General features: G+C 41.4%; 43 protein-coding genes (1 of these 43 running past the window's edge). 7 read left to right on the top strand and 36 right to left on the bottom strand.

The annotated features are described in order from the left end of the window. A protein-coding gene (gene ahcY / locus GSQ84_RS15590) for an adenosylhomocysteinase (protein WP_158798215.1) crosses the window boundary here: on the bottom strand, positions 1 to 121 show its start. It extends 1,196 nt beyond the left edge of the window; only the first 121 of its 1,317 coding nucleotides appear in the window; its start codon is at positions 119 to 121; its stop codon lies beyond the left edge, outside the window. Positions 122 to 546: 425 nt separating this feature from the next. Continuing rightward, positions 547 to 1,017 (bottom strand): DUF6097 family protein, encoded by a 471-nt coding sequence (locus GSQ84_RS28385; protein WP_371416379.1) that lies wholly within the window; start codon positions 1,015 to 1,017, stop codon positions 547 to 549. 350 nt (positions 1,018 to 1,367) lie between these two features. Between GSQ84_RS28385 and GSQ84_RS15585 the strand changes: the two genes are divergently transcribed. Then, positions 1,368 to 1,778 (top strand): BrxA/BrxB family bacilliredoxin, encoded by a 411-nt coding sequence (locus GSQ84_RS15585; protein ID WP_158798214.1) that lies wholly within the window; start codon positions 1,368 to 1,370, stop codon positions 1,776 to 1,778. A gap of 112 nt (positions 1,779 to 1,890) precedes the next feature. On the opposite strand, the gene cdaA is transcribed toward GSQ84_RS15585, so the two are convergent. Continuing rightward, entirely contained in the window at positions 1,891 to 2,682 is a 792-nt protein-coding gene (cdaA, locus tag GSQ84_RS15580) for a diadenylate cyclase CdaA (protein ID WP_158798213.1), read from the bottom strand. A 30-nt stretch (positions 2,683 to 2,712) separates the two neighbouring features. Then, positions 2,713 to 3,570, bottom strand: a complete 858-nt coding sequence (gene folP / locus GSQ84_RS15575; protein ID WP_158798212.1) for a dihydropteroate synthase — start codon at positions 3,568 to 3,570, stop codon at positions 2,713 to 2,715. A gap of 56 nt (positions 3,571 to 3,626) precedes the next feature. Here folP and GSQ84_RS15570 point away from each other — a divergent pair, with 56 nt between their 5' ends. From GSQ84_RS15570 to GSQ84_RS15555, 4 genes are read left to right on the top strand one after another with little or no spacing between them, the layout of a single operon-like run. Continuing rightward, the gene (locus GSQ84_RS15570; protein WP_158798211.1) at positions 3,627 to 4,169 is read left to right on the top strand and encodes a DUF1599 domain-containing protein; all 543 of its coding nucleotides are present in this window, start codon (positions 3,627 to 3,629) and stop codon (positions 4,167 to 4,169) included. Positions 4,170 to 4,195: 26 nt separating this feature from the next. Next, positions 4,196 to 5,347: a BT_3928 family protein gene (locus tag GSQ84_RS15565; RefSeq protein WP_158798210.1), complete on the top strand. Its 1,152-nt coding sequence runs from the start codon at positions 4,196 to 4,198 to the stop codon at positions 5,345 to 5,347. Between the two features lies 1 nt (position 5,348). Beyond that, complete coding sequence (locus GSQ84_RS15560) at positions 5,349 to 6,404, top strand: ABC transporter permease (RefSeq protein WP_158798209.1); 1,056 nt, start codon at positions 5,349 to 5,351, stop codon at positions 6,402 to 6,404. Between the two features lie 4 nt (positions 6,405 to 6,408). Further along, positions 6,409 to 6,915, top strand: coding sequence for a shikimate kinase (locus tag GSQ84_RS15555; RefSeq protein ID WP_158798208.1), 507 nt, complete (start codon positions 6,409 to 6,411; stop codon positions 6,913 to 6,915). Here the strand turns inward: GSQ84_RS15555 and GSQ84_RS15550 are convergent. The 15 genes from GSQ84_RS15550 to GSQ84_RS15480 form a co-directional block, all read right to left on the bottom strand. Then, on the bottom strand, positions 6,912 to 7,310 hold the full coding sequence (locus GSQ84_RS15550; protein WP_158798207.1) for an acyl-CoA thioesterase: 399 nt from the start codon (positions 7,308 to 7,310) through the stop codon (positions 6,912 to 6,914). The genes GSQ84_RS15555 and GSQ84_RS15550 overlap by 4 nt on opposite strands. A gap of 67 nt (positions 7,311 to 7,377) precedes the next feature. Further along, positions 7,378 to 8,118, bottom strand: coding sequence for a tRNA pseudouridine(38-40) synthase TruA (locus tag GSQ84_RS15545; RefSeq protein ID WP_254070879.1), 741 nt, complete (start codon positions 8,116 to 8,118; stop codon positions 7,378 to 7,380). A gap of 73 nt (positions 8,119 to 8,191) precedes the next feature. Further along, positions 8,192 to 10,096 carry a beta-N-acetylhexosaminidase gene (locus tag GSQ84_RS15540; protein WP_158798205.1) on the bottom strand — a complete coding sequence of 635 codons (1,905 nt, stop codon included), beginning with the start codon at positions 10,094 to 10,096 and terminating at the stop codon, positions 8,192 to 8,194. A gap of 154 nt (positions 10,097 to 10,250) precedes the next feature. Next, entirely contained in the window at positions 10,251 to 11,645 is a 1,395-nt protein-coding gene (gene dacB, locus GSQ84_RS15535) for a D-alanyl-D-alanine carboxypeptidase/D-alanyl-D-alanine-endopeptidase (protein WP_158798204.1), read from the bottom strand. An 84-nt stretch (positions 11,646 to 11,729) separates the two neighbouring features. Continuing rightward, a complete protein-coding gene (locus GSQ84_RS15530) occupies positions 11,730 to 12,722 on the bottom strand; it encodes an aspartate-semialdehyde dehydrogenase (protein ID WP_158798203.1) in 993 nt (330 codons plus the stop codon). Positions 12,723 to 12,983: 261 nt separating this feature from the next. After that, positions 12,984 to 13,862 carry a sugar phosphate isomerase/epimerase gene (locus tag GSQ84_RS15525; protein WP_158798202.1) on the bottom strand — a complete coding sequence of 293 codons (879 nt, stop codon included), beginning with the start codon at positions 13,860 to 13,862 and terminating at the stop codon, positions 12,984 to 12,986. A 10-nt stretch (positions 13,863 to 13,872) separates the two neighbouring features. Continuing rightward, positions 13,873 to 14,760 (bottom strand): hydroxypyruvate isomerase family protein, encoded by an 888-nt coding sequence (locus tag GSQ84_RS15520; protein ID WP_158798201.1) that lies wholly within the window; start codon positions 14,758 to 14,760, stop codon positions 13,873 to 13,875. 2 nt (positions 14,761 to 14,762) lie between these two features. Further along, positions 14,763 to 16,010 carry a nucleoside permease gene (locus GSQ84_RS15515; protein ID WP_158798706.1) on the bottom strand — a complete coding sequence of 416 codons (1,248 nt, stop codon included), beginning with the start codon at positions 16,008 to 16,010 and terminating at the stop codon, positions 14,763 to 14,765. A gap of 26 nt (positions 16,011 to 16,036) precedes the next feature. Further along, positions 16,037 to 16,732 carry a DUF1080 domain-containing protein gene (locus GSQ84_RS15510; protein WP_158798200.1) on the bottom strand — a complete coding sequence of 232 codons (696 nt, stop codon included), beginning with the start codon at positions 16,730 to 16,732 and terminating at the stop codon, positions 16,037 to 16,039. 19 nt (positions 16,733 to 16,751) lie between these two features. After that, positions 16,752 to 18,209, bottom strand: coding sequence for a Gfo/Idh/MocA family protein (locus tag GSQ84_RS15505; RefSeq protein WP_174238671.1), 1,458 nt, complete (start codon positions 18,207 to 18,209; stop codon positions 16,752 to 16,754). 35 nt (positions 18,210 to 18,244) lie between these two features. Then, positions 18,245 to 18,664, bottom strand: a complete 420-nt coding sequence (locus GSQ84_RS15500) for a c-type cytochrome (RefSeq protein ID WP_158798199.1) — start codon at positions 18,662 to 18,664, stop codon at positions 18,245 to 18,247. Positions 18,665 to 18,666: 2 nt separating this feature from the next. Continuing rightward, the gene (locus tag GSQ84_RS15495; RefSeq protein ID WP_158798198.1) at positions 18,667 to 19,722 is read right to left on the bottom strand and encodes a sugar phosphate isomerase/epimerase; all 1,056 of its coding nucleotides are present in this window, start codon (positions 19,720 to 19,722) and stop codon (positions 18,667 to 18,669) included. A gap of 3 nt (positions 19,723 to 19,725) precedes the next feature. Further along, the gene (locus GSQ84_RS15490) at positions 19,726 to 20,886 is read right to left on the bottom strand and encodes a Gfo/Idh/MocA family protein (protein WP_158798197.1); all 1,161 of its coding nucleotides are present in this window, start codon (positions 20,884 to 20,886) and stop codon (positions 19,726 to 19,728) included. After that, positions 20,886 to 22,586 (bottom strand): GMC oxidoreductase, encoded by a 1,701-nt coding sequence (locus GSQ84_RS15485; RefSeq protein ID WP_158798196.1) that lies wholly within the window; start codon positions 22,584 to 22,586, stop codon positions 20,886 to 20,888. Before GSQ84_RS15485 ends, GSQ84_RS15490 begins: the two co-directional genes overlap by 1 nt. 21 nt (positions 22,587 to 22,607) lie before the next feature. Continuing rightward, on the bottom strand, positions 22,608 to 23,261 hold the full coding sequence (locus GSQ84_RS15480; RefSeq protein WP_158798195.1) for a gluconate 2-dehydrogenase subunit 3 family protein: 654 nt from the start codon (positions 23,259 to 23,261) through the stop codon (positions 22,608 to 22,610). Between the two features lie 238 nt (positions 23,262 to 23,499). Between GSQ84_RS15480 and GSQ84_RS15475 the strand changes: the two genes are divergently transcribed. Continuing rightward, positions 23,500 to 24,450 (top strand): NAD-dependent epimerase/dehydratase family protein, encoded by a 951-nt coding sequence (locus GSQ84_RS15475; protein WP_158798194.1) that lies wholly within the window; start codon positions 23,500 to 23,502, stop codon positions 24,448 to 24,450. A gap of 24 nt (positions 24,451 to 24,474) precedes the next feature. Next, positions 24,475 to 25,200: a YebC/PmpR family DNA-binding transcriptional regulator gene (locus tag GSQ84_RS15470; RefSeq protein ID WP_158798193.1), complete on the top strand. Its 726-nt coding sequence runs from the start codon at positions 24,475 to 24,477 to the stop codon at positions 25,198 to 25,200. 564 nt (positions 25,201 to 25,764) lie between these two features. Here GSQ84_RS15470 and GSQ84_RS15465 read toward each other — a convergent pair. The 17 genes from GSQ84_RS15465 to queD all read right to left on the bottom strand — a co-directional run bounded on the left by GSQ84_RS15465 (position 25,765) and on the right by queD (position 56,746). After that, complete coding sequence (locus GSQ84_RS15465; RefSeq protein ID WP_158798192.1) at positions 25,765 to 26,598, bottom strand: prolyl oligopeptidase family serine peptidase; 834 nt, start codon at positions 26,596 to 26,598, stop codon at positions 25,765 to 25,767. An 83-nt stretch (positions 26,599 to 26,681) separates the two neighbouring features. Next, positions 26,682 to 28,397 (bottom strand): RagB/SusD family nutrient uptake outer membrane protein, encoded by a 1,716-nt coding sequence (locus tag GSQ84_RS15460; RefSeq protein WP_158798191.1) that lies wholly within the window; start codon positions 28,395 to 28,397, stop codon positions 26,682 to 26,684. A gap of 15 nt (positions 28,398 to 28,412) precedes the next feature. Then, the gene (locus tag GSQ84_RS15455; protein WP_158798190.1) at positions 28,413 to 31,643 is read right to left on the bottom strand and encodes a TonB-dependent receptor; all 3,231 of its coding nucleotides are present in this window, start codon (positions 31,641 to 31,643) and stop codon (positions 28,413 to 28,415) included. A gap of 231 nt (positions 31,644 to 31,874) precedes the next feature. Continuing rightward, complete coding sequence (gene bglX / locus GSQ84_RS15450; protein ID WP_158798189.1) at positions 31,875 to 34,172, bottom strand: beta-glucosidase BglX; 2,298 nt, start codon at positions 34,170 to 34,172, stop codon at positions 31,875 to 31,877. Positions 34,173 to 34,338: 166 nt separating this feature from the next. After that, on the bottom strand, positions 34,339 to 35,691 hold the full coding sequence (locus tag GSQ84_RS15445; protein ID WP_158798188.1) for a glucoamylase family protein: 1,353 nt from the start codon (positions 35,689 to 35,691) through the stop codon (positions 34,339 to 34,341). Between the two features lie 69 nt (positions 35,692 to 35,760). Beyond that, positions 35,761 to 37,242, bottom strand: coding sequence for a RagB/SusD family nutrient uptake outer membrane protein (locus tag GSQ84_RS15440; RefSeq protein WP_158798187.1), 1,482 nt, complete (start codon positions 37,240 to 37,242; stop codon positions 35,761 to 35,763). Between the two features lie 11 nt (positions 37,243 to 37,253). Continuing rightward, positions 37,254 to 40,289 carry a TonB-dependent receptor gene (locus GSQ84_RS15435; protein WP_158798186.1) on the bottom strand — a complete coding sequence of 1,012 codons (3,036 nt, stop codon included), beginning with the start codon at positions 40,287 to 40,289 and terminating at the stop codon, positions 37,254 to 37,256. Positions 40,290 to 40,531: 242 nt separating this feature from the next. Next, entirely contained in the window at positions 40,532 to 43,435 is a 2,904-nt protein-coding gene (locus GSQ84_RS15430; protein ID WP_158798185.1) for a triple tyrosine motif-containing protein, read from the bottom strand. A 373-nt stretch (positions 43,436 to 43,808) separates the two neighbouring features. After that, positions 43,809 to 46,112 carry a GH92 family glycosyl hydrolase gene (locus GSQ84_RS15425; RefSeq protein ID WP_158798184.1) on the bottom strand — a complete coding sequence of 768 codons (2,304 nt, stop codon included), beginning with the start codon at positions 46,110 to 46,112 and terminating at the stop codon, positions 43,809 to 43,811. A 99-nt stretch (positions 46,113 to 46,211) separates the two neighbouring features. Then, positions 46,212 to 47,171: a DUF1735 domain-containing protein gene (locus GSQ84_RS15420; protein ID WP_158798183.1), complete on the bottom strand. Its 960-nt coding sequence runs from the start codon at positions 47,169 to 47,171 to the stop codon at positions 46,212 to 46,214. 124 nt (positions 47,172 to 47,295) lie between these two features. After that, entirely contained in the window at positions 47,296 to 48,804 is a 1,509-nt protein-coding gene (locus tag GSQ84_RS15415; RefSeq protein WP_158798182.1) for a SusD/RagB family nutrient-binding outer membrane lipoprotein, read from the bottom strand. Positions 48,805 to 48,818: 14 nt separating this feature from the next. Continuing rightward, a complete protein-coding gene (locus tag GSQ84_RS15410; RefSeq protein ID WP_158798181.1) occupies positions 48,819 to 52,220 on the bottom strand; it encodes a SusC/RagA family TonB-linked outer membrane protein in 3,402 nt (1,133 codons plus the stop codon). 215 nt (positions 52,221 to 52,435) lie between these two features. Next, positions 52,436 to 53,422: a FecR family protein gene (locus GSQ84_RS15405; RefSeq protein ID WP_158798180.1), complete on the bottom strand. Its 987-nt coding sequence runs from the start codon at positions 53,420 to 53,422 to the stop codon at positions 52,436 to 52,438. A gap of 94 nt (positions 53,423 to 53,516) precedes the next feature. Further along, positions 53,517 to 54,116: an RNA polymerase sigma factor gene (locus GSQ84_RS15400; protein WP_254070878.1), complete on the bottom strand. Its 600-nt coding sequence runs from the start codon at positions 54,114 to 54,116 to the stop codon at positions 53,517 to 53,519. Between the two features lie 234 nt (positions 54,117 to 54,350). Then, the gene (locus tag GSQ84_RS15395) at positions 54,351 to 55,289 is read right to left on the bottom strand and encodes a rhodanese-related sulfurtransferase (protein WP_158798179.1); all 939 of its coding nucleotides are present in this window, start codon (positions 55,287 to 55,289) and stop codon (positions 54,351 to 54,353) included. 61 nt (positions 55,290 to 55,350) lie between these two features. Continuing rightward, the gene (locus GSQ84_RS15390) at positions 55,351 to 56,403 is read right to left on the bottom strand and encodes a COX15/CtaA family protein (RefSeq protein WP_158798178.1); all 1,053 of its coding nucleotides are present in this window, start codon (positions 56,401 to 56,403) and stop codon (positions 55,351 to 55,353) included. Next, positions 56,393 to 56,746: a 6-carboxytetrahydropterin synthase QueD gene (gene queD / locus GSQ84_RS15385; RefSeq protein ID WP_158798177.1), complete on the bottom strand. Its 354-nt coding sequence runs from the start codon at positions 56,744 to 56,746 to the stop codon at positions 56,393 to 56,395. Before queD ends, GSQ84_RS15390 begins: the two co-directional genes overlap by 11 nt. Positions 56,747 to 57,671: the final 925 nt, after the last annotated feature.

Here is a 57,671-nt window from a genome sequence, read left to right as displayed (position 1 = left end):
CGCGTAAAGACATTAGGCCAGGCATTTCTGCTTCTGCTAATCCAATTTCTTTACGGCCCCATTCTGCCAGTGAAATATCCTTTACTTTATAAGGGATATAAGTAGTCTCTACTGATGACATATTATTATTAATTAAGTTTCTGATTGTTAGTTAGTTGTTTGAGTTTTTCAGAATGCTTTGCCTACTGTTTGCACAGCAATTTTTAAACTCCATTTTATTCTTCTACAAAATTACACAATAGTTTAGCCAAAATCAAAAAGCCATATGATTATGACTTATATGGGCTAATTGAGGATACTTAAACATTCCGTTTGCTCATTTGGTATTTATTGGGAGCGCATGTTAGTTTCTTCGAAACTTCTCTCCCAGATCTAAATCCGTAGATGCTATGATTTTCAGGCGCTGTATATCCATTTATTTCGTTGAGCCCTGCTATTCTGCTATTCTTTCCGCTTTCTAACCCAAAAATTTGCTTAAAGGCTTTCACGGCGAAAATTATAAACCCAACCATAGAAACTCCCAGAGTTATTAGTGGTATAATTAAACTATTTTCCATTTTCACTTACTTTATCGTGGTGGTAATAAACAATTGATTTTAATACTAGTGCTATAATTGCTGAACAGCCTACTAATATGGTATGTGTAAGAACATAGGCATTTTGTATATTGTTTGGTAAATGTTGACTCTTATAATTGACATCTAAGTGCTTAAAGTAGATATTGGAATAAATTATCATTGATGATAAGATAATTAAAACACTAAAAATGAATAACCAGTCATTCACAGATTTATTGATCGGTATATTGTTTTCCGCATAAAATTCATAACAGATGGATGATACGCTGGAAACACATAAAAATAAAAAGAAGCCATTAAATATAAAGTCGTGAATATCCAATTTTTGTGTATCGAGGAATTTGAAGAGAAATATGATTAATAATTGGCTCAAACCAACACCCGCTATAAAAACAAGCCATCTGGCAGATTTTAATATGTAATGAAATGACTGACCCATCTATTATTTTAATTTTTATAACGTATAAAGACACTGGTATTCAAAAACTAATTATATTTCTATTTTAGTTCACAAATTTTTGTTTAAGTTTTATTTTACATATTTAATTTCTTTCAAAGATAAATACTGTATTTTAATTATCCAATAGTAGAATTAGTTTTTTTTCAATAGGTAAGTGTTTGCTATATGATTTATAGTATAAAAGCTGACTTGATAATAAATCGATGATCTTCTATCAAAGTAATTTGAAGGTAAAAAACAATCCCTTCAAATGGTAAAGCTTTGATGCTATACAATGGTACTGTACATTTGTATAAATAAAATAGAATTATAAAATTAAAGCTTAATATATGTATCCTGAATATTTAGTAGAACCTATGCGTGCTGAACTCACCAACGTAGGTTTTGAAGAAATGAAAACTGCAGAAGAGGTAGATAATGCCATCACTGCTGAAGGAACTGTCTTTGTTGTAGTGAACTCTGTTTGCGGCTGTGCAGCTGCAAATGCACGTCCGGCAGCAAGAATGGCTGCAGCCAATGAAAAACATCCTGATAAAATGATCACTGTTTTTGCAGGTATGGAAACTGACGCTGTAAACAGGGCCAGAAGTTACATGATGCCTTTCCCTCCGTCTTCGCCTGCAATGGCATTATTCAAAGATGGTAAACTGGTTCATATGATCGAGCGCCATCAAATTGAAGGACGTCCTGCTCAAATGATCGCAGACAACCTGATGGGTGCTTTTGACCAGTTCTGCTAGTCAGCTACTTTAACTTATTCTCCGGTGAACACCGGTAAAGAAATCCGGTCTTGTACCGGATTTTTCGTTTTAGCAATATTTTGAACTTATGCTGAAAGAAAGAACAAAAGATCTAAAAATCCTTATTCAGTAATTTTTCCAGCTCTCCAAAAGAAACATTCATCCTTACGCGGCCCTGTTTGGCATAAGCAATCTCTCCCGTTTCTTCAGATACAATGACCGCTACGGCATCGGTTGTTTCAGATATCCCTATTCCTGCGCGGTGACGTAATCCAAACTGGGGGGGCAACTTGTCATTATCAGTAAGGGGAAGGATACAGCTGGCACTCTTGATCTTATTTTCTGAAATCACTACGGCGCCATCATGCAGCGGGCTATATTTTTGAAAAATACTCTCCAATAAACGTTTTGATATTTTTGAATCAATCAGCTCGCAACTATTGGCAAACAGCTGGTCATCATAAAACTTCACAAATACAATCAGGGCACCCGTTCTTGATTTTTTCATGCTTTTGCAGGCATCAATAATAGGTTTAATCCTCACCAGGTTATCCCGTTCAATATCTTTACTCCCAAATAAGTATCCCCACCATGCTTTATTCTTCTGCAGAAAAGTGTTTTTTCCTATGAGCAGTAAAAACCGCCTTATCTCGGGTTGAAAGATAACGATCAGTGCAATGATCCCTACGCTCATAAACTTGTTGATAATGGTAGACAGGAGACGCATATTTAATGCATCTACCACAAACCATAGGATCAGGATGATAAACATACCCAGCAGTAAGTTTACTGCCAATGTGTTCTTGATCAGGTTATAAGTATAATAAATCAGGAAGGCAACGAACAAAATGTCCACTACATCCGTAACAGTTATGGTTAGAAAATCAAAGTCGAAGCCTTTCATTATTGCCAAGTTAGTTAATTTACGGAAATATTATTGCTCCTGCATCTTTTCAACCAGGGCAATGCATTCTGTGGCTGCTTTTACATCATGTACCCTCAAAATGGATGCGCCTTTCTGCAGGGCAAGGGTATTAAGCACTGTAGTGCCGTTTAAAGCTGTTTCTGGTTTAATACCTAAAAAATTATAGATCATGGATTTTCTGGAAAAGCCAACCAGTACAGGCAGCTCAAATAAATTTAGGTTTTCCAGCTGGTTTAATAACTGGTAATTGTGGTTGATAGTCTTGGCAAAGCCAAATCCCGGGTCAAGAATGATGTCTTTAACGCCTAATTTTTTTAACCTTGCCACTTTCTCTGCAAAATAATCCACTACTTCCAATCCAATATTTTCATACACCGGATCTTTTTGCATGGTCTTTGGATTACCCTTCATGTGCATCAGGATATAAGGTACATTCAAAGCAGCTACTGTTTCAAATAGTTCTTCATCCAGCGTCCCACCTGAAATATCATTGACAAGATGTGCGCCCGCTTCAATTGTTTCCCTGGCCACTTTAGCGCGGAAAGTATCTATGGAGAGCCTGGCTTCGGGATATCGTTTGCTGATCGCGGCAATTACCGGTACAATTCTTTTTAATTCTTCATCCGTACTGATCTCATCTGCTCCGGGACGGGAAGAATAAGCGCCTATATCAATAAATAAAGCGCCTTCTGTTAAGCAGGTTTCTACTCTTTCCAGGGCAGCATCAATCGAGCTGATCCTGCTGCTGCTATAGAAAGAATCTGGTGTTAAATTCAGGATACCCATCACGCAGGGGCGGCTCAAATCGATCAGTTCGCCTTTGAGGTTTAGTGTTGCTTTTCGGTTTAAAAACGTATCTTTAGCCATGATTTAATACAAAAATACAGTATTAAAACAGCTTTAAACTAAATATTTTAATTGTTTTGGCAGCAAACACCTCACAAGAATTCGATTCAGTAATTGCGGTTTGTAAATCGCTTTTTTTAAAAAAAACCAAAGACTACGGAACTGCCTGGCGCATTCTGCGTTTATCCTCTATTACAGATCAGTTGTTTATCAAAGCTCAACGTATACGCACGCTGGAAGAGAAAAAGGTATCTAAAGTTGGAGAGGGCATCATCCCGGAATATATCGGGATCATTAACTACTGTGTGATTGCCATGATGCAACAGGATATGAGTGAAGAAGATCCCATGGAACTGAATGTTGATGTGGTAGAAGCATTATTTGATGAAAAAACTCGCGAAGCCAAAGAACTGATGATGGCAAAAAACCATGATTATGGAGAAGCCTGGCGGGATATGAGGATCAGCTCTTTGACAGATCTTATTCTGATGAAGATCTTCCGGGTGAAACAAATTGAAGATAACCTTGGTGAAACGGTCGCGTCTGAAGGAGTAATTGCCAATTATCAGGATATGTTGAACTACGCAGTTTTTGCGTTGATTAAGTTAGCGGTAAAGTAAAAGCCGGTTAAAAATAAATTTGAAAGATGAACAAAGCTGCGTTAATTTTCTCCAGAATATTTGTAGGTATACTTTTTATCTTCTCCGGTCTGATCAAGGCTAATGATACACTCGGATTTGGATATAAACTACAGGAATATTTTGATGTATTTCATATTTCTTTCTTCAGCCCTTTTGCTACCGGAATAGCGATGCTGCTCTGTACCCTGGAAATTGTACTGGGGGCATTGCTGTTATTTGGCTTCTGGAATAAAAAAGTGGCCACAGGCCTGCTGGCCATTATCATTTTCTTTACCTTTTTAACTTTTGTTTCCGCAGCTTTTAAAGTCGTTACCTCTTGCGGCTGTTTTGGTGATGCCATCCCGCTTACGCCATGGCAGTCTTTTTCAAAAGATCTCGTCCTGCTGCTACTGATTATTTATTTATTCATTCATCGTACCGAAATACGGCCGGTGACAACACATGCGCCTATACAAAAAATTGCACTCATCGCCCTGGTGGTGCTTTCATCCCTGTTCAGCCTCTATACCTATACTTATCTGCCGATACTTGATTTTCTGCCTTATAAAGTAGGGGTGAGCCTGCCCGATGCCATGAAAATCCCTGATGGTGCTGCACCCGATCAGTACCAGATCATGTACAAGCTAAAGAATAAAACCACCGGCGCTACTAAAGACATGAGTGATAAAGAATACCTGAAATCAGGGATCTGGAAGGATAGTAAATGGGAAATCATTGGCGAACCGGTACAAACACTCCTGAAAAAAGGCTACGAACCAAAGATCAAAGACCTGGTGATCAGTGATGCTTCGGGAACAAACTATACCAAAGAACTGATAGAAAACCCTTATTATAATCTGGTTATCGTTGCATATAACCTCAATGATACCAATGAAGAGGCTATTGGCAGGCTCAATGCGTTAACACTGGACGTAACGGAACAATACAACACCCGTGTAGTAATGCTTACCTCTAATTCTGCACAGGATGCCGCTGCCTTCAGCAAAAAGAATAAGTTTTTAGCAGAAATCTTTTATGCTGATGCCGTACCGCTGAAAAGTATGGTTAGGGCTAACCCCGGTGTATTACTGCTAAAAAATGGTGTGGTGATCAATAAATGGAGTTATCAGTCGATGCCTTCTTTTGATAAACTAAAAGCAGCCTACTTCGATAACTAACATGTGGTGGTATGCACTCAGGAAATTCGGTTACGGGCTCGTTGTAATGGCGGGTGTGGTAAGCGTTGTATTCGTCCTGTTTAATATTCTTCCGGGAGATCCTGCAAGAATGACCCTGGGCCAGCGCGCCGACGTACAGTCGCTGGAAGCTGTACGTAAGGAATTTGGACTGGATCAATCTAAACCCATGCAGTTCCTGTTATTTATCAACGATCTTTCACCACTTAGCTATCACGATAGGCAGCCTGAGGAGCAGCAGAAATACCATTATTTCCCGCTGATTGCCGTTCAATCTCATGTGATAGTTCTGAAATGGCCTTACCTGCGGCGTTCTTACCAAACCAAACGTGAGGTCTCCACCATCTTGTCGGAAACCGTCCCGAATACATTTGTCCTGGCAGCAACAGCTATGATTTTTGCGACCGTAATTGGCGTTTTTTTTGGCGTACTATCCGCTGTCTATAAAAATACCTGGATAGACCATAGTGCAAATGCTTTTGCTATCCTTGGAATTTCCGCACCTTCTTTTTTTGCCGGAATTATCATCGCCTGGTTTTTCGGCTTTGTTCTCGGACCTTATACCGGGCTTAACATGTCGGGAAGTCTATATAGCTACGATCCATTTAAAGGTGAAGTGCTTACTTTAAAAAACCTGGTGCTGCCAGTTATTACCCTGGGTCTTCGCCCTCTGGCAATTATTGTACAGTTAACCAGATCTGCGATGCTGGATATCCTGGGGCAGGACTATATCCGTACGGCAAAAGCAAAAGGATTGGGACATCATGCCGTGGTCTATAAACATGCGCTGAAAAATGCAATGAACCCGATAATTACAGCAATTTCCGGCTGGTTTGCTTCGCTGCTTGCCGGTTCCTTTTTTGTGGAATATATTTTTGGCTATAATGGATTGGGCAGGGCTACGGTAAAAGCACTGGAAATGTCAGATTTTCCAGTAGTGATGGGATCTATTTTATTTATAGCCTTTGTGTTTATAATAATTAATATTTTAGTGGACGTTTTGTATGCCTTTGCAGATCCAAGGGTAAAATTAGCTTAGTATAATGAAGATATTTCTGATTGGTTTTATGGGATGCGGCAAGAGTACGCTGGGAAGAAAGCTGGCAACAAAGCTGGGCTATGATCTGATTGATCTGGATCACCAGATTGAAGTGATAACCGGCGGCTCAGTGGCTGATTATTTTGCTGTTAACGGAGAAGAGGTATTCAGAAAATTGGAAAGTGATACGCTCAAGGGGTTTGACTATCCCAAAAATTGCGTAATTGCTACCGGTGGCGGTACACCATGTTATTTTGATAATATGGACTGGATCAACAAAAACGGTACTTCAGTTTATATTGAAATGTCTCCGCTGGCACTGGCAAAAAGACTGGAAAAAGGAATTGCTAAACGCCCGTTGCTGAGCAGCCTCTCAGAAGAAAGCCTGGTGCATTTTATTCACAACAAGCTGGAAGAACGCGAGGGCTTTTATCATCAAGCTACCATTACCCTCAACGGGGTGAATTTGACAGCTGATATTATCCGTGCAGAGCTTTTGGCCAGAGGTTAGTTATCTTCTGCAGCGAACTGCTCTTCAATAAATTTGATCTGCGTTCTGCCGTGAGGTACAGGTATTCCGTATTCATCAACATTTACAAACACCATTTTATCGATGGTCAGGATGCTTTTCCTGGTGATCTTATTGCGGACTTCAGAGCGCATCGTAATAGAGGTATTCCCAAATGCAATGGCAGTAATGCCCATCTCAATAATATCCCCCTGTTTGGCAGAACTTACAAAGTTGATCTCTGAGATATATTTGGTAACTACCAGGGGATTACCCAACTGCACGATGGCATAAATTGCCGCTTCTTCATCTATCCATCTAAGTAAACTGCCTCCAAATAAGCTCCCGTTTGGATTTAAATCTTCAGGTTTTATCCATTTTCTGGTGTGGAAATTCATCGTTTATTAATTTGCTCCAAAATTACTCAATTCGGATAGCGATAATCTCACCTGAGCGTCAATAAAGCTAATAACTGATCCAGTTACTATCGGCCTGCTTCTGAAGCACAGCAGAAAAATCTACCCTTGGCGGCAAATTGAGATAGGGGTAAGTAACCTTCGAAAGATACAATCCCTGTGGATGGGCAGGGGTAATCAGGGCAGGGGTCTGTCTGCTGATCAGATGGCCCTCAAATTCTTCTACACTCAGTTCACCCTGGCCAATCTTTAACAACTGTCCCATCAAAATACGGATCATTTTTCCAAGGAAACGATTAGACGAAATCTGAAACCTTAGTTTTTCTTCTTTTGCATCCACCATCAAGCTGGCAGAACGTACATAACACAAGGTATGCTCATATTTATCCGGATGGGTGCAAAAAGCACGATAATCCTTGTATAGGGGCAATAACGCCACCGCGGCTTTCATATTTTCCAGCTTAAGATCTTTCAGCAGGTAAAAGGAGCTTAGTCCATTGAGGAAAGGATCTTTATAGGTATGCAGGAAATAGTCGTATGAACGCTGTACAGCATCAAACCTTGCATGTGGGGTGCCTTCCATAGGGATAATATCATATACAGCGATATTCATCGGCAGCAGCTTATTGAGCCTGAAAACCAAATCAAAATCCCACTCCTGTTCCAGGTCCATATGGAAGAAGAACTGACTGGCGTGAACCTGTGCATCTGTCCTTCCGCAACCATTGATGGCCACAGAGGTTTTAAAAATAGAACTCAATCCTTTTTCTATCACTCCCTGTACGTTCATTACATTGGGTTGTCGCTGCCAGCCATTATATGAAAGGCCGTTATAGCTGATATGAACAAAGTATCTCAATGGCTTATCTTTTTCCTGCTCTTCTGTTCAGTTCATCAACAGAAATGGTGATCATTCTTCCGATTGGATTCTTACCTCTATAAGTAATGACACGCATCTGGCTGGCATCCTTAGGAACTGCCAGTTTATCCGTGTACTTAGGGTAAAATCTATCCGGGAAGGAATTGTCAAAACTGTAATAAATATCCAGGCCGTCAATTTGTGTAGTTAGTTCAACCATCAGCTGCCTGTCGGCAGCCCTGCTTGCTTTAAACATGGGGTCATACACACTTGGTGCATACTTTATTTCTGCCTGTTCCAGACGTTTAAAGTGTAACTCCATTTTACCAATAAAGTTCGTCCAGTTTTTCTTTTCTTTAGGCGACCATAAGTCTTCAGCAATGGCAAAACCTCTTGGCCAGGTCATATATTCTGCCTGGCGTATATTGTAAACCTGCTCTGTCCATAAGTTGGCCTGTCCGCCCTTGATGTATTTAGGGTCTGCACCAGCAGGTATAGGATCAAATTCATATGCTTTGCCCAGCAATACAGTATTGTAAACTTTAGGTTCGGTAACAGGATCGCCCTGCATCAGGTCCAGGTAAACGTTAGTCTGAGGGGTCATCACTACTTCATGTTTTTCACGGGATGCGTCGATCCCGAAATTACTGCTTCTCCAGCTCATAATCGCTGCACTTGTAGGAATGTCGCCGTTTAAGATCTCATCCCAGCCCATGAACTTCTTGCCTTTTGATTCTACGATCTGCAACACCCTTTTTTCAAAATATCCTTGTACCTGGTGCATATCTGTCAGTTTTTCCCGTTGCATCAAAGCTTTAACGGCATCACTTTTCTGCCAGAAATTTTCTGGGGCTTCATCGCCGCCCATATGGATATATTCAAAAGGGAATAAGGCGGCAACTTGTGTGATAACGGTATCCAGAAAGCTGTACACCTTTTCACTAGCCGGGCAAAGTGTATTGTCTACCATGGCAATGGGAGGGGCCCCGTGCGACCAGTCCATGATTTTTTCTCCGGAACGTACCCGGTAATTTTCTGCTCCTGGTGTGCAGGACAACTCAGGGTAAGAAGCGATCACTGCTAAACTATGGCCCGGAACATCTATTTCAGGAAGGATATCTACAAATCTGTCCTTTGCGTATTTAACCAGCTCCCGGATATCGTCCTGTGTATAAAAGCCGCCGTAGGTACGCGGCTCATCGGGTCCCGGAGTGCTGAAGTAACCAAATTCACCAGTTTTTTTAACATTCCAGGCACCTACTTCGGTTAGTTTTGGTAAACCTTTTATTTCTATTCTCCATCCTTCATCATCGGTAAGGTGCAAATGCAGTATATTATATTTATAGCGCACCATGCCGTCAATGTATTGTTTTACTTCCTGTTTGGTAAAAAAGTGACGTGCTACGTCAAACATTAACCCCCTCCAGGCTACACGAGGGTAATCCGTGATCTCCACGCATGGTATTTTCCAATCGATGTCTTTTACCAGTTCAGTTGATTCGATCTCTTTTGGAAACAATTGCAGTAAGGTCTGCACCCCATAAAAAAGCCCAGACATTTTGTTGGCTCTGATGGTGATGACCGCCGGGGTTACCGAAAGCTGGTAACCTTCATTTCCAATTGCGGGATTAGCCTTAGAATTAAGGATCAGTTTAATCATTCCCGCAGCAGGAGTATTACCATAGGCAGAGATAAATTTGCCGGTTGAAACAGATATTTTTTCCTGCAAATAATCAACCACCTGCTTCATATCTGCTGAAGCAAGGATCAGTACATTATCTGGCAGGATATAAGAACCGCTGGTTTTCATCAATGATACCGGTTCAGGAATAATAGCAAATTCAGGGGGCCTGTTGCTAAAAGCCGCGCTACTATCCGTTACAGAAGAATTGGCATTCCCAGATCCCATTTGTTGACTATATGTGTTAGTGTAAAAAAGAAAACAGCATATAAAAGGTACGAATTTATTCATAAAATAAAAAAGGGTTTTGCTATTTAGGCAGGTATAATGTTGCAATTTAGTAATTTGTAATTAAACACAAATTCTTGTGTTCTTTTTAAGTTTATTTCAGCGCATCAAGCACGCGAAACAACTTTGGATTGATTTTGTCGCCAGAATAATTGTTAATATTGATCACGATGATATATTTACTTCCATTATCTGCTGTATAATAACCCGCGAAGGCAGACACATCGTTAATAGTACCGCTTTTTAATCTCATTCCGTTGTGTTCTGGCAGGGAATTGTAAAAATCACTGAACCAGTCTTCATGTTGTGCCTGAAAAAGGATGCTGGCCATCGCATAGGTGGTAACCCTGGTAGCTGGTGAAAGTCCGCTTCCATCAATAATGTTCATTGCATGTTTATCTATACCTTTTGCCGCCCAATAATTGATCTCAGCATTGGCACCATTACTTGTGGTAGCTGCCACGCCCGATTTCCAGGCAATTGTTTTTAACAAGTGCTCTGCATATAAATTGATACTCTTTTTATTCATCCAGTAAATGATCTCACTTAGGGAAGGGGAGGTTACCGTACTTAACTTTTGCTGTATTTCCGGTACCGGCAGTTTAGCAGCTGATAGCTGCCTTGAAGTTGTGGGAGTGGCACTGATGCTAATGCCTGCTTTTTCCAGGGTATCCTGTAAACGGAAAGCGGCTTCGAAAGCCGGATCTGGCAGTGCTACCGCGATGCCTGCTTTTTGTATGTCTGTTGCCCAGCTTCCTCTCAGATAAGCAATATTACCCAGGGGAGATACATAAGCGTAGGCATTATCGCCGCTGCCGGCAGAACCAGATTTTAATTCATTAACAATCGTAAGATAGGGCATAACAGGTACTGTTTTGATTACAGAAACGCTATTGCCTGCACGCAGCTTAATGCTGAACTGATTTTCTCTCCAGGTCAACGCTGATGGTCCGGCGCCAAAATAATTCCCCATATCCTGCCATGTCCATCCGTCAGGCGTACTTTGTGCTCCCCATAGATGATCATCGCCAATTACTCTGCCTTCAATTTTCTTTATACCAGCGGCTTTAATTGCAGTAACCCATTGATTTAAAATCAATCCTTCTTTACTGCTTTCATAACGCCATGAACCTAGTGTAGGATCGCCGCCGCCGCTAATGATCACGTCACCTTTAAGAATGCCATCACTGCCTATACTTCCGCTATACCCTACAATAGTCTGGTAATGGAAATCTTTACCCAAAAGGGAAAAGGCAGTAACCGCGGTGATGGTTTTCAAGGTTGAAGCGGTAGCCAAGCCGGTATTTTCGTTTTTTCCAAATAGCTGTTTCCCTGTTTTTGCATCCAGAACACAGATCGAAGTAACTGCATATTTTGCCTGCTCGTCTCCCAGCAACCTGTCGAAGGAGGAAACCAGCCTTTGTACCGGAGCCTGTGCATAAGAAAGGTGGCAGGAAAGAAGGAAAATGAAAACGAAGAATTTTTTCATGTAATGATAAATCGGGTTACAAAAAATGTGGCGTTATCATAGGTAAAACCTACAATAACGCCACATCTATATCAAGTTATATTTTTAAATCAGTTCTTTTTTAACCAGAAACTCTGCAATCTGTACTGCATTTGTTGCTGCACCTTTACGCAGGTTATCTGCTACGATCCACATATTCAGGGTATTTGGCATCGATTCATCTCTTCTGATCCTGCCTACAAATACTTCATCTTTTTCATGTGCATCTTTAGGCATTGGATATTTAAGGTTATCGATGTCATCTTCCAGAATAATACCAGGGGTACTGGCCATTAAAGCTTTTACATCAGCAACATCAAAATCATTTTCAAATTCAATGTTTACTGATTCCGAGTGGCCGCCCATTACCGGGATACGTACTGTAGTCGCTGTAACGCGGATGCTCTCGTCGCCCATGATTTTCCGGGTTTCCTTAATCATCTTCATCTCTTCCTTGGTATAACCGTTACTCTCGAAAACGTCAATTTGTGGAATTACATTCAGATCAATCTGGTATGGATAGGCCATAGGGCCATCCAGTATACCTTTACGTTCATTCATCATTTGCTCCACAGCTTTAACACCTGTACCGGTAACGGACTGGTAAGTAGAAACAACTACGCGTTTGATCCTGTATTTATCATGTAATGGTTTTAAAGCCACTACCATTTGTATAGTAGAACAATTAGGATTGGCAATGATCTTATCATCTATAGATAAAACATAGGCATTTACTTCCGGTACGATCAGTTTCTTAGAGGGATCCATACGCCATGCGGATGAATTGTCTATTACTGTGGTGCCAGCTTCGGCAAAAAGCGGGGCATATTTTAAAGAAGTACTTCCTCCGGCCGAAAATAAAGCAATATCCGGTCTCATAGCAATTGCAGTTTCCATGTTAACCACCTTGAACTGCTTACCCTTAAAAGTGATTTCTTTACCTACACTTTTTTCTGAAGCCACCGGAATTAATTCGGTTAGCGGGAAATTACGTTCTTCCAGTACTTTTAACATTACAGTGCCTACTAAACCAGTAGCACCTACAACTGCGATTTTCATGTTTTATATATTGTTGTTTAATGGATATGAAACTATCATCAACGGTGCTATTATGGATAAGCCATGGCTGATGATGGGGTTTCAACTAATATCAATTCCAAATATGGGAAAAACTTTGCGTTTTTTTAGTCAGTTTTGACTAAAATGCGTTTTAAAAGTCTAATTATGACAGTGTAACAAGAGCGGGGTTCCGGGAGGAAAGCGTTACAGGAATGATATTAACCGGCAGGTTAAAAGAAATAGCCTGCCGGTTGAAGGTTTTTACAAGATTTCTTTTTTGATATAATCAGCGCTTTGTTTGATACTCACAAAGGGATCCATACCACTGGAGTAATTTTCCTGCTCTACTATTAAACGTTTTAGTCCGGCCAGCTTAGCATGTTTATAGATTGCTTTAAAGTCTATTGTTCCGTTGCCTACTTCGGTATTGATAGTGTTGTCAGCCTTGTCCATATCTTTTACATGCCACATAGGGAAACGTCCAGGATAGGCAGTGAATAATTTTAAAGGATCATTTCCTGATCTAACTACCCAATAAAGGTCCATTTCGAAAGCTACGAGTTTTGGATCGGTTTCTTTCAGCATGATATCATAACCCGTTATATCACCATACTTCACAAACTCAAAGTTATGGTTGTGGTACCCCAGTTTTATACCGCCTGCTTTACAGATCTCTCCAGCTTCGTTTAGTCTTGCGGAAACTTTTTTCCAGCCATCCTGGTCTTTTCTTAAGTTTTCACCAATATAAGGAACAACAATATACTCACTGCCGATGCTGTTTGCTGCCTGAATATAGGTTTTCAATTCTTCCGAATTTCCGTCAGTCAGAAACTTATCCATGCCATAATGCCCGCTTATTGCGGTAAGGCCATTCTCTATCAATAAATTATTGAAATTTTTAGGGTCCATGCCCCAATAATTGTCTTTCACTGAATAGCCGAAAGTTTCTACCTGTTTGTATCCTGCCTGGGCAACCTTTGCAATTGTACCACGCAGGTCTTTTGGCAATTGTTCTCTCAGTGAATAAAGCTGCAAACCAACAGTTTTTGAAGGAGCTGCTGCGGAAGCCAGTGATGGTAAGATCAATGCCCCTGCTGCGGCAAGACCGGCTTGTTTTATAAAAGTTCTTCTTGAATTCATCTTAGTCAGTTTATTGGTCACAAATACTTATTGCTTTTCTTAAGGAAAGAAGTTTATCTTCCTGTTTAGGGACAAACTCCTGTGCAATATACCCTTTAAATCCTGTTGCCAGTATTGCTTTAACGATGGCAGGATAATAGAGTTCCTGTGTTTCGTCTATTTCATTTCTGCCAGGAACACCCCCGGTATGGTAATGTGCAATATAAGGATGATAAGTTTGAATATTACGTATTACATCACCTTCATCAATCTGCATATGATAAATATCATAAAGCAGCTTAAAATTTTCTGAGCCCAGTCTTTTGGCCAGTTCAGCACCCCAGGAGGTACGATCACACTGATAATCCTTATGGTTTACCTTACTGTTTAGTAGTTCCATCACCAATACCACATTATGCTTTTCGGCAAGAGGTATAACTTTTTTCAATCCTTCCACGCAATTGTTCCAGCCGGTTTCATCATCTTTCCCTCTGCGGCTTCCGCTAAAGCAGATTAGATTTTTATAACCTGCTTTGGCTACCAAAGGAATCATTCTGGTGTAATTGTCTATTAGCGTTGCATGAAAAGCAGGGTCATTCCAACCGTCGGTCAGATTAATTTCTGCTCCATTACACATGGGAGAATAGAGATCATATTTTTTCAATATATGCCACTCTTCAGGGCCTATCAGATCGATTCCTTTAATGCCCATTTCTTTCGCAGCCACGCAGAGTTCATCTAATGACATGCTGCTATAACACCAGCGGCAAACGGAATGGTTCACATTACCTTTTAATGCTGCGGGTTCAATTTTTGTTTTTTCCATAGCAAAATCTGGTAAAGCTCTTGACGCTCCCAATACAGCCGTTCCGGCTACTAATGTTTTCAACATTTTTCTACGGCTCTGTTCTGATCCCATGGTTATGCGTTATTTAATTGGTTAACATCGGCTTCTTTGTTTTTATCGGTAAAGAATACGGAAAACAGCAAGAAAACAACCAATGCAATTCCAGCAGGGATGATCCATACCATCTTCCAGTCTACTGTTCCATTAGCCAGTTTGTAGCTGTCTGTAATTAATCCCGCAACTTCAAAACCAATCAGCATGCCTACACCATAGGTAGCCAAAGTAATCAGCCCCTGTGCTGCGCTTTTATATTTCTCGCCTGCCCTGGAATTGGTATAGATCTGTCCTGAAACAAAAAAGAAATCATAACAAACACCGTGTAGTGCAATTCCTATGATCAGCATAAAACTCAGTTCACCTGCATTACCATAAGCGAACAGGGCATATCTTACTGCCCAGGCCAGCATTCCAACCAGGATAGTCTTTTTGAATCCGAACTTGGTAAAAAATACGGGGATCATCAATAAAAATAGGGCTTCGGAAACTTGCCCGATGGCCATTTTTCCTGTCGGTCCTGCCACACCAATGCTAGACAAAAACAGATTTGCATTCTGATAATAAAAAGCCAATGGAATACAGATCAGGATAGCCGATACGAAGAAAATAGCGAAGTTCTTATCCTTCAACATTCTTAGTGCATCCAGTCCCAGTACATCTGACAGTTTCACCTTTTCGCCTTTCACTACTTTCGGCGGTGTTTTAGGTAAGGCAAAGCTAAACAGCCCTAACACCAGGGAAGCTATTCCGGCCATCAGGAAAGTGTTTTTTAACAACCCTGCTTTTTGTCCGTCTGCAGAATCCCATAAGAACAGATAACTGATAAATAACCCGGCAACGATCCATCCGAAAGTTCCCCAGAACCTGATGTTGGCAAACTCTTTTTCCGCATCTTTCATCTGGTTAAATGAAACTGAATTGACCAGCGCAAGGGTAGGCATAAACAAGATCATGTAGGCCAGTACATAAGGATAAAATACACTGACTTCTGTAGCCTGGTACATTTGATACATCAGCACTGCCCCGATAAGGTGTAAGATACCCAGGATTTTTTCCGCGTTAAAAAAACGGTCGGCAATCAAACCAATAATAAAAGGGGCAATGATTGCTCCCCATGATTGTGTAGAAAACACTGCGGCTGTTTCAGAACCCGTAGCTTTGAGATTGTTAAATAGAAATGTACCGAGTGTAACAAACCATGAGCCCCAGATAAAAAATTCCAGGAACATCATGACTGATAACTTGATACGTATGTTTACGTTCATCATTTTGGTTTGTTTTGGTTGTTTGGTTAGAGTTCTTTAATCATGATATTACGGAACCAAACTTCTTCTCCATGGTCCTGCAATGATATTTTTCCGGTTTTAAATGTTCCAAATCCTTCCCATTTTGCAAACTTGCTGCCCGCGATGAGGCTTTTCCAATTGTCATCAAACTCTGTTGTGGAAACAATCTCCACCCCGTTCAGGATGAGTTTCAATTTGCCGTGGTTACTGATAATTTCGGCAGTGTTCCATTGTCCTACTGGTTTTACGGGTTCTGAGCTGCTTTTCACCAGGTCGTACAAATCGCCTGCACGATGTTTGATGATCTTGCCATCCGGATGGCCGTCGTTATCGATCACCTGCATTTCTGGTCCGGTGCTATAGGTTTGGTTGTATTTAGCAGGGTCTTCATGGATATGGAAAAGTATTCCGCTGTTAGAACCCGGAGCCACTTTCCAATCCACTTTCAAATGGAAATTGGTGTATTCTTTGTCTGTCACCAGGTCACCTGCATCCCCCTGTTTGGCTGCCGGGTCAAAATGGATTACCCCATCTTCAACTTTCCAGCCTTTTCCGGTGAAGTTTTTTCCATAAGTGTGCCAGCCCTGAGTTGTTTTTCCGTCAAACAAGGGAGTAAATCCCTTGTCGGTATGCTGTGCTTTAGTACTGCCAATGCTCATTATACTGATGATAAAGAGTGCTGAAAAATAATAAGATCTCATAATTGATTGTTAAATTAAATTATATACCGAGTGACCAGCCTTTACGGTATTCTCGTTTTACATATTGATTGACATCATCAAAATTTGTTACCCTCATATTCTCGTTATCCCACAGCAGTTTAATATTTCTGCCTGGATAACTTACCCTGCCATCTGCTGAAGTACGACGTACATCATTTCCCCTGATGGCCAGGTTGGCCATTAACAAAGCTTCAGTTAATGGGCCTGCAATTTCAAACGGAGAGCTCAGTTCTTTTTTACCATAACCGGCAATACAAGCTTCTACCCATTGTGCATAATGTCCGTCTGCACCATGCGGTACGCGGGCAAATCTTTCCGGAACCTTAATGTCTTTATTGCGGCTTAATGGAAGTAATCTTGGATTAGCGCTATACGTGCTACTCATCATCTTTCCTTTGGTACCAATAAACAAGGTTCCGTTAGCACCATCACCAAAAAGCTCATTTGCTTCCAGCTCATCAGGTCGCGTAGGCTGTATTCCGCCATCCATCCAGTGCAGGGTTACTTCTCCCTGTGTTTTTGGTGTTTTAGGGAAAGTTAATGTCACATGGCTTGAAGGAGGACAGCTATCAGGGAAATATCCGCGTTTGAACTCATCTACATAAACTGAGCCTACACTTGCCTGCACATCAGTAGCATATTTCAAGCCTAACATACTAAAAGGAGCTTCAATCAGGTGGCATCCCATATCACCAAGGGCACCAGTACCATAATCCCACCAGCCTCTCCAGTTAAAAGGAACCAGTTTTTCTACATAATCTTTATAAGGTGCTGTGTTTAGCCATAGATCCCAGTCAAGGTTTGCCGGAACTTCAGCTTTATTGGCCGACCATGGAATACCCTGAGGCCATACCGGTCTGTCTGTCCATGCATAGACAGTATGCACATCGCCAATTAGTCCGGCATCATACCACTCTTTCATTTGGCGGGGCCCATCATTTGATGCACCCTGGTTACCCATCTGCGTAACTACTTTATACTTTTTAGCAGCTTCGGTTAATTTCCTCGCTTCATAAATATCATGCGTTAGTGGTTTTTGGACATACACATGTTTTCCAAGCTGCATAGCAGCTACGGTAATGATCGCGTGACTGTGATCAGGAGTTGATACGCTCACCGCATCAAAGTTCTTGTGCTCTTTATCGAGCATTTCCCGCCAGTCTTTATAGAATTTCGCTTTAGGGAAATTCTTCACTGTGCCGGCGGCCCTGTTGGTATCTACATCACAAAGAAAAGCGATATCTGCTTTCCCGCTTTTGTGAAAAGCGGCAATATCAGAAGCACCTTTTCCACCTGCACCTATACTGGCAATAATTAATCTGTCACTTGGTGCAATAAAACCCTTACCCCCTAAAACGTGGCGGGGCACGATCATAAATGCCGCACTGGCAATAGCTGTTGTTTTTAAAAATGCACGTCTGCTGGTGGCATTTATATCTTTATCAATTTTTTCCATGCTTGTTTAATTTGGTTAGAAAAGGAACGGCTGTATTATTTTTTAAGTGATAAGATCCAGGTTACCATTGTTTTGGCATCATCTTTACTCAGGTTAGGGTGAGGGGTCATTGGAAGGTCGCCCCAGGTACCTTTACCACCTTTGATGATCACATCTGCCAGATGGCTGATATTGGCGTCATTGGAAGGATATTTCGCTGCAATGTCTACAAATGCAGGCCCTATTATTTTCTGGGTTTTGTTGTGACAGCCTGAACAATCAGATTTGGCAATTAAGCTTTCTCCCGGAAGTGATGCTGAGGGTGTCTGAGCGCTTACTGTTGCAGAAGTGTCAGTCTTGGTTACTGCAGTTTCTGTAGATTCTTTTTTTTCTTCTTTAGAACCGGGACTTGTGCATGAGGCGATGGCTATTGCCAGGCAGCCTAAAATTAGTAGTGGTGTGTGTTTCTTTTTCATAATTATTTTATACCTAAAATCTGATGGTTAAAAGCCAGATCTGCACCTGTAGCGGCGAAATCATCAAATGCCCTGGTGGTTACCGGAATGATGTGGTTTTTTATAAATTCAACACCTTCTCTAGCGCCGGTTTCCGAATCTTTAATGCAGCATTCCCACTCCATTACAGCCCAGCCTTTAAAATCATATTGGGCAAGTTTACTAAATATAGTTTTAAAATCAACCTGTCCGTCTCCGGGAGAGCGATAGCGCCCGGCCCGGTTTGCCCAGCTTTGATAACCGCCAAAGGTTCCCTGTCTGCCTGTGGGGTTAAATTCGGCATCTTTTACGTGGAAAGCTTTAATGCGTTCATGATAAAAATCAATATATTGGATATAATCCAGCTGCTGTAATACAAAATGTGAAGGATCATATAACAGGCAGGCGCGGGGGTGGTTGTTCACTTTTTCAAGGAACATCTCGTAGGTTGCCCCGTCAAAAAGATCTTCACCCGGATGGATTTCATAACAAACATCCACACCGCAGGCATCAAATTCATTTAAAATAGGCAGCCAGCGGCGCGCCAGTTCTTTAAATCCTTCTTCTACCAGCCCTTCCGGACGCTGTGGCCAGGGATGGAACATATGCCATAAAAGAGATCCGCTAAAGGTAGCATGTGCATTTAAACCCAGGTTTTGGGAAGCTTTGGCCGCATATTTCAATTGCTGCACAGCCCATTCCGTTCTGGCCTTAGGGTTATTCCTGTATTTTTCTGGTGCAAAACCATCAAAAACCTGGTCGTATGCAGGGTTTACTGCTACCAGCTGACCCTGAATATGAGTAGATAATTCGGTGATCTCTAGTCCATAAAATTCAATTTTACCTTTTAGCTCATCCGCATAGGTCTTACTCTCTGCTGCTTTTTGCAGGTCGATAAACCGGTTATCGAGTGTAGGCATTTGTATACCTTTAAATCCAAGGTCGGCTGCCCATTTGCAGATCCCGTCCAGGGAATTAAAAGGTTCTTCATTTCCAATAAATTGTGCCAGAAAAACTGCTGGTCCTTTAATTGTTGTCATGCTTTAGATTTTAAAATCGAACCATTTCTGATCTGACTGGCTTGAAGCCACTACATTTTCTATAAAGGCCATTCCCCTTACGCCTTCCTCCACACCGGGGAAGTCGAGCATCTCTGCTGTAGGAACAGTTCCCTCCATTTTTGCTTTTATCGTAGCGGCAAAGTTTCTGTAAATATTAGCGAAAGCTTCCAGATATCCCTCAGGGTGTCCTGCAGGTGTTCTGGCATTGTATTGTGCTGCGGCTGATAAATATCCCTGACCGGTTCTGTACAATTGGCTGGGTGCGTCAAGCCATTTTACTTTCAGCGTATTGGGCTCTTCCTGATGCCATTCCAGGCTGCCCTTTTCTCCGTAAACTTTTATTTTCAGTGCATTTTCCTCTCCGGCAGCAATCTGTGAAGCAACGAGCACACCATTGGCGCCATTGTTGAACTTTAGCAACACATTCCCATCATCATCAAGCGCACGTCCATCCACCATAATATTCAGGTCGGCACAAAGCTGCGTGATTTCCAGACCCGAAATATACTCTGCCAGCTGTGCCGCATGCGTACCAATATCACCCATACAGCCGCTGATCCCGCTTTTCGAAGGGTCAGTTCTCCATGAAGATTGTTTATTGCCATCACGTTCGGAGGGTAGGCTTAGCCAGCCCTGCGGATATTCTACCAGGATCTTCCGGATCTTTCCGAAAGCACCATCCTTAACCATCTGCCGGGCTTGTTTAACCATTGGATAACCGGAATAGGTATAGGTAAGACATAAGGTAAGCCCTGTTTCCTTTACTTTTTCTTCCAGCTGTTTGGCTTCGGCCAGCGTAAAACTGATGGGTTTATCAATTACCACGTGAAAGCCGTTCTCCAAGGCTAGCATGGCCGGGGCAAAATGTGCGAAATTTGGCGTAACGATCACTACAAAGTGCATTCTGCTGTCGGCAGGAAGGAGACTCTCTTTTTCAATCATCTCCTGATAAGTGCCGTAATTTCTATCTTCTGCTAAGAATAAAACCTTTCCAGACTCCTTTGCCGTTTCCGGATCGGAGCTCAAAGCACCGCAAACCAGTTCAATTTGTCCGTCTATATTTGCGGCAATACGGTGAACGGCACCAATGAAAGCGTTTTTACCGCCTCCAATCATGCCCATTCTAATTTTTCCTGCTGCCATTAAATATTTCCTTTTTTAAGTTCAGTAACTGCATAATCTGCCGCTCTGGCTGTTAAAGCCATAAACGTAAGCGATGGATTCTGGCAGGCGATGGAAGGCATGCATGATCCGTCAGTCACAAATACATTTTTTACTTCATGCATCTGGTTCCATTTATTCAGTACAGATGTTTTAGGGTCATTTCCCATACGGGCTGTTCCCTGTTCATGAATAGCCATACCTGGTGAAGAACCATTATCGTAGGTTTGAATATTTTTCATACCTGCCGCTTCCAGCATTTCTGCTGCATCGTTCATCATGGCTACGCGCATCTTTGCTTCATTCTCTTTGAACTCGCAGTCGATCGCCAGAACAGGCATTCCCCAGGCGTCTTTTTTTGTTTTATCAATATAAACCCTGTTTTCGTGGTAAGGAAGAGATTCACCGAAACCTCCCAGTCCCATGGTCCACATGCCTGGTTGTGTCATCTGATCTTTAAAGTCACCGCCAAAGGCCAGTTCTGCAACATCTTTGTGCCATCCTGTACGGCTTGCACCGCCCTGATAACCAAAACCTCTTAAATAATCACGTTTGTCGTTACCCATGTTCTGGTACCTTGGCACATAGATGCCATTAGCCCTTCTGCCATAGGTATATTTATCTTCAAAACCTTCGGCTTCTCCAGAAGCACCGCAGCGGAAATGGTGGTCCATTAAATTATGTCCCAGCTCACCGCTTTTGTTGCCTAATCCATTTGGATGTTCTGCAGAAGTTGAATTGAGCAGTAAAAATGTACTGCCTAAAGTAGAGCCGTTCACAAAGATGATCTTGGCAAAGAACTCCATATGCTCTTTGGTTTCCGAATCGATGATCACTACGCCTGTCGCTTTTTGTGTCTCTTTATCATAAACGATATGATCCACCAGCGAGAAAGGTCTTAAAGTAAGGTTTCCTGTGGCCACAGCAGCAGGCAATGTAGAGGATTGGGTGCTGAAGTAAGCGCCGAAAGGACATCCCCTGCTGCAAAGGTTACGGTATTGGCAACTGCCTCTTCCACCATGCGGTACCGTTAAATTGGCTGTACGGCCAATAGTCATGATCCGCTCTTTTTTATAATGATCTTCAATCCGTTTTTTTACCGACTTTTCTACACAGTTCATTTCCATTGGAGGAAGAAACTGTCCGTCTGGTAAAGCAGGCCAGTTTTCTGCCTGACCACTGATACCTGCAAAACGCTCCACATAGTCGTACCATTTGGTCAGGTCTTTATATCTTATCGGCCAGTCAACCCCGTGGCCGTCCTTTTTATTGTCTTCAAAGTTCATGTCGCTGAAACGGTAACTTTGTCTTCCCCACATCAGCGATTTACCGCCCACGTGGAAACCACGGTACCAGTCAAAACGTTTTACCTCTGTATAAGGGCATTCCAGGTCGTTTACCCAGTAGCTCTCATTAAATTCCTGGTAAGGATAATCCCTTTTCTGAACAGGATGTGTCCTTTTTTGTTCTTCAGTCAGTGAGCCGCGGTGTTTAAATTCCCATGGCTTCATCATGGCTGTAGTATAGTCCTTTATATGTTCAATATTTCTGCCTCTTTCCAGCATCAATACCTTCAGTCCTTTTTCTGTAAGCTCTTTAGCCGCCCATCCCCCGCTAATTCCAGATCCCACTACTATGGCATCATAGGTATTTTGAGCAGTTGCTTTAGTATTTAAATTCATTGCTTGTTTTGTTGAATAGATTTATGAAGAATAAACTCTTTGACCAGGTTTCAGGTCTACACATCCGTCATAGCGGCCAGGAATAGCGATGTATTCCAGCGCCTGGCTGGCACCTATTTCTGAACTGAAGTAACCCAGTAAGGTAAGGTCTCTGGTCAGGGCAAAGAAATAAGGTGTGGATTTTGGGTATTTGTCTTTAGCTTCCAATGGTTTATCGGCTGCTGCTTTTCCCGGATGCGCTTTTTCCTCAGCGTCACTTTTGGCTTTTTCGGCTTTTTGGGCAACAATGGTTTCATCGCGTACTTTTCCAAGCAGCTCTCCGCGTTGTTTCACAGTAATCTTCAGGAAGGAATTGTCAAATTCTTTTTTAGAACGTTTGTCCAGGTCTTCAAGTCCTTTTACAAATGCTTCCTGGGCTTCTTTAGGATAACATTCTTTAATCATCATTGCCATCCATGGGCCTACGCCCGCAGCTTTTGCACCCGGCGTTTTGGTATCCGGAATGATAATATCTGCCATCTCTGTGATCATTTGTTCCTGGTCTGCAGAAAACAAGTTCGATCCCTTGTTGGCAGAAGGGCTAGTACATCCGTCAACAAAGACGGCTATAGTGGTTGCAGAAAGCGCTCCTCCAAGTAAAAAAGCAACACTCTTAACTGCGTCTCTTCTATCCATAGTAATTTAAATTTGGTTTTGTTTGTACTGTTGTGGTATGATCATCCTAAAATAGGAAAAATTGTTAAGAAAGTGTAAGGTTTTGCAGGTTGTATCCCATTATTGTTACTTTAATTTTCATAATCTTTTTGAGAGAATCGAATCTTCTGCCAGTTATGCTTTTCACGGCTAATTATAATTAGCAACATTTTTAATTAGTTTGTCCCGTTTTTTTACCTTTGCCAAAATCTGTATTTTAATGAGTGAAAAAATAGTAGTATTAGGTTCTAACGGACAGATAGGTACCGAGCTGGTTACCGCTTTACGCAAAACCTACGGAGAAAATAATGTAGTTGCCTGTGATATCCGCCGGCCTGATTATGACATCAAAAATTCTGGTCCTTTTGAGTTTGTCAATGTACTGGAGAAGGATATTTTAAATACCATCTTTAATAAATATAAACCTACTCAGGTCTACCTGCTGGCAGCTTTGTTATCTGCAACCGGTGAGCAGAATCCAAAATTGGCCTGGGACCTGAATATGAACGGCCTGCTGAATATTTTGGACCTGGCTATCATTTATAAAACAGCCAAGGTATACTGGCCAAGTTCCATTGCCGTTTTCGGACCCAATTCCCCAAAAGACCAAACGTCCCAATTTTGTGTGATGGACCCAAATACTGTGTATGGGATTAGTAAATTAGCGGGCGAAAGATGGTGTGAGTATTACCACCAGAAGTTTGGGCTGGATGTACGCAGTATTCGTTACCCGGGACTGATCAGCTGGAAGGCTGCTCCTGGTGGCGGAACTACAGATTATGCCATACATATTTTTCATGATGCGCTGAAAAAAGGAAGTTATGCTTCTTTCCTTTCTGCGGAGACTGAGTTGCCAATGATGTATATGGATGATGCGATCCGCGGAACGATAGAGCTAATGGATGCTCCGTCAGACCGGATTTCTATCCGCTCCAGTTATAATTTTGCAGGAATGAGCTTTACCCCTGAAGTGCTGGCGGCAGAAATCAGGAACCACATTCCGGATTTTAAGCTAACTTACACAGCCAACGATCCGCGTCAGCAAATTGCTGCCAGCTGGCCGCGTTCGGTTGATGATCAGTTTGCACAGCGCGACTGGGGCTGGAAACCAGAGTTTGATCTGGCAAAACTAACTGCCGATATGTTAGATAATTTAAAAAGTAGTAAATAGGTTAACCCCTCAATTAGAGATACAATGGGAAGAGCATTTGAGTTCAGAAAAGAAAGAAAGTTTAAACGTTGGGCTAAAATGGCCGTACAGTTCACCCGTATAGGGAAAGAAATTGTAATGGCGGTAAAAGATAACGGCCCAAATCCGGATACCAACTCCCGCTTACGTACAGCTATTCAAAATTCCAAGGCCGTAAATATGCCAAAGCATACGGTGGATGCGGCTATAAAAAGGGCGTCTAATAAAGATGAAAATGGTTACGAAGAGCATGTATATGAAGGTTATGCCCAGCATGGCGTAGCTATCCTGATTGAAACCGCTACAGATAATACCAATAGAACAGTGGCTAATATCCGCAGTTATTTTAGTAAAACAGGCGGTGCTTTGGGTAAAACAGGTTCCCTGGATTTTATTTTTAACCGCAAGTCGATTTTTAGATTTTTACCGGGAGAGAAGGATCTGGAAGAACTGGAGTTTGAATTGATCGACGCCGGTTTGGAAGAGTTATATCTTGAAGCTGACGAAGAAGGAACTGATGTTGCTGTAGTACAGACCGCATTTGAAGATTTCGGCAGGATGCAAAAGGCACTGGAAGATTTAGGATTTGAAATGAAAAGTGCAAAACTGGAACGTATTTCTTTGACTACCGTACCGATTTCTGAAGAACAGGCTGTAGATGTGCTGAAGCTGATCGATAAGCTGGAAGAAGATGATGATGTACAAGCCGTATATCATAACATGGCGGAGTAGTAGTCCGATAGTTACATCTTATAAAAAAAGACTATATCATTTGATGACTGCGCCCCTTTGAAGGAAAGGGCCAATGTCATCAAATGATATAGTCTTTTTTTATTTTAGATTTTCCTAGCCGGACAGGGGGAGAAAGACCGGGGGATAATCCGAATTTGATGACTGCGCCCCTTTGAAGGAAAGGGCCAATGTCATCAAATGATATAGTCTTTTTTTATTTTAGATTTTCCTAGCCGGACAGGGGGAGAAAGACCGGGGGATAATCCGAATTTGCAGACTGCGCCCCTTTGAAGGAAAGGGCCAATGTCATCAAATGATATAGTCTTTTTTTATTTTAGATTTTCCTGGCCGGACAGGGGGAGAAAGACCGGGGGATAATCCGAATTTGCAGACTGCGCCCCTTTGAAGGAAAGGGCCAATGTCATCAAATGATATAGTCTTTTTTTATTTTAGATTTTCCTGGCCGGACAGGGGGGGAGACCGGGGGATAAGCCAATTGCAAAAATTGGGTTTATAAACAAGATGTGCGATCTATTTTTATCGTTTATGCAAGCCGCTCATAAATTAATGAGAAGACGGGTGGAACAACCGATAGAAAAACCCTTTTCTTTTTTCCAGATGGTGACTGAATAACCAGGGCAGAAACTGAGGCTCTGCAAAGGCCGAATCCCAGCTATTATGGTTGTCATCAGGATAGTAACTGAACTTGACTTCTTTGCCTACTATTTTTAATTGGTTTGCAATGGCGATGGAGAAGGCCGGGTTTACGGTATCGTCTTTTCCGCCATGAAAGATCCATAAAGGAGTGTTTTTGTATTTATTTACATTGGCTAAGGTATCTCCTCCGCAAATGGCAAAGGCAGCTGCAAATGTCTGCGGCTTGCGCCTTAATATTTCATAGGTGCCCATACCCCCCATAGATAGGCCGCCAACATATACCTGCTGATGGTTAACATAAGGCTTTTCTAAAAAGTTATCTACCAATCCCAGCAGGGCCCTCATGGCAGGAGTGGGTTCGCCTTCCGTTTGAAAGTGGAAGCTTCTTTTGCCTGATGAATCAGGGGTAAACTTTACGTTTGACCAGAAGCCGTTCTCAGGACACTGGGGGAAAACGATAATAGCAGGGAATTTTGAACGGTTTGCTGCCTCAAGGAATAGCTTGCCACCATGAAACAGCTGCTTGTCATTATCACTTCCGCGCTCTCCGCTGCCATGAAGAAAAAATACAATGGGATAGATTTGTTTAGGGTCGAAATGTTCAGGATACAGGATCCTGTAAGTTATACTGTCTTTTCCATTATTGAAGCTGCCCTTGTCGTATGCCTTAAAATCCTGGGCACTGAGCTGAATGGTGGATAGTAAAATGGTAAAACAGAGAATTAACTTAAAATATTTCATGGCGCTAAATTAAAAAACCCGCCTGTATAAAAGGCGGATTTTGGAAAAATTAATCTGATATAATAAATCTGTATTACAGACTGTTAATAACCCGGACTTTGTTTCAAAACTCCCTGACTCCTGTCGATCTGATCTTGCGGTAAAGGGAAGTAGTCGTCACGAGGTTCAATCATCACCCCCTTAAGGTAACTGAAGTAATTGCCCTCGAAATTGAAATAACTTTCCAGTGTCTGCTTGGTTAAACCCCAGCGCACCAGATCGTAAAAACGGTGTCCTTCCATTGATAATTCCAGCCGGCGTTCAAAGCGAACGGCATTTCTTGCATAATCCGAACCCGGAAAGGAAGGGTAGAGGCCAACTTTATAGGCTGCTACAGGTATTCCGTTCACTGTTTTTGGTGGCAGCAGGGCAGCACGCTGTCTTACCTTATTCACCAATGTCATCGCTCCCGTTAGGTTTCCCAGCTCTACATCACATTCTGCAGCCATCAGGTATACATCAGCAAGGCGAATGAAGTTCACATTTAAACCGGTGATATTGGTATTTCCCGGTGCACTATTGCTGGCTACCTGCGAGGCATCGATTACGTTTTTATAAGGTACAAATGGTCCGCCGTTACCCACATCCCTGATCCAGGTGTCGCCAGCCATAATGCCCCAGTCGTGATAGGGAACACCCCTTCTGCCGATGGTGTAATCAATCCGTGGATCAAAGGCGATGGTCTGATCTACCTGGTAAGCGGCTTTTTGTGCTGCTGCCAGGCCAAAGTCAGACTGGTAAGGATTGTTACGGTACGATCCGTCAAGTAAAGGCAATCCGTTTGCATCTACTTTAAATGAATTGGCCAGATCGATCGAAGGCTGGAAAAATCCGCAGCAGGTGATCGGTAAACCCGTTCCATAAGGGAAGTTAAGCACATCACCCACATTACCATTATCACCAGGGGTACCATCTGCCCCCACAGCGTGTTGTACTGCCATAATCGATTCTGGTCCGTTTTCTTTTGTGACATCAAAGTTATCCGTGTAGGGCAAAGAAACCAGGTCGGGCTTGGCAATGATTACTGCATTTAAAAGCGTAAAAGCATCTGCATATTTTTTTTGATAGAGGTATACTTTTCCTAAATAGGCTTGTGCGGCGTATTTATCCATCCGTCCTACTTCTCCTTTTGGTTTGGAGGTAGGCAGGTCGCTTACCGCAGCCTGCAGATCGGTAATGATATTTGGATAAATGTCTTTATCATTCGCTACCGTTGCAGTAGTGGTTGCCTCGGTAATATACGGCACGTTTTTAAACACCCTGACCAGAAAAAAGTAATAGTGGGCGCGTAATATTTTGGCTTCGCCCTGAATTTCTGTAGCGCGGGAGGTAGAAAACCTGCCTGAGGAGGGGCCTGCCTGTACCAAAGCCAGAAATTTGAGGGTATTATTGCAGCGTGCTACACCTTCAAAACAATTGTTCCATAAATTGGACAGGTTATCATTGGTACTGGTGGGGGCATGCTGTTCAATCAGGTTCATATTTGGCTGGTCTCCATTGCTGCTGCCCTTGTGGGCATTATCAGAATCCACTTCACCAAGCAGCCATTGGCTGGGAGCGGCACCATAGGTTCCATACTGACCATTTACATTGCCATTGAGCAGTCCGTAAGCACCAATCAGCAAAGCTTCTACGCCATCCTGTGTGGTTAGCTGTTCGGTGGTGAGTTCTCCCTGCGGGTTTTTGTCTAGAAAATCTTTCTTGCAGGAAAATGTACTGCAAATGAAAAATGCCAGAAATATATATTTTAAGTGTTTCATCGGAATATGATTTAATTAAAAAGCAGCATTAATACCTAACAGATACTGGCGTGGCGAAGGATAAATACCCCTGTCCACTCCGGGAGCGGAAAACGTATCCGTCTCCTGACTTACTTCCGGATCAAGGCCGGTGTATTTGGTGATCGTGAAAAGGTTGGTCGCACTTACATACACCCTCAGCTTACTGAAGCCTGAGTTTGCGCCAAACAGTTTTTTTGCTGGTACGGTATACCCGATCTGCAGATTTTTAAACCGCAGGAAACTGCCATTCTGCACATAATAACTGGATGAAGCATATTCCATATCAGATACCCCTACATAGGGGGAAGGAATCATACTCGAAGTGTTGGTAGGGCTCCATGCGTTGAGCAGGCGGGTACTCCTTGCCCCATCAAAGGTAGGGAAGTCGGTAAAATACCTTGTTGCTTCATACAGGTCGTTGCCCTGAACCCCATTAAAAAATGCTGCAAGATCAAAGTTTTTGTAAGACACATTGAGGCTGATGGAATAGAGGAAAGCCGGATTTGGATTCCCTATAATGGTACGGTCGGCCGGCGTAATGGCTCCGTCACCATTGATATCCTCATAGCGAAATCCACCAACCCTGGCGCCTGTATAGGAAGCGCTGTTAGTGATCTCTGCCTGATTCTGGTAGATTCCCTGCACTTTATATCCGAAAAACGAACCAAATGGTTCACCTGTTTCCAGTATACTCGTTGTCAGGCTTCGAAAAACACCATATGGCTGATTGGAAACGGTAGGTGCAAGTTTGGTGATCTCATTGATGTTCCTGGAAAAATTTAAACCCACATCAAATTTTACGGCGTGGTCGTTTTTACGTCCGTAGTGATAACCCAGTGAAATTTCAAAACCTTTATTGTCCATATCCCCAACATTCACATAGGGAGAACTCGCCAATCCTACAGCAGTTGCCGGCAATGGTACAGGGTAAAGCATATCCTTGGTTTTCCGGTTATACCAGTCAAACGACCCATCAAACTGACCGTCCAATAAAGTAAAATCAGCACCTAGATTGATAGAACTCAACGATTCCCATTTTACATCAGGATTGGTATAGGCATTCTGCCATACACCGGTAATCACGCTATTTCCTCCGCCGGTAGCATAGGCAGAATTAATAATAGAACTCTGGTATCTGTTCAGGTACTGGAAACCGGGGATTCGCTGGTTACCTGTTTTTCCATAGCCGGCACGCAGTTTAAAATCGGTTATCCATTTCAGGCTTTTCATAAAAGATTCTTCAGACATCCTCCAGGCTACGCTTGCCGCAGGAAAATAACCGTATTTGTTTGCCGGTCCGAAGTTGGACGATCCATCCCGCCGCATGGTAATACTGGCCAGGTAACGGTCGTTATAAGAATAATCTGCCCTTCCAAAGAGGGAAAAAAGTGATCCTACACTACCAAAACTTCCGTTACTGATATTTGAAGATCCTGTATTCAGGTAACTATAATCAGGGCTGCCCAGCACAAAATAATCATTCCTTCCCCCGTCCAGTTCGCGGGACCTGTTTGATATAGATTCACTACCCGCCAGGATGGTTAGTCTGTGTTTTTCATGGAAAACCTTTTTATAGGTCAGCGTGTTTGTCCAGGTCCATTCTGTATTGTAACCCATGTCTTCATTCAGGCTATTGGTATTGCTGCCTTCAGAAAACTCAAGGTTAGGATAAACCAGGGCCACGCCGTCATAGTTCTCATAGCGTAAACCAAAACTGGTTCTGGCCACCAGGCCATCAATAATGTCTGCTTCTGCATAGGCATTTCCGAAAAAGAAATTACTTTTGTTCACGTTGTCTTTCGCACGGTCTAGAAAGGCAACCGGGTTTTGGGCATTTCCAAGCCCGCTGCCGCGGCTGCCAGCATAGTTACCCTCGATATCATAAACGGGTATAATGGTAGGAATACGGTATGCCCATCCAATAGCGCTGCCTTCATCCTGGTATTCTCCAGACACATTTGGGTTTACACCCAGTCCGTGGCCTTCAGAATAACTGTATTGTGCATTCTCCCCAAAACGGACCTTCTTGTTAAAAGCCGAGATCGCTGTGTTGGACCTGAAATTGTATCGTTTAAAACCAGTGAATTTTAAGGTACCCTGCTGGTCAAGGTATCCGCCGGCAAAAGTATAGGTGGCATTTTCACTGCCGCCCGTAGCGCTCAGCTGATAATTCTGAACCGGAGCATTCCGGGTCATGGCATCAAACCAGTTGGTACCCTGCTGATTGGCCTTGGTAATCTGGTAGAAAGTTGCAGGATCGCGGCTATAATTGTATTTTGATGGGTCGGCATCTGCAGCGGTGATATTCTGTCCTGTTGCAGCACCGGCCACTAAGTATTCAGGTAAGGTAGGTGTAGGGCCTGTTCCATAGTTTGTACCGGTGGAAACCGGCAATCCGGCATTGTAGTAAGAAGTATACAGATAATCTGCATATTGCATCGGGCTCATCATTTGAGGAAAGCTTCCCCTTCTGGGTACCTGCACTCCGTAATAGGTGTCCAGCGTGATCTTCGGCGGACCGGCCACCCCTTTTTTCGTGGTAATGATCACTACACCGTTATTGGCCCTGGCCCCGTAAATGGAAGCAGAAGAAGCATCTTTCAGCACCTGCAGGCTTTCAATATCATTCTGGTTAAGCCAGGAGAGTTTACCCTCATAAGGAACACCATCAATTACATAGAGGGGGTCGTTATCATTTATGGTGCTAAAACCCCGCACCCTGATCTGCGGTGTTGATCCGGGCGCACCATCATTAACGATCTGCACCCCGGGGGCTTTCCCCTGCAGTGCCTCTACCGCGCTGGCGGCAGGCTGGGCTTTCAGCTGCACTACATCAACAACGGATACAGCACCTGTAAGGTCCTTTTTTCGCTGAGTAGTGTAACCCGTTACCACCACTTCCGTCAGGTTATTGTTGTTAGGCTGAAGGAGGATGTTAAGAACGGTCTGGCGTCCCACGGTTACCTCTTTTGCCGTATAGCCCACAAAAGAAACGATGAGCACATCTGTAGGTTTTGCCTCCAGTGCAAAGGCACCCTTTTCATCGGTAATTGTACCGCCGGGAGAATTTTTAATTTTTATGGAGGCACCGATAACGGGCATTTTATCATCACTTCCGATGACCTTACCGGTGATTTTAGTTTGAGCCCATGCTTCAAGAGCAAAGCACAGGCTCATCATCAAAAGGATGGCAGTCCTTTTGAGAATGGGTAGTTTTCGTTGCATAAGTGAATATTTGGTTAGGTAATTAATCAAAGTTTTTTCTACATATTCAGGAATAGGGGTTAGGGCTTACTATTGAGCTAAGATAATCAGGAGAAGTCTTAAACAGTATAATTGTGACATTTATTTAGCTATATGTTAATATTTTGGGACATTTGACCCTAAATGAAATAAAAAAAGGCTGTACCAAATTTTTGGCACAGCCTTTTTAAGCTGGTGGATTTGAAAAAATAATTAGTTCAGCAGACTGAATTTTGCTGAAGAGACATCTCTCGAATTAGAGCCGGTAAATACATTAAAATCGCCGGGTTCAGCAGCAAACTTTAAATCTGCATTATAGAATTTAAGCATCTCTGTACTGATGGTAAACGTTACGTGTTTGGTTTCCCCTTTTTTAAGGAATATCTTTTGGAAACCTTTCAGTTCTTTAACAGGGCGGGTAACAGATCCATAAATGTCCTGAATGTATAACTGCACCACTTCCTGTCCGTCAAAATCACCTGTGTTCTGCACATCCACTGTTGCCTGTATCGTTTGTCCGGCTTTCATCGAAACTTTGTTCAATTGAACAGGAGAGATCGCAAAGCTGGTATAACTTAAGCCATAACCAAAAGGATAAAGCGGATCATTGGAACTGTCAATATAACGGGACTTGTATTTTTCATTAGATACGCCATCATAAGGGCGGCCGGTACTTTTATGGTTGTAGTACAGTGGTATCTGTCCTACATTTCTTGGAAAGGTAGTGGTCAGTTTACCGGCAGGATTATAATTGCCTACTAAAACATCAGCAATAGCATTTCCAGCTTCAGTTCCGCCAAACCAGGTTTCCAGGATAGCAGGAACATTGGCGTCTTCCCAAACCAAGGTTAAAGGATGGCTGTTCATCAGCACCAATATGATAGGTTTACCTGTAGCAGCCAATGCTTTTAATAAATCTTTCTGATTGGGTAGCAGGTCGAGTTCAGTACGGCTGGTAGCTTCGCCACCCATTAACGCACTTTCTCCTAATACCACTACCGCTACATCTGCATTTTTGGCAACAGAAACAGCTTCGCTGATTAATTTTTCGGGCGATTTTTCATCTGCAACAATGTCTGCGCCATTGGCGTTGATCAATTTCAGGATACCCGGATCATCTACCAGGTTTGCACCTTTTGCATAGGTGATATCCATATCCGGAGCCACGTTTTTCAATCCCTGCATTACACTGATCGCCTGGCTCCATTCGCCTGCTGCGCTCCAGTTGCCGATCATATCGCGTTTATTATTCGCCAGCGGCCCAATCAGGGCTATCTTAGCATTCTTTTTTAAGGGCAGTAACTGATTGTTGTTTTTTAGCAATACCATTGAAGCTTCAGCGATAGTTTTTGCATCAGCCCTGTTTTTTTGTGAAAGTATTTCTGTTTTCGCCCTTTCTTCATCAATATATTTGTAAGGATCAGCAAAAAGACCCAGTTTATATTTCGCTTCCAGTATCCTGCGACAGGCCTGATCAATTGTTGCCTGACTGATTTTTTTTTCCTGAAGGGATTTTTTTAAAGTAGTGAGGAAACCCTCTCCAACCATATCCATATCAGTCCCTGCATTTAATGCTTTGGCACTTACGGTTTGCAGATCTCCAAGACCATGCGCTTCAAGCTCATTGATACCAGTATAATCACTAACTACAAAACCTTTAAAGCCCCACTGATTGCGTAAAAGATCTGTTAAAAGCCAATGATTACCTGTAGCAGGGGTTCCGTTGATATCATTAAAAGAAGCCATTACCGAGCCTGCACCTGCATCTACCGCTGCTTTGTAAGGTGGAAGGTATTCATTGTACATTTTAATCAGGCTCATATCTGTGGTATTGTAATCCCTTCCTGCCTCGGCTGCGCCATATAAAGCAAAATGTTTTACACAGGCCAAGATGGCGTCTTTATTGGAAAAACTATTGGTTTGATACCCTTTTACCATAGCAACGCCGATCAGTGAACCCAGGTAAGGGTCTTCACCGGAACTTTCGGCTATTCTGCCCCATCTCGGATCTCTTGCAATATCAACCATAGGGGAGAAGGTCCAGTTTAAACCATCAGCACTTGCTTCCCTGGCGGCAATACGGGCACTTTTTTCTATTAAATCCAGATCCCAGCTGGTACTTAAACCCAATGGAATAGGGAAAATAGTTTTATGCCCGTGAATCACATCATAACCAAATAACAAAGGAATCTTTAAACGCGATTTAGTGATCGCAAGTTCCTGCAATTTACGTACGGCCTGTGGGGTGAAGGTGTTAAAAACACCGCCCATCAAGCCTTTTTCAATCTTTTCATTCACACCCTGGCTCAGAATAGGTCCGGTGACATCAAAACCTACCGCGGCAAGGTTCAATTGACCGATCTTTTCCTCCAGTGTCATTTTTGACATCAGCTGGTTGATGAAGGTATTCATCTTTTGGTCGGTCGCTGTTACAGCTTTTTTCTGTTGTGCACATAACGAATTTGCACTGAAAATAGCTGCCAGGAAAAATAAGGAAGTAGATTTTTTCATCAGATATTTTTTTTAAGCTTATGAGTCTTGCGTAGGATTATTGATTTATGATTGAATCTTATGCAGGGTTCATAGCGTATAAATAATAGTAGGTAATGAAATATCGTGGGCGTGTTTATTGCTGTAAACCCACGATAAATCATGAATATATTGGTGTGTGGTTTTTCTATTTCAATGCAGGACTTTGAAATCCTAAATTATTCAATCCCCTTTTAACATAAGGGCTGCTCATAAATAATTTCCATAATAATCCTGAACGGTAATTTTCTATCATACAGATGATCGGGCCCTGGTCAATGGCCAGGTAAGATGGCGCATACCAGTTGTGCTCTTCGCTAAACCCATCTATAAAACCATACTCGCCCCATAATTTCCCTCCCAGATCGAAGTAGAAATGTTTCAGCGCTTTCATGGAATATTCTGGGGTATAAGGAAAGGCCGATAGCGCTGCGGTAGGACTGATCACCCCCAGATCTTCTGAAGGGGAATGCGCAGCATAACCCTGCCAGCTGTCGCTCGCCGTTAAACCCCAGGTGTTTTCGCCATAACCTTTATAGTGTTTTGGATTTTCTATGCAATAAGCGTGATTAATCAGCGTATGGTTCTTGTTCTGTTCATAATAATCTGCATACTGATCCTTCAATCCGCGGGGATCCAGCCCCAGGAAAGAATAATGGGTAAAGAATAAAGGCCCTCCGAAATCAAACCCTAAAGGCAGGGTGATCCCGAAGTATTTTTTTCCGTTAAAAAAAGTATTGCTGTTTGCCCATCCATCCTCATAAACTCTTTTATCAATGGCAAATTTAGGGGAAGAGGCGGCAAGGATGTAGGTAATAAAACATTCGTTGTAACCTTTGATCTGGTGGTTCATGCTCCAGCCATTATTGGGGCTCCAGTGCCAGTAAAGTACATTCTGCTGCTGGGTAAACCAGTTCCATTCGATACCTTCCCACATCCAGAGGATCTTATTACGGATGTCACTTTCCACGGCATTGTCGGCTGTATAATACTGACGGGCGGTGAGCAATCCCTGAAAGAGGAAAGAGGTTTCCACAATATCGGCACCATCATCTTTAGGACTAAAGCGGATTACTTTACCTGTAGAACCGTTCATCCAGTGTGGAAATGCACCATGGAACATATCTGCTTTCCATAAAAAGTCAACGATCTTTTTGGTACGGGCTGCGGCCTGTTCATGGGTAATGAACTTACGCTCTGAGGCTACAATCGTTGCCATAATGCCAAATCCGGTACCACCGGTGGTTACCACTTCGTTGCCATAATCAAAAGCTTCGTTGCTTCGCTCACGGGCCATGCCACTTACCGGATGGGCAAAGTCCCAGAAATACCGGAAAGTTTGTTTTTGCACCAGATCAAGCAGCTGATCATCGGTGAGATTTTTATTTATCTTTAGCTGAGAGGCGATATGATCATTGGTTTGCGCCACTGAATTTTTCGGGATGCAGCCTGCGCTGAAAATCAGTGCCAGCAAAATAATATGAAATCTCGGTTTTAACATCTGATAGGGGATTAAAAAAGGTTGCCGGCCTAAACCGGCAACCTCTGGTATCTGGTTAGAAAAGGTATATTAATATCCTGGATTTTGTGTTAACAGTCCGCCGCTCAGGTCAATCTCTGTCTGCGGAACAGGCCAGACTTCATTTTTATTGGCTTTCCATCCTTTTACGCCGAAAACTTCAGCTCCTCTGCCCTGACGGACAACGTCGAAATAACGATCGCTTTCCATGGCCAGCTCCACTTGTCTTTCTTTGTAAATCGCAGTACGCAATGCAGCCTGGTCGGTTGTAGTCACATCCGGCAGGATAGCGGCGTTTCCATTTCTTGCCCTCGCCCGTACTTTATTCAGGGATGTTAAAGCTAAGGTTGGGTTACCCATTTCATTGGCTGCTTCTGCGTTCATCAGCAACACATCAGAAAAGCGCAGTACCCTAACGTTTTGCTGTGCACCCTGATTGAATCCGGATACATAAAGCGCAAAAGGAACATAAGATTTCTGATTGTAATATGGATTCACTACTGAAGTGGGGATTAGGTCGCCTTCAGGAGTAGTTTCTCCCCTAAAGAGGATCGTTCCGTCCCTTCTTGGATCGCCAGTTTCAAATGCAGCAGCCAAAGCTTCTGAAGGGACATTAAATCCCCATCCGCCGGCGGTTACACCAGCCACACCCTGTACCTGACTGTATTGTGAGTTCGAAGCATCTACGTTACCTGGAACCAGTTCACACTGAACTTCAAAAATTGACTCCGTACTGTTTTCATTGGCCAAACGGAATTCCTGTTCGAAATTCGGAACCAACCCATAGCCTAATGCAATTACCTGGTTGGTATAGGTTAATACATCTGCCCATTTTTTCTGATATAGGGCAACTTTAGCATGCATACCTAAAGCTGCACCTTGTGTAGCGCGACCAATATCTGCTGATCCATAAGTTGCGGGTAAAGCTGCAGCTGCTTCTGTCAAATCTTGTTCGATCTGTGCGTAAACAGTAGCTTTTGCGGTACGTGCAATGTTATATTCTGTCGAATTTGCAGGTACTTTTAATCTCAATGGCACATCGCCATAAGCCCTTACCAGTCTGAAATAAGAATAAGCACGAACAAATTTGGCTTCTGCCAGGTAACGGGTTTTTAATGCAGCATCCATCGTAATTCCAGGAATATTATCCAGCACCTGGTTGCACAAATTGATATTTTGGTACTGGCCTGTCCAAAAGGATTGCAGTGAACCTTCGGTTGATGTTACGGTGAAAGTATCGTAAAGGTTCCAGAAGGAAGCATCAGAAGGTGTACTTCCTTTATCAGCTTCATCAGAAGCTACACTTTCAATTACCAAAGCAGGGAAGGCTACATTTTCCCAGGTACGCAGGTGAGCATAAATGGCATTGACAGCTTTTGTAGCATCAACTTCCGTTTTCCAGAACTGGGTGGCTGCCTGCTGGCCTTGAGGAGCAACATCCAAAAAGCTTTTTTTACAGGATGAAACGGTGGTCAGCAAGATCGATAAAAGACCTATCGCACACCATTTTTGTGTATTTATATATGTTTTCATGTTCAGATCGATTAAAAAGTAAGGTTCACACCGATGTTATAGGTTGCATAAAGTGGGTATACATTTGTATCAATACCTGCACTGGTTGGTGAAACTGTAGAGGTACCTGCCGGAGGTATACTGTTCACTTCAGGACTAAAGCCTCTGTAACCGAAGAAATTCAGTGCATTTTGTGCATTAGCAAAAACCCTTAGTTTTTTCATTTTCCATTTTTTGGTGATCTCCTCAGGTAATGTATAGCCTAACTGGAAGTTTCTCAATCTGATATAGGCTCCGCTTTCTACATAAAAAGAGTTTGGCGCATTGTTCATACCACCTGCAAGGTTTGTTGATGGATAAGCATTTGTAGAGCCGGCACCTGTCCATCTGTTATCATAAAACTTCTGCGTGAAGTTTTCATTACCAAAGCGGTCACCCAAATTAGCATTGTAGATATCTACTCCTGCTACACCCTGGATATCTATAGTCAGGTCGAAGTTCTTATAATTGAAAGTTGTATTTAATCCATAAGTGATTTTGGGATTAGGATTACCCAGTTCAACGCGGTCTTTACCATCAATTATTCCATCATGATTCTCATCAACATATTTAAAATCACCGGCTTTGGCTCCACTTTGGCCGGAAGATGCAGCTTCTGCGTTAGTTTGGAATATTCCTGCAACTTTATAACCGAAAAACTCTCCAATTGGACTTCCTTCTACTGTTCTGGTTGCTAATCCACCACCTGTTAATCCTTCACCACCGGCATAAATTGGATTAGCACCTGAAATAACGTTTAGCACTTTATTACTGTTGGTACCTACGTTTCCACTAATGGTATAACTTAGACCACTTGCAGTTTTATCAGACCAGCTGGCTACAAATTCGAATCCCCGGTTTCTGAAGTCGGCCTGGTTTCCAATAATTGAGCTGTTGCTTGTTCCCAATGAACCTAAAATTGGAATATCGAAGATGGCCTGCTCAGTTTTTCTGCTGTAATAATCAGCTTCAAAATTTAAACGGTTTTTTAGAAAACCCATTTCTAAACCAATGTCTGTTCCTGCACTGCGTTCCCAGAAAAGGGCAGGAGGCACAATAGTCGTTACACTTGCTCCTGTATTGGCAATTCCATTGTAAAATGCTATTAATGCTGCCGTTTGATCTACTGTTAATGTAGTAGGGTTGATAGGTACGCCTGCATTTCCAACTTTACCCCAGCTTCCGCGAAGTTTCAGGTTGCTGAAGATGTTCTGGTTCTTCATGAAATCTTCATTACTAATCACCCAACCTGCTCCAACAGATGGAAAATAACCCCAAAGATCACTACCGCCGAAAAACTGAGAAGCAGCATCTGCTCTCATAGAAGCATTTAACAGGTATTTGTTTTTATATGAATAGTTTATTCTGCCAAAATAGGAGGTAGCAGTATTGATCGTTCCTGAATCATTAACGATTCTGCTGTCTGCATTACCTAAGCTGAGGTAATCATTGCCATCGCCATCAGGTACATTTTGTGCCGAAGCATTGAGGTTGTAAGTTTTGTAACGTTGTGCAGTTTGTCCTGCCAGAACGGTCAGACTGTGATCTCCCCATTTGTTGTCATAGTTCAGCGTATTCTCCAGGATGTAATTCCTGGTCTCGATCCTGTTTACAGATAAACTGCTGATATTCGAATTTTGTGCTGTCGTTGCATAGTATTCAGGAGTATAGTTTCTTACTTCCGTTTGACCAAAATCACCACCGGCACTGGTTTTAAAAGTGAAATGCTTTGCAAATTTAAGTTCTGCATAAACATTACCTGTGGCTTTATATATTTTAGTGGATTGGTGGTAGAAATCTAAAATTGCCTGAGGATTTACTGCACTTCCATTTCCTAAATTATAGGTGTTTGGATCTCCATAACTACCATCAGCGTTAAAAACCGGGACAACTGGTGATGCGGCAAATAAGGCATGGAAAATTGTTGGAGGAGTGTCAGCCGATGTACTGGATATACCAGTAACATTATAACCTATTTTTAGATTTTTAAACAATTGGAAATCGTTGGAAAGGCGGGCAGTATATCTTTTATAATTGTTCTTTTCAATAATCCCGTCCTGGTTTAAGTACCCCAGCGAAAAGTTATAGCTGGATTTTTCCGTTCCGCCATTAATTGAAACCTGGTGGTTGGTGACCATGGCACTTCTTAAAACTTGTTTATACCAGTCTGTGCCTTGTCCTAAATTCGTATTAGAAAAAAGGGGAGTGGCTCCCTCAAGACTATATAATTCATTGACAGCTGTAGCATATTCTGTAGCATTAGCCATTTTTACAGCGTTAGTTACATGCTGAACTCCAATAGACCCATTATAGTTAATCGTTGGATCTCCTTGTTTACCATGTACTGTTGTAACCAGTACTACGCCATTTGCTGCCCTGATCCCATAGATAGACTGACTTGATGCATCTTTTAAAATACTGATGTTGGCAATATCTGCCGGATTTAAGAAGCTGATATCGTCATACCAAACACCATCTACTACATACAATACTCCAGTATTACCATAAATTGTTCCGGTACCGCGAATGGTAATTTGTGGAGAGGCTCCAGGTGTACCTGCATTACTAATAGATACCCCGGCAACTTTACCCTGTAATGCACTTACCGCATTATTAGATGCTTGTTTAGAGATATCTTCCCCTTTTACTGTAGCCACAGATCCTGTAACATCGATCTTGCGCTGTGTACCATAACCTACCACTACCACCTGCTCCAGTTGCTGTGAAGCGGAAGCTAAGGGTACATTAATGGTAGTCCGGTTATTTACGGGTATTTCCTGTGTGGTATAACCAATATAGGTAAATACCAATGTGCCTGCTGCGGGAACGCTAATGGAGTATTTCCCGTTAATGTCTGTTTGAATTCCTGTAGTTGTTCCTTTTACTGTAACACTTACTGAAGGCAGGGTAGTATTGTCCTTGCCATCTGAAACGGTACCCTTAACAGTGATGTTCTGGGCAGATGCTACGTTAAAAAACAACAAACAAAGAAAAGATAAAACAGAAAATTTTGTAAAGATTCTTTTCATGCTCGTATTTGGTTTTGTGTTTAATTGCAGGTTAAATCTCCGTTACATTCAGATGATAAACAAAGAATGGACTTCTACATTAATACATCAATATAGCTTTGTGTATAAAGTACAATAAGCTGATGTAGGGAGAAAAAGTGACTTTATTAGTCAACAAAGCTGGATATGCAGGTGAAAATTGCACAGATCTTTCCTTAATAATAATTTAATGTTTAAACGCTTTGTGTAGTAATGATGTAGTGCTAAAGCTCCATAAAGAACTCTGCAAGGTTCTTGTCGTGGGGGATATTCAGCTTTTTCCTGAGCCTGTATCTCCTGATTTCGACCCCTCTCAGGGAAATATTGAGCAGGGAAGCCATCTCTTTACTGCTCATGTTCATATGCAGATATGCACATAGTTTAAGATCGTTCGGCACCAGGTCGGGATGGCTGGACTTTAACTTTTTGAAGAAACTTCCATGGGCTTCATTAAAGCTGGTCTCGAATAAATTCCAGTCCCGCTCGTCATTCATTCCTTCATCAATGATCTTGTGAATTTTGCGTAAAGATTCTTCAGCGATCTTCCTGCCGTTTTCATCTTTGATCTTCAGCATCTCCTCGCTTAGTTTTTGCAGCAGCTCATTTTTGTAAACCAGGCTCATGGCAGAGTTAGCCAGCTCTCGGTTTTTGCTGCTGAGTTCTGCCTGTAGTTTTTCCGTTTGTATTTTAATGATCTGCTTTTCGGTGGCCTCTGCTTCTTTTTTCAGGAAGATCTCTTTTTCCAGTTGTACTTTGGCTAAGATCTTCTGGCGGTCGTGCTGCAGCCGGGATTCATATTGTTTTTTGGCTTTAAACAGTAAAAAGATGATCAGAACTATATAACATGTTATAGCCCACTTACTCGCATAAAACGGAGGAAGTACGATAAATTCAAATACACTTGTTTTACTGACCAGGGAGTCATTGATCTTGGCGCGGACGAGGAACCTGTACTTTCCTTTGGGCAGGTTAGTAAAGTCTTTCTGGGTTGAAGCGCTCCATTCAGACCATTGGCTGGAATATCCCTCCAGATAGAACTGGAATTTAATTTTTGCCTGTCTGTAATAGGGCAAAGCAAAGGAAATCCTAAGGTTATTCCTGTTAAAAGGAATTTCGATGTCAGATCCGATATTTCCATTTTCACTAATCAGGTGAAAAGTATCTGTAACATCTTCTACCTTCCTGATCAGTACTGAAGGTAATTTAGTTTTACTGTCTGCCGGACTATCGCCTGCAGCATCATAAATGACAAAGCCATCATCCACACTAACCAGGTACATGTTGTTGCTGATCTGACTGATGTTTTCATAATACTGCACCATCCTTCCATCCAGCAGGCTAAACCGGTTAGAATCGATCGCTAATTTTCCGGGTTCCCGGAAATCTACCAATGCTGTTTTACCGTGGTTGATGAACCAATATTTTTTTACTCCGGCACTAATGATCTTGTTAGATGTCGAAAAGCTCCCCAGGCCCTGGTTTAATTCTTTATAAGGACTAAACCGGTTACTGATCTCATCATATAACATGAAACCTGCATTGGAAGAAAAGACAAGCCTGTTCTCCAGGGTATAGATGTTAATGTTATAATCACTACTTAGCCCGTTCTTTTCATCATAACGCCTTATCTTAATTACCCGCTGAAAATCGGGACTTAAGGTCAGTTTGTATAAGCCCTTGTACGCGTGGCTCACCCAGATGTCGCCATGCGCATCCTGTTCTACATTGCGGGATGGCTGTACAAAGTTTTCAATCTTCTTGAAATACTTCCATAACCCTTTGCTGTCTTTTTTAAACAGCACCAAACCGTTGTATGTTCCCTGGATTAAGTAATCAGGAGTATTGTTTAGCTTTTTTATCGTCCAGCCCCCGCTCATGGCAGATATCTTTTCCAGCTGGTTGCCATTTACACTGAAGGTGCCTTCATTATGTCCGCAAAGCAATTGCCCGTCAATCAGGCTCAGGTCCCATACCTGTCCCTGGGAATTAGGGATCAGCTTAAAATCAAAGGTATTGATCCTTTTTTCGTTATCGGCCGACCAGGGACTGTAATATAAGCCCTGGTTGGTGCCCAGATAGATATTGTTCTTATAGATCAGGCTGGAATATACTGTTCCAAACTGTCCTGCCTTATCGAGATAGAAATACAGTGGAGAGTTAAGCTCTACGCGATCTATTCCATTGTCCAGACCAGTCCATAAGTTCTGTTCTTCATCGCTGAAAAGACTCAGTACCGTATTGTTTTGTAGTCCTCCGGTTTTATTGATCTGCTGCAAGACGTTACCATTTTCATCGATAAGGATCAAGCCATTCAGAATAGTCCCGAAAGCATAATATTTATGATTGATCAGGGCACCATTGTTTAGCTGGTAAGTTTTCAAAAAGGCATTTGCCGGAGTGTTAAAAGGGGCAAATGTAGAACCGTCATAAGTATAGAGGCCATCTTTACTGGTTCCAATCAACAAGCTTCCATTTTTATAAGGCAAAATGGTAAGGATGTTTGCCGGAGAACTGCTATTGGGATGTGGTAGGGCCAGCAGCGAATTTCCTTTTAGCTCAAATAATCCTTTGTTCAGTACTTCAATAAAAAAGCGCTTGCCCACATGCTGCAGAAAGAGAAAAGTACCCGGACTGTTGAGTACAGTGATTTTATGGTTCTGGTAAATGTAGATGGAGCTGAAAGACTGAAAAATGGTCCTGTTTCCATCGTTATAAATCTTCCAGATCTCATCTGTGATAGGATGAGATTTTGGGACAAGACTGGTTAATGAGGTATAACTTAATTTTCTGTTTTTGGCCGACCAGTATCCAAACTCACCGAAACTCCCGGTATAGATCATGCCGTCACTTCCCGTAGCCACCGCACGAACGATCTGGCGGTTGGGCATTAGGTACTGTTGCCAGTATTTCCCATCATAGGTTAACAATCCCTGGGCATTGCCAAAGTACATAATCCCCTTGTTATCTTTGGCTATAGCCCAATTCTGGTTGCCCGACAGATAAATAGATTTAGGGAAATTCTGAACGTAAGGAACACCTATACTTTTTATATAATCTGCTTTTACCGTATTACAAAGCAGGCTAAAGCTGAAGGAAAATAAAAGACAGCGGAGAAAGCGGGTTTTCATCTAAATTGGGTACGCAAATGTTTGATTAGGGCTGCAAATTAGCCAATAATTCTAACATAATGTAAATGGGCCGGACCAAGAGTGCTGAACTAAATTTTAAAAAGTATGACGGTAGAAATATAATTAATGTAGATACTTGTGGTTGTAAGAAATAATAAACTAAATTTTTATTTAAAATTCAGGGTGCTGCCATTTGTATTGGCACTAGAGATAAATGGAAAATTTGGTCCGCCCCAGGAAGGTAGAAGTTTTATTTGGTCAGTCTCATTTAAAGCTCCTTAATTGGGGCTTTAATTTTATACAGGGATATATAAATTAAAAAATCGCCTTAGATATTAGTCTAAGGCGATTTTGTATCTATAGAACAGAAAAATTAGTTTACAGAAAATGCTTCGAGTGGAGGAGTTGAATTTTTACCTACACCCCATTTATAATTAGGTTTTTTACCCATTGTAAATTCCAGTTTACCGCCTTCAGCGATATCCTTTTGTGTGATGTATGTTTTATCATAAACTTTTCCATTCAGTTTTACCGACTGAATATAGACATTTTCTTTTGCGGTGTTTTTTGTCGTAACTGCAAACTCACGTCCTTTACCTAATTTCAACACTGCTTCTTTTAATACAGGTGAACCTAACATATAAATTCCACTGGCAGGATTAACAGGGTAGAAGCCCATTGAGCTAAATACATACCAGGAAGACATCTGACCGCAATCTTCATTTCCGGCGTAACCAGAGAATGAGTTATTGTACAGTTCGTTTAAGATTTTCGCTACATAAAACTGCGTTTTCCAGGGCTGGCCTGCAAAATCATACAAGTAAGCGATATGGTGACTTGGCTCGTTTCCATGAGCATACTGACCGATAAAACCGGAAGCATTTCCATTCACTTCTCCAGGAAGGTCTTTTAGAGAAAAGAACGTATCCAGTTTTTCAGTGAACAATTTATTACCGCCCACCATTTCAATTAAATGAGGTACATTTTGTGGAACATACCAGAAATATTGCCATGCATTAGCTTCAGTATATGGGTTGCCACCGTTGCCGCCATATTTAAGTGGGTTAAAAGGACTCAGCCATTCACCATTTTTGTTTTTTGCCCTGAAAAATCCTGTTTTCTTATCGTATAGATTTTCATAAAAAGTAGAACGTTTCATGAAATGATCATAATCGTCAGTTTTACCCAGTTTTTTAGCTAATTGCGCTACACACCAGTCGTCATAGGCCATTTCCAAAGTGATAGAAACCGACTGTGATTCTATATCTTCAGGAATGTAGTTGTATTTTTCCCAGGCAGCAAAAGGTGATCCCGGGTGATTTAAAGTAGAAGATCCTTTAACGGCTTCATAAGCTTTATCTACATCAAATCCTTTGATTCCTTTTAGTGCGGCGTCTACGATAACGGGGATGGCATGGTTACCGATCATACAGTAATTTTCATCACCCCATAATTGCCAGATCGGCAGGTAACCATAAGAGTCGTACTGGCTCAGCATACTGTTTACAAAATCTGCTGTACGTTCAGGCTGTGTCAATGTATACAGCGGATGTGCAGCCCTAAAAGTATCCCATAAAGAGAAAGTAGAATATTGTTTTTTATTGCCCGCATTTTTGATGGTCAGGTCGCTGGCCTGGTAGTCGCCGTTTACGTCTGCCATGTTATTTGGCTGTGTAAAGGCATGATATAAACCTGTATAAAAAATTTGTTTTTGAACAGGTGTACCTTCAATAGTCATCTTGCCCAGCTCTTTCTCCCATTTATCAGCGGTTTGGCTCACTACTTTATTGAAATCCCATCCTGACAATTCAGCTTTCATGTTTTCCCTTGCATTCTCCACACTCACTGGTGAAAGTGCAACCTTTACCAGTAACTGCGTTTGAGATTGTGTGTCAAAGTTCAGCGCCGCTTTTACACTGCTGCCGTTCACAATACTGGTGTTTTCCAATGCTTTTCTACCGGTAAATAGGGTAGAGCTAACAATTGGCTGTGAAAATTCCGCATGGAAATACACTTTTCTTAATTTTGCCCATCCGGTAAGGATCCTGTAACCTTCAACGGTATGGTCGTTAACAATCCTGATCTCTGCGCCAATGATTTTACAAGCCCAGTAACTCCTCTTTTTATCCAGCGAATGATCCAGATCAAGGATCACATGAGCATTGTTTTTTGAAGCAGGGAAAGTATAACGGTGAAAACCTACATGTTCTGTAGCCGTTAGCTCTGCATTGATATCATAGTCCTGCAGTTTTACCTGGTAGTATCCAGGACTGGCAGTTTCCTCTTTATGTGAAAAACGGGAGCGGAACCCACTGCCCGGTTTTTTTTCATCTCCGGCTACTGACCTGATCTCTCCTGTAGTAGGCATCATTAAAATATCAAACAGATCGGCTACTCCGGTTCCGCTTAAATGCGTATGGCTAAAACCCACGATGGTCTGTTTGTTATAATCATAACCAGAAGCCGGATCATCAGGACTGTCTTCGGTATCCGGACTTAACTGTACAAAGCCAAAGGGAGTAGTCGGGCCCGGAAAGTTACTGCCGGAAAGACTGTTCTTGTCTGTGGCTCCTGTGCCAATAAAGGGGTTCACATAACTGATCAGCTTGGTCTCTTTTTGTTGCGCATTTACTGTTGCAGTAAACAGCAACAGTGCAGCGAGCAGGGATTTTTTCATGAATGAATTGGATAATACTAATTTAATATAACGCAAACCGGGGAATATAATTCCCCGGTTTTGCAAAAACAACACTTATTTATTAAAAACTAAAAAACGCTATCTCGAGCCGGTATAAGTCCAGGTCTCGTCAAAGAAAGATCTGTCAGCACCAGCCTGTACCATGATGTATTTCACTTTTAAGCTTACTGGAGTTGTTCCATCGGCAGACATGGTGAATTTATTTTCTCCGGTTGCATCTAATCTTGCCGAACGTCCGTTTGCAGATGGCTGTCCATAATAGTTCACCGCACTAGTAATGATATTGGTAGTAGGGTCAATGGTGAATAAAGGACTGAAGCTACCATAATAACTTGTGCCGGTACCACTGGCAATCGTATGACCATAAGAACCTCCGTTAGCATTGTCGTCATAAACAGCCACAGAATTTGTACCCTGTGTTACGAATTTCAATGTTCTTGGATAAGATCCTGATAGGGTGGTGCTAGTATTGTCAAGCATACTTCCTGTTACCGTATACACACCATCCCATTTGTTTTTCAGGGTGATGATAGAAATTAACAGGCCGAAATTACCGCTCACTGTAAAACCGCCGCCATCAACAATCGAAATTGGTAAGGCATAGGTTTTAGTAGGATCGAGATTAATGGTGTTAATCTTAATCGGGAATTTAACCTTATTGGTTCCTTTAGGTATGGTTATTTTATTCGATGTCAGTGTGTATCCGTTTGCAGGTAACTGCGAATAAGTAGTGCTGTTTACCTGGTTGAATTTGGTTACCGCAGCTGTATCTACAGCCAGGGTTACTACCACATCTTGTGAAGGTGCGTTAGGCGCAGCATAATTTACCCATACAAAATAATCTGAAGGTGTAGTACCAACAGTGAAAGATGCTGCTATTGAGTTTCCACCTCCGTTACCTGCAGATGAACCGATAGGTAATTCAATAACAGGTTTATTCTGGGTGAAATCTGGCTGCGTATTGTCTTTAAGACAAGAAGCAAGGCAGCTGATCAAGGCCATACCTGAAATAAAGGTATATAAAGATATTTTTTTCATTATAATATATTTATTTTAATGGTTATGAAGCTATCATCAGCTTATTGATCACGATTTGTAAGCGGTAGGCTGATGATGGTTTCAATTGAATGTATTTGCTTTTAAGACTCTTGTTCATGTAAGGTTAGTTTACATCCCAGAAAATCCTGGAAGTAAACTGGCTGATCGTTCCCTGTGCTAGTACATTGTCCGGGTTATAGTTATACTCGCTTTGCGGATAAAGTAAACGCACCGGTATTTTACGTACTGTAGCAGCTGGGTTATTAGATATAGGTACATCGGCTGGAATGTTCAGTCTTCTGTAATCCGACCATGCTTCAATATCATTGATTCCGTTCATGGCTGCCCATTTCTGCGTCATGATAAAAGTAATTTTATCTGTAGTCGCTAAATCCCAGCTGCTGATCGGGCTTGCGGTTAGATAATCTGCCGCACTTCCTGCACCTAAATAAGTAAAGTTCTGTTGTACTGCCGATTCATATAAACCACGTGCATCTGCAGTAATGAAATTACGCTGAGCCGCTTCTGCCTGTAAGAACAAACCTTCAAAGTCAGTTAACAGGTATTGTGTCTGCGCTGCTGACTGTAATAATCCTACTCCGATTTGCGATTTAAATTGAGGACTGTCATCAGTTGTTGCAGTTGGTCCGAAAGGACTGCCTGAATAACCTGTTCCCGCACCATCATTGATCGTAGTATATAATTGTCCTAACCTCGGATCGCTATTGCCCTGGTAAAAGTTAAGTCCGTAGGTGCTGGCGATAAAATAACGGTGATTATCTGTTGGTGCAGTTTTTCCAACCGGAGAGTAACCGAAAGTACCATAGAATGGATTCTGTTTTCCCGCTGAGTTATTATAACCAGGGTTAACCCCTGCGCCTTCATTAGCGGCCATATAACCCATGCCATTGGCAGTGATCTTTGCAATTTCGCTCTGAATGTAAGCCTGTCTTCCTGATATTTCAGACTGACGTAATAAAATACGCAGTTTTAAAGTATTGGCAAACCTGGCCCATTTGGCAGCGTCTCCAGCATACATGATATCATAAGCTGCATCTGCACTTGCTACTTTTCCAACATTACTTTTAAATATGTTAGCTGCAGTATCCAACTTTTTTGCAAGATCCTCATAGATATCCTGTGCCTTATCATAACTAGGTCTAATCGCCGCAGTTGATTTTAAAGCCTGGCTATAAGGTACGTTTCCATAAATATCAACCAGATTTTGAAAATCATAAACTTTCATGGTTTTAGCTACGGCCAGATAGAATTGATTATTCAAAATTACGCCTTGTTTTTCTACATAATCATAGTCTTCCAGGTTGTCGTATAAACTTGCCCATATACTTCCAACGGGGCCATAGTTTGTTGTAAACTGATAACTGCGTTCTTCAGCAAAAGCTGCAACAGCACCACTAAAATCCCAGTAGCCGATCCATGCGGCAGCAAATTGATAAAAGTTTGAAGATCCTGTCGTACTGGTGGCAGTAGTGTTTAGCGCATTGGTTAATACCAGTCCCGGAGTTACAGATGTTGGGTTATTCGGGCTGGTATTGATATTAAGATAGTCTTTCTTACATGCGCCTAATAAAAGGGTGGATGCAAGGCAAAGTGCTGTTAAAGTATTTTTCATCTTCGTGTGCATAATTATAGAGTGATAGAAGCTGTAAAACCATAAATACGTGTTGCAGGAGTTTGGTTCAGATTGTTTGAACCCTGTGCATTATCAGTAGTTGCATTAAATTCAGGATCTGAGTATACACTGTCTTTTGGTCTGAACATTAATAAATTACGTCCTACCAATGCGAAATTTGCACGTTTGATGAATTTAGTGCGTTGTAAATATTTCGCAGGGATTTCATAACCTAAAGACAGCTCGCGCAATTTCCAGAACGCTGCACTGGTTACATAATTTTGCATTACACCATAACGGGTAGTTGAGCCGGCCCAGTAATCAATTCCTCCTGAATTGGTGGTGATATTGGTATTGGGAACAAAAACTCCCGGTGAAGTTTGAATCACAGAATTAGGGTAAACAAAACGTTCACGTCCATTTGTTGCTGATCCGTAGCTGATACCGGAGAAATCCATTGTACTACCTGCACCGCTGTAAACTACACTTCCGCTGCGGTATTCCATCGTACCTGATAAAGTGAAATTACGGTAGTTTACACTGGTACTCAAACCAAGAATGTTCTTTGGTGTAGTTTGTCCGAAATCAATATTAGTAGAGCTCAATAAAGGATAACCCGTAGTAGGATCTACAATAGTTCTTCCCTGAGGGTCTTTCTGGAATCCGTTACCCATCAATTGAGGGTAAGACTGACCTGTTACGATATAGTTATTATTTCCAATGCTCAGGTTAGGTAAGCCCTGATAAAGAGAGGTAGCTTTATTGTTGTTGAAAGAGTAGTTAACACCTAAATTCCAGGTCACTCCACGGCCATCTTTACTTACGATTGGCGTACCTCTCATAGACAATTCAAAACCATAGTTTTTACCTGATCCACTATTAATTACTGCATTGGTAAAACCTGTCGCATTTGAAATGTTTATCCCAGTAGTGATCTCCTGATCTTTAGTAGTTTCCCAATAAGCAGAAGATTCCAGTGATAGTCTGTTATGGAAAAAACCCAGATCCAGTCCGATTTCATTCGACAAAGTTTGTTCCGGTTTTAAATTCGGATCATAAACAACGTTACCTACACTATAACCAGCTGTACTTCCATAAGGAAAACCACCGCCTACGCCAAATGTTGATGCCAACTGGTAAGGATTGAACTGTACCGCATAAACTTTGGCTGATCCTGCCCGGATTTTACCATAAGACAGAACGTCATTGTCTTTAAGGGATTTAAATGCTTCAGTAAAGATGAATGAAACATCCGCTGATGGATAGAAGAAAGAGCGGTTAGCTTCAGATAATCTTGAATCCCAATCGTTACGTCCTGATGCATGGAAGAATAAATAATCTTTATAGCCTAAGGTTAAGTCTCCAAAAGCACCAAGGCGTCTGTATTTCGAATTGTTTTCAGTTACGTTTGCATCACCAGAACGGTAACTGATATTGTAAAAATCAGGAATTACCAGGAAATTTGTTCCAGCATCCAGGTTTCTGGTAGATTGCTGAATGGTTTGTGCACCAGCAACAAGATTTACACTGATATTATTGAATTTCTTTTTAAAAGTAGCCAAAAAATTTCCTTCTTCACGGCTGTTGAAATTAGAATAATCATCTTCAGTTCCAGGTCTGTTTTGTGGGTTAGCAATTGCTTTACCGCTTGCAGTGGCAAAATCAGAATAACTGATTGCCTGACCAATATTTTTGCCGTTTATAGTGTAGGTAGTTATACCACCTCTAACCGTAAGATTTAACCATGGTGTTACATCGTAAGATGCCGCAAGACTTCCTAAGAAATCATCCCTGCGTTGTGTATTGCGTGATTGCTGCAATGCATAATAAGGGTTTAAACCATAATCGTTAAAATAGTTATTTAGGTTTCCATAAGTAGAATTAACATCGCTATACTGCGTTAATGGAATGTTTGCAGGTGTATTGATGATATTATTGAAAACCTGATAATTAGACTTGTCTATATTTTTTTGTGTATAATCTAAAGTATAATCAACTTTAAGTTTGTTAAAGTTATGTGATCCATTAAATCGGGCTGCTGTACGATTAGCATTGTCACCAGGTACATACCCTTTGTTATTTAACCGTTGAACGTTAATGTAAGTAGATCCTTTAGCATTACCTGTACTCAATGTCAGGTCATTCTGCTCATCGATACCTGTTCTGAAGAAATTCTCTTTTTCATTTGACTGATTAGAATAAGGAACCATCTGAATACTTCCGTCAGGAAGCGTTCTGCCGATAGGGCGAAGGCTGCCATCAAAGCGGTCACCGAAGTTCTGGTTTTCTATAGGGGTATATTGCGGAAATCCGTAAATGTCCTGTCCTGATCCGCCACCAAACTGCGTTTGCATTTTTGGAAAATAAGCCAAAACGTCAAGCTGTGTAGTGTTAGTGTATGTAATATCCATTACATCTTTAGTTCCTTTTTTAGTGGTAATGATCATTACACCGTTCGAAGCCTCAGAACCATATAAGGCAGCAGCGTTTGCACCCTTTAGAATATTTACACTTTCAACATCATTAGGATTGATAGAGTTCAGGTAAGTCAGAGGAACAACTACTCCATCCAATACCAGTAAAGCTTGGTTGTTTCCTACGAAGGATCTGTTTCCACGAAGTACAACCCTTACCTGATCACCAGCGTCAATCTGGTTATTGGTCTGTACAATCTGTAAACCTGCAACTTTACCGGATAAACCTGCTGCAAGATTGGTAGGTCTGCTTTGGGTAAGCTCTTTTGCATTCACCTGCTGTGTAGAGTATCCCAGTTCTTTAGAGGCACGTTTGATACCTAGTGCAGTTACTACTACTTCACCCAACTGAGCTGCATCTTCCACCAGTACTGCATTTAATACTGTTTTTGAAGCGATTGGAATTTCCTTACTCGTATAACCAATATAGGCAAAAACCAAAGTTCCATTAGCGTCAGGCACTTTTAGCGCGTACTTTCCGCCACCATCTGTAGTGGTTCCCAGTTTAGTACCTTTAACAAATACGCTTACACCTGGTAAAGGGTCTCCTGTATTGCTGGTTACTGTTCCGGAAACTACAATTTGCTGTTCTGCTTCTTCTCTTGTTGAAGGAGGAGTAGGCAGCATATCTAATACTACATCACCATTAATTACTTCATAATGGATATTGTGTTTAGTCAGGATGCTGTTTAAAACAGTCCTCAGACTCTCTTTTTCTGCATCTATAGTGATGAGCTGGTTAGCATCAATGAAATTCTTACTGTATACAAATTTCAGTGAGGTCATTGATGATACCTTCTTCAGTACAGATTCCAGGCTGGTGCTCTTCACTGAAAGGTTAATATACCGGTCAAGTACAACGTTCTGCGCTGTAGTATCACTGGCATAAGAAACGCCAGTAATTGCGAGAGCAATAGCTAACTGACTTAATGTGACTTTCATAATTTTAAATAAGCCAATGCGTTCTTGTAAAAATAAATTCATAAATTGGATCGTTTCTTTTGAAATAATGAGACAATAGATTCCCTGTAGGACGGCCAAGACGTTCTATTACAATAGGGATGATTTTTTAAGGATGGGAGTGTTCGTAGCACTTCTATCCCTTTTTTCCGTGAAATTTGCTGGATGTATTTATTTCTTCATATGGATGATTTTGGTTAATTGGTTGATAAAGCTTGTTTAATTGTGGTTCTTAATATGATTGTATTATCATTTCTTGCATAAGTGGTATGTACTGATTTAGAAATCAGTATTAGAATATCTGCCAGGTTTTTATCTGTAAAGTCGGCCGTTAGCTGATACTGACCTAATTTTTCACCTTCAACATCTATTTTAACATGGTAATATTTGCTCAATTGAACCGCAACAGCATTCAGTGGCGTATTTTCAAAGGAAAGATTAGCCTTATGCCATATCTGCATGTCTGAAACTGCAGGTATAGGCGCCTTTACTAAATGACGATCTGACTGCTGGTAAGTAACTTCTTCCTGGGGAAGCAGCATCACTTCTTCATGTGAAGTAACATCATAAGTTTTTAATCTGCCTTTTTCAGGTATGCTCACGGATACTTTTCCTGTTAATACCGATACTTTAGCATATCCGTCGGGCATTGACCGGATCCGAAAACTTGTACCCCAAACTGTGGTCAGTATTTTCCCGCTCGTGATCTGAAAAGGATGTGAATGGTCTTTAGTGACTTCAAAAAAAGCCTCACCTTCCATGCTTACTTCACGCAATTTTCCAAATTTGGTTGGATAACTTAATAAAGTATTCGGATTTAACCAAACCTTGCTGCCATCGGGCAGAATTTGCTTTGCAACGTTAGCTGTATGGTTACGGAAATTTATAATATTTATTTTGGCTATTGTATCCGGTTGATTTTTTCGATAAGAAATGTAATTATACAAACTTAGGATAAGGGCTATTGTAGCAGCTGCAGGCCATCGTAGCCTGGTGAAAATATTTTTTCTTTGGATGGTATGTGTTTTTTGAAGATCTGGTTCGATATCCTGATCCATTGCTTCCTGGATATATTGATCCAGTTTTCCTGCACGCATTAGGGATACAAAAATCTCCAGTTCATCGTCTGTTGATTTTTTATCGAGATATCTTTTAACTAATTTTTTGAGGTAGTCTTCTTCCATACGTCTGCTTGTACCTATAAAGACAATAAAAAAGGCAGGTAGGGTAGCTGATATTGAAAAAAAATTGAGTTTAATGCTTAGCTAAATTGTTTTACTAACGAAACATAGATAAAACAGCAATTATGAGGCTTAAAGAAATGCCAAATTCTTTTTTTATGGAAGAACTGAGTACTTTCATTGACTGAACCATGTGATTTTTCACTGCATTTCTGGAAATGTTGAGTGATTGAGCCACTTCTTCGTAAGTTTTTTGTTCTTCGCGGCAAAGTTTGAATATTTCTCTCGTTCTTGGGGGAAGGCTATTTAATGTTTTTTTTAAAAAAAGAAGATAGTCTTTATCCAGGATTTCGTCTTCCGTGGCATTTCTCAGACTCACAAAGCCAGAGATCAATTCACCAATAGCAGCTTCCGAACGAAAAACAACTTTTAGGCTATTTAAAGTATGGTTGCGTGCGGTAACAAAAAGATAGGCTTTAAATGATTTTACTTCGGTTAGATTTGATCTGCTTTCCCAGATCTTAATGAAAACTTCCTGGGTAAGATCTTCAGCCAGGGGGGCGGAGCTTACGTATTTGAGGATAAAAGTATACATAGAGCGGTTATAGAGTTCGTATAAACCTACGAAACCGCCTTCATCTCCTGCAATAAGCTGTTGCAAAAGGTCTCTCTCACTATTACCCCGGTTAATTGACAATTTATATTTTTCAGAAAGATAATTTTACCCTGGTTCTTACGTTCAAAACTAACGAAAAATAAAACAACGTTAAAATATAATTATCATTGTATCAGAAATTATATCAATAACCCCAAAAAAATGAAAGGTAATCAATGGATTAATGATAGATCAGTAATTAGATGGTTCCTAATTTGCTCGCTATTACAGCCAGCTGCACTAAGAACTATCAATCAAAATGGTAAGTAATTTCGGCTATTTAATTGATAGGTTTACAGGCTGTGGAACCTTTACATAATAACCACTTCCATTGTATGGCCTTTTCCTTGGATGGTCCATACAGGCTGAAGAGCAACAGCCCTGTAATTCACTCCCGCAATCATCACATTGGGTAATGTGCTCATTACATTCCGGATTGGCACAATTGATCATTTTTGCGCTCACTGTTCCACAGTTATAACATTTGGAAACTATGCTTGGATTGATAGTGTTAACATCTACAGCAATACGGTTATCAAATACATAACATTTTCCTTCAAAATCTTCTCCTCCGGCTTCTTTACCATATTTGATAATTCCTCCATGTAACTGATAGACATCATTAAAACCATGGTGCAACAATAAGGCGGAAGCTTTTTCACATTTAATGCCGCCAGTACAGTAAGTCAGTACTTTTTTATCTTTGTATTGTTCCAGTTCAGCTATTTTTTCCGGGAAATCCCTGAAATTCTCAATATCTAAGGTGATAGCGTTTTTGAACCTGCCGAGGCTATGCTCATAGTTAGAGCGTACATCAAGGATAATTACATCTTCCTGATCTATCATTTCTTTAAAGTCGGCCGGTTCAAGATGTTTACCTGTTCTTTCGTTAGGGTTGATGATGCTGGTATCCCTTAATCCCGAATGCACGATCTCCGATTTATAGCGGCAATGCATTTTGATGAAAGTTGGTTCTTCTACGTCATCGATCTTAAACTCTGTTTTTGCAAAACGTTCGTCGGCATGAATAGCGTCCATGTAAGCTGCACAGTCATCTTTTGCTCCTGAAACAGTTCCGTTAAGTCCCTCGTCGGCAACGATAATACGTCCTACAAGGTTTAAGGATTTACAAAATTTAAGATGATCGGCAGCAAATTGTTCTGCCTCTGCTATTGGACTATAGCAATAGTAAAGTAAAGTCTGGAATTTTTTCATAAAATTGATACCGCTGCAAACGGCGTTTAATAACTGCAAATTTAATAATTAATTCTAAAATTTAAGAATGATCTGTTTTTTTGAAGGGTACACGGATTGTAATTGTATAAAAAACAAGTAATACGCTACTTAATAAAAGCAATCCTGTACACTGGTGCAGTAATGCGTAATACCGGTACCTGGGATTAAAACTATTGAGCAGGGTAACTATTCCTAAAACTACCTGGATAACAACAAGGATTAATGGTAAAAGACGAAAGCGGGACAATACACGATTTAATTTCCATCCGGACGTTTTGCTATACATGATCAAGACCAGGATAAAAATCATATAGGCGATAAGCCTATGTATAAACTGTATGGTTAATAAGTAGGTGTTTGCAGATCCTGGGATAGGGTGCATTAACTCTGGTGGAATCAGATACCCATTTATATCCGGCCAGGTTGGTGCTGTCAACGCAGCATGGGAACCTGCCATTAACGCACCATAAAAGAGCTGTAGCAGGAGTAATGCAAAAGTAATACCTGCAATGTTTTTCGGGATAGGAGAACTGTCTACCGGTTTAACTATAATGCTGAGTCCAAATGCCATCCATAACGTATAACATAAGAGTATAACTGCGGCAATAAAATGTACAGCCAGTCGCAGGTCATCAACTCTTACCGCAGTATCATTTAAACCGCTTTTAACCATTAGCCATCCAATAATAGCTTGTAATAAACCCAGGCAAAATAATATACTCAGTTGAATAAACAGGTTACGTGTGAGCTTCTTTTTGATTACAAAAAAAATAAAGGGTATTAAAAATATGAATCCCAGCATTCTTGCCCAGTTCCTGTGCAGCCATTCCCAGAAAAATATGGATTGATAATCTGCCAGTATAAACTGAGAATTGATCACTTTAAATTGTGCGATCTGCTGGTACTGCTCAAAACTATGCTGCCATGCAGCTATATTCATAGGAGGAAGGAAGCCCAGCAAAGGCTGCCATTCCGTAATAGATAGTCCTGAGCCGGTTAAACGGGTAATTCCTCCCAGTATAATTTGTATGAAAATACAAAATGCACCGGTATAGAGCCATATTGCAAGCTGCCGGTTATCTTTATCCTTCATATATTACTCCGGAATCGGGTGTCTCATTTAATTCTATTCTGCAAAGATCCGGGATTTCCGGTTTGATCTTTTCCCATAACCATAAACATAGGTTTTCGCTTGTCGGATTTTCCAGTCCGGGTATGGTATTGAGTACCTGATGATCCAGGAGCATTATCCAGGGTTTAATCTTGTTTTTTATTTCTGTATAATCCATGATCCAGCCTGTATATATTCCAGGCTGTCCTGAGATAAATATTTTTGCTGTATAGGTGTGGCCGTGCATACCACCGCATTTATGGCCTTTTGGCACATTGGGCAGGTAATGCGCTGAATCGAAACGGAAGACCTTGTAAATAATCATTTGATGAATTTGTCCGCAAAGGTGTGGTTCTATGGAGATTCTATAAATGACGAATATCATTTTTAAGGAAGGTATATAGGAAATCACCTAACTTTTTATTTTACCATATGAATAACCAGAAATTTGTCTGCTAGCTGATCTAACTTCAATAATATAATTTCAATTTATAGTTAATGAGAAATTTAGTCGTATCGTTCAGCTATTATGTATTTCCGTCGGAGGAAGTTGAAGGCTTTTTCATTAATTACAATGAGTGTAGTCTAATTAGAATTAACCTTTAGATACTATTTAATAGAATACCAGCTTGATTGAGCCATTAACTTAACCCAACCGGATCTTGCTTTTAAACTTATGTCAGTATAGGACATCCACAACCCAAAAATCACAAGTGTTAGAATTAGTGTAAACCTATTTTAGTAAAATAACAAATTTAGTGTAAACTCTATTCAGTAATTAAATTTTGAAGCCTGTATAGTTACTTTAGGATTTTATACACTAGGTGTATAACTAATCCAGGATTAGCGATCATAAATGTATAGTTATATACGGACGAACAGGATTGAAACTTTGAGATGGTTTTGACTTCGGTTTGGGTTGGTAGGGTATTGGTAGGGTGTTGGTAGGGGATTGGTAGGGGGTTGGTTCGGGTAAGAGCCGAACCAACCCCCTAAAATAGCCGATTCAATGGGCTTTCAAGGCAAAGTTAAGGGTTAACCAAATATTTACAGCGTTGTATGATCAACAGTAGGAAAGATTTTGGAATGTTGTCACATCGCTTTGCCTGATCTTTTTAAATCTGTCCGGAAGTTTTTATGCTTGAAAAACAATGGGTTAGGGGTGTGATACAATTATATTGGTATTATTGTTTGGTGGAACCTATATTTTTCCTACTTTTGCATCCCGCTTCGGAGGAAGGGAAACAGTG

Source organism: Pedobacter sp. L105, from assembly GCF_009765875.1.
Taxonomy (GTDB): domain Bacteria; phylum Bacteroidota; class Bacteroidia; order Sphingobacteriales; family Sphingobacteriaceae; genus Pedobacter.
Note: the sequence above shows the minus strand (reverse complement) of the source record. Positions and strands in the feature narration are given on the sequence as shown.

Bases quoted from the DNA above. Each gene is read 5' to 3' on its own strand.
- GSQ84_RS28385 (WP_371416379.1), bottom strand. From the start codon at position 1,017: ATGGGTCAGTCATTTCATTACATATTAAAATCTGCCAGATGGCTTGTT.
- GSQ84_RS15585 (WP_158798214.1), top strand. From the start codon at position 1,368: ATGTATCCTGAATATTTAGTAGAACCTATGCGTGCTGAACTCACCAAC.
- cdaA (WP_158798213.1), bottom strand. From the start codon at position 2,682: ATGAAAGGCTTCGACTTTGATTTTCTAACCATAACTGTTACGGATGTA.
- folP (WP_158798212.1), bottom strand. From the start codon at position 3,570: ATGGCTAAAGATACGTTTTTAAACCGAAAAGCAACACTAAACCTCAAA.
- GSQ84_RS15565 (WP_158798210.1), top strand. From the start codon at position 4,196: ATGAACAAAGCTGCGTTAATTTTCTCCAGAATATTTGTAGGTATACTT.
- GSQ84_RS15560 (WP_158798209.1), top strand. From the start codon at position 5,349: ATGTGGTGGTATGCACTCAGGAAATTCGGTTACGGGCTCGTTGTAATG.
- GSQ84_RS15555 (WP_158798208.1), top strand. From the start codon at position 6,409: ATGAAGATATTTCTGATTGGTTTTATGGGATGCGGCAAGAGTACGCTG.
- GSQ84_RS15550 (WP_158798207.1), bottom strand. From the start codon at position 7,310: ATGAATTTCCACACCAGAAAATGGATAAAACCTGAAGATTTAAATCCA.
- GSQ84_RS15545 (WP_254070879.1), bottom strand. From the start codon at position 8,118: ATGAACGTACAGGGAGTGATAGAAAAAGGATTGAGTTCTATTTTTAAA.
- GSQ84_RS15540 (WP_158798205.1), bottom strand. From the start codon at position 10,096: ATGGGATCTGGGAATGCCAATTCTTCTGTAACGGATAGTAGCGCGGCT.
- dacB (WP_158798204.1), bottom strand. From the start codon at position 11,645: ATGAAAAAATTCTTCGTTTTCATTTTCCTTCTTTCCTGCCACCTTTCT.
- GSQ84_RS15530 (WP_158798203.1), bottom strand. From the start codon at position 12,722: ATGAAAATCGCAGTTGTAGGTGCTACTGGTTTAGTAGGCACTGTAATG.
- GSQ84_RS15525 (WP_158798202.1), bottom strand. From the start codon at position 13,862: ATGAATTCAAGAAGAACTTTTATAAAACAAGCCGGTCTTGCCGCAGCA.
- GSQ84_RS15520 (WP_158798201.1), bottom strand. From the start codon at position 14,760: ATGGGATCAGAACAGAGCCGTAGAAAAATGTTGAAAACATTAGTAGCC.
- GSQ84_RS15515 (WP_158798706.1), bottom strand. From the start codon at position 16,010: ATGAACGTAAACATACGTATCAAGTTATCAGTCATGATGTTCCTGGAA.
- GSQ84_RS15510 (WP_158798200.1), bottom strand. From the start codon at position 16,732: ATGAGATCTTATTATTTTTCAGCACTCTTTATCATCAGTATAATGAGC.
- GSQ84_RS15505 (WP_174238671.1), bottom strand. From the start codon at position 18,209: ATGGAAAAAATTGATAAAGATATAAATGCCACCAGCAGACGTGCATTT.
- GSQ84_RS15500 (WP_158798199.1), bottom strand. From the start codon at position 18,664: ATGAAAAAGAAACACACACCACTACTAATTTTAGGCTGCCTGGCAATA.
- GSQ84_RS15495 (WP_158798198.1), bottom strand. From the start codon at position 19,722: ATGACAACAATTAAAGGACCAGCAGTTTTTCTGGCACAATTTATTGGA.
- GSQ84_RS15490 (WP_158798197.1), bottom strand. From the start codon at position 20,886: ATGGCAGCAGGAAAAATTAGAATGGGCATGATTGGAGGCGGTAAAAAC.
- GSQ84_RS15485 (WP_158798196.1), bottom strand. From the start codon at position 22,586: ATGAATTTAAATACTAAAGCAACTGCTCAAAATACCTATGATGCCATA.
- GSQ84_RS15480 (WP_158798195.1), bottom strand. From the start codon at position 23,261: ATGGATAGAAGAGACGCAGTTAAGAGTGTTGCTTTTTTACTTGGAGGA.
- GSQ84_RS15475 (WP_158798194.1), top strand. From the start codon at position 23,500: ATGAGTGAAAAAATAGTAGTATTAGGTTCTAACGGACAGATAGGTACC.
- GSQ84_RS15470 (WP_158798193.1), top strand. From the start codon at position 24,475: ATGGGAAGAGCATTTGAGTTCAGAAAAGAAAGAAAGTTTAAACGTTGG.
- GSQ84_RS15465 (WP_158798192.1), bottom strand. From the start codon at position 26,598: ATGAAATATTTTAAGTTAATTCTCTGTTTTACCATTTTACTATCCACC.
- GSQ84_RS15460 (WP_158798191.1), bottom strand. From the start codon at position 28,397: ATGAAACACTTAAAATATATATTTCTGGCATTTTTCATTTGCAGTACA.
- GSQ84_RS15455 (WP_158798190.1), bottom strand. From the start codon at position 31,643: ATGCAACGAAAACTACCCATTCTCAAAAGGACTGCCATCCTTTTGATG.
- bglX (WP_158798189.1), bottom strand. From the start codon at position 34,172: ATGAAAAAATCTACTTCCTTATTTTTCCTGGCAGCTATTTTCAGTGCA.
- GSQ84_RS15445 (WP_158798188.1), bottom strand. From the start codon at position 35,691: ATGTTAAAACCGAGATTTCATATTATTTTGCTGGCACTGATTTTCAGC.
- GSQ84_RS15440 (WP_158798187.1), bottom strand. From the start codon at position 37,242: ATGAAAACATATATAAATACACAAAAATGGTGTGCGATAGGTCTTTTA.
- GSQ84_RS15435 (WP_158798186.1), bottom strand. From the start codon at position 40,289: ATGAAAAGAATCTTTACAAAATTTTCTGTTTTATCTTTTCTTTGTTTG.
- GSQ84_RS15430 (WP_158798185.1), bottom strand. From the start codon at position 43,435: ATGAAAACCCGCTTTCTCCGCTGTCTTTTATTTTCCTTCAGCTTTAGC.
- GSQ84_RS15425 (WP_158798184.1), bottom strand. From the start codon at position 46,112: ATGAAAAAATCCCTGCTCGCTGCACTGTTGCTGTTTACTGCAACAGTA.
- GSQ84_RS15420 (WP_158798183.1), bottom strand. From the start codon at position 47,171: ATGAAAAAAATATCTTTATATACCTTTATTTCAGGTATGGCCTTGATC.
- GSQ84_RS15415 (WP_158798182.1), bottom strand. From the start codon at position 48,804: ATGAAAAATACTTTAACAGCACTTTGCCTTGCATCCACCCTTTTATTA.
- GSQ84_RS15410 (WP_158798181.1), bottom strand. From the start codon at position 52,220: ATGAAAGTCACATTAAGTCAGTTAGCTATTGCTCTCGCAATTACTGGC.
- GSQ84_RS15405 (WP_158798180.1), bottom strand. From the start codon at position 53,422: ATGGAAGAAGACTACCTCAAAAAATTAGTTAAAAGATATCTCGATAAA.
- GSQ84_RS15395 (WP_158798179.1), bottom strand. From the start codon at position 55,289: ATGAAAAAATTCCAGACTTTACTTTACTATTGCTATAGTCCAATAGCA.
- GSQ84_RS15390 (WP_158798178.1), bottom strand. From the start codon at position 56,403: ATGAAGGATAAAGATAACCGGCAGCTTGCAATATGGCTCTATACCGGT.
- queD (WP_158798177.1), bottom strand. From the start codon at position 56,746: ATGATTATTTACAAGGTCTTCCGTTTCGATTCAGCGCATTACCTGCCC.